This is a genomic window from Streptomyces sp. NPDC086766 (assembly GCF_044746005.1).
Lineage (GTDB): Bacteria > Actinomycetota > Actinomycetes > Streptomycetales > Streptomycetaceae > Streptomyces.
Window position 1 is genome coordinate 1 of the sequence record NZ_JBIVBI010000019.1, and the last position, 57671, is coordinate 57671.

At 72.1% G+C, this 57671-nt stretch carries 50 protein-coding genes and 2 riboswitches (1 of these 52 running past the window's edge); of the genes, 31 read left to right on the forward strand and 19 right to left on the reverse strand.

Annotation, left to right across the window (positions count from 1 at the left end; genetic code table 11):
* Together ACIPM1_RS28190 and ACIPM1_RS28195 are read right to left on the reverse strand one after the other, a co-directional pair.
* A partial coding sequence (locus tag ACIPM1_RS28190; RefSeq protein ID WP_402439300.1) for a maltotransferase domain-containing protein occupies window positions 1–687 on the reverse strand: 687 nt, incomplete at its 3' end.
* Between the two features lie 206 nt (window positions 688–893).
* Window positions 894–2027, reverse strand: a complete 1134-nt coding sequence (locus tag ACIPM1_RS28195) for a S8 family peptidase (protein WP_402439444.1) — start codon at window positions 2025–2027, stop codon at window positions 894–896.
* Between the two features lie 40 nt (window positions 2028–2067).
* Here ACIPM1_RS28195 and ACIPM1_RS28200 point away from each other — a divergent pair, with 40 nt between their 5' ends.
* The 5 genes from ACIPM1_RS28200 (at window position 2068) to ACIPM1_RS28220 (ending at window position 7541) form a co-directional block, all read left to right on the forward strand.
* Window positions 2068–4716 (forward strand): glycosyltransferase family 1 protein, encoded by a 2649-nt coding sequence (locus ACIPM1_RS28200; RefSeq protein ID WP_402439302.1) that lies wholly within the window; start codon window positions 2068–2070, stop codon window positions 4714–4716.
* A 193-nt stretch (window positions 4717–4909) separates the two neighbouring features.
* A complete protein-coding gene (locus tag ACIPM1_RS28205) occupies window positions 4910–5224 on the forward strand; it encodes a hypothetical protein (RefSeq protein ID WP_402439304.1) in 315 nt (104 codons plus the stop codon).
* On the forward strand, window positions 5221–6648 hold the full coding sequence (locus tag ACIPM1_RS28210) for a hypothetical protein (RefSeq protein WP_402439306.1): 1428 nt from the start codon (window positions 5221–5223) through the stop codon (window positions 6646–6648). The genes ACIPM1_RS28205 and ACIPM1_RS28210 overlap by 4 nt, the downstream gene beginning before the upstream one ends.
* A gap of 17 nt (window positions 6649–6665) precedes the next feature.
* Entirely contained in the window at window positions 6666–7160 is a 495-nt protein-coding gene (locus ACIPM1_RS28215; RefSeq protein WP_402439307.1) for a SitI3 family protein, read from the forward strand.
* A gap of 6 nt (window positions 7161–7166) precedes the next feature.
* Window positions 7167–7541 carry a DUF6086 family protein gene (locus ACIPM1_RS28220; protein ID WP_356187769.1) on the forward strand — a complete coding sequence of 125 codons (375 nt, stop codon included), beginning with the start codon at window positions 7167–7169 and terminating at the stop codon, window positions 7539–7541.
* Window positions 7542–7569: 28 nt separating this feature from the next.
* Here ACIPM1_RS28220 and ACIPM1_RS28225 read toward each other — a convergent pair whose 3' ends face one another.
* The 7 genes from ACIPM1_RS28225 to ACIPM1_RS28255 all read right to left on the reverse strand — a co-directional run bounded on the left by ACIPM1_RS28225 (window position 7570) and on the right by ACIPM1_RS28255 (window position 20020).
* Complete coding sequence (locus ACIPM1_RS28225; protein WP_402439310.1) at window positions 7570–8091, reverse strand: DUF1990 family protein; 522 nt, start codon at window positions 8089–8091, stop codon at window positions 7570–7572.
* Between the two features lie 70 nt (window positions 8092–8161).
* Window positions 8162–9823, reverse strand: a complete 1662-nt coding sequence (locus ACIPM1_RS28230; protein ID WP_402439312.1) for a M4 family metallopeptidase — start codon at window positions 9821–9823, stop codon at window positions 8162–8164.
* A gap of 246 nt (window positions 9824–10069) precedes the next feature.
* Window positions 10070–12109, reverse strand: coding sequence for a M4 family metallopeptidase (locus tag ACIPM1_RS28235; protein ID WP_402439314.1), 2040 nt, complete (start codon window positions 12107–12109; stop codon window positions 10070–10072).
* A 435-nt stretch (window positions 12110–12544) separates the two neighbouring features.
* Window positions 12545–14470 carry an ABC transporter ATP-binding protein gene (locus tag ACIPM1_RS28240; RefSeq protein WP_402439316.1) on the reverse strand — a complete coding sequence of 642 codons (1926 nt, stop codon included), beginning with the start codon at window positions 14468–14470 and terminating at the stop codon, window positions 12545–12547.
* Entirely contained in the window at window positions 14467–16287 is a 1821-nt protein-coding gene (locus ACIPM1_RS28245) for an ABC transporter transmembrane domain-containing protein (RefSeq protein ID WP_402439446.1), read from the reverse strand. The genes ACIPM1_RS28240 and ACIPM1_RS28245 overlap by 4 nt, the downstream gene beginning before the upstream one ends.
* A gap of 2 nt (window positions 16288–16289) precedes the next feature.
* The gene (locus tag ACIPM1_RS28250) at window positions 16290–18149 is read right to left on the reverse strand and encodes an ABC transporter ATP-binding protein (RefSeq protein ID WP_402439318.1); all 1860 of its coding nucleotides are present in this window, start codon (window positions 18147–18149) and stop codon (window positions 16290–16292) included.
* Window positions 18146–20020, reverse strand: a complete 1875-nt coding sequence (locus tag ACIPM1_RS28255; RefSeq protein WP_402439320.1) for an ABC transporter ATP-binding protein — start codon at window positions 20018–20020, stop codon at window positions 18146–18148. Before ACIPM1_RS28255 ends, ACIPM1_RS28250 begins: the two co-directional genes overlap by 4 nt.
* Before the next feature lie 158 nt (window positions 20021–20178).
* Here ACIPM1_RS28255 and ACIPM1_RS28260 point away from each other — a divergent pair, with 158 nt between their 5' ends.
* Window positions 20179–20736: a hypothetical protein gene (locus tag ACIPM1_RS28260; protein ID WP_402439322.1), complete on the forward strand. Its 558-nt coding sequence runs from the start codon at window positions 20179–20181 to the stop codon at window positions 20734–20736.
* Window positions 20737–20771: 35 nt separating this feature from the next.
* Here ACIPM1_RS28260 and glgX read toward each other — a convergent pair whose 3' ends face one another.
* Window positions 20772–23021, reverse strand: coding sequence for a glycogen debranching protein GlgX (gene glgX / locus ACIPM1_RS28265; RefSeq protein WP_402439324.1), 2250 nt, complete (start codon window positions 23019–23021; stop codon window positions 20772–20774).
* A 233-nt stretch (window positions 23022–23254) separates the two neighbouring features.
* Between glgX and ACIPM1_RS28270 the strand changes: the two genes are divergently transcribed.
* The 9 genes from ACIPM1_RS28270 (at window position 23255) to ACIPM1_RS28310 (ending at window position 31799) form a co-directional block, all read left to right on the forward strand.
* On the forward strand, window positions 23255–24481 hold the full coding sequence (locus ACIPM1_RS28270) for an Ig-like domain-containing protein (protein WP_402439326.1): 1227 nt from the start codon (window positions 23255–23257) through the stop codon (window positions 24479–24481).
* 163 nt (window positions 24482–24644) lie between these two features.
* A complete protein-coding gene (locus tag ACIPM1_RS28275) occupies window positions 24645–25889 on the forward strand; it encodes an Ig-like domain-containing protein (RefSeq protein WP_402439328.1) in 1245 nt (414 codons plus the stop codon).
* A gap of 240 nt (window positions 25890–26129) precedes the next feature.
* Window positions 26130–26897: an enoyl-CoA hydratase-related protein gene (locus ACIPM1_RS28280; protein ID WP_356187789.1), complete on the forward strand. Its 768-nt coding sequence runs from the start codon at window positions 26130–26132 to the stop codon at window positions 26895–26897.
* Window positions 26898–27182: 285 nt separating this feature from the next.
* Window positions 27183–27686 (forward strand): ATP-binding protein, encoded by a 504-nt coding sequence (locus tag ACIPM1_RS28285; protein ID WP_402439330.1) that lies wholly within the window; start codon window positions 27183–27185, stop codon window positions 27684–27686.
* A 62-nt stretch (window positions 27687–27748) separates the two neighbouring features.
* Window positions 27749–28543: a polysaccharide deacetylase family protein gene (locus tag ACIPM1_RS28290; RefSeq protein WP_402439332.1), complete on the forward strand. Its 795-nt coding sequence runs from the start codon at window positions 27749–27751 to the stop codon at window positions 28541–28543.
* Window positions 28543–29727, forward strand: a complete 1185-nt coding sequence (locus tag ACIPM1_RS28295) for a hypothetical protein (protein ID WP_402439334.1) — start codon at window positions 28543–28545, stop codon at window positions 29725–29727. Before ACIPM1_RS28290 ends, ACIPM1_RS28295 begins: the two co-directional genes overlap by 1 nt.
* Before the next feature lie 60 nt (window positions 29728–29787).
* On the forward strand, window positions 29788–30702 hold the full coding sequence (locus ACIPM1_RS28300) for a MerR family transcriptional regulator (protein ID WP_402439336.1): 915 nt from the start codon (window positions 29788–29790) through the stop codon (window positions 30700–30702).
* Window positions 30703–30761: 59 nt separating this feature from the next.
* A complete protein-coding gene (locus tag ACIPM1_RS28305; protein ID WP_356187799.1) occupies window positions 30762–30974 on the forward strand; it encodes an EF-hand domain-containing protein in 213 nt (70 codons plus the stop codon).
* A 138-nt stretch (window positions 30975–31112) separates the two neighbouring features.
* Window positions 31113–31799, forward strand: a complete 687-nt coding sequence (locus tag ACIPM1_RS28310; protein ID WP_402439448.1) for an NADPH-dependent F420 reductase — start codon at window positions 31113–31115, stop codon at window positions 31797–31799.
* An 83-nt stretch (window positions 31800–31882) separates the two neighbouring features.
* Here the strand turns inward: ACIPM1_RS28310 and ACIPM1_RS28315 are convergent, their stop codons facing one another.
* Entirely contained in the window at window positions 31883–32446 is a 564-nt protein-coding gene (locus ACIPM1_RS28315; protein ID WP_402439338.1) for a glycoside hydrolase family 25 protein, read from the reverse strand.
* Window positions 32447–32555: 109 nt separating this feature from the next.
* Window positions 32556–33587 (reverse strand): Ca2+-dependent phosphoinositide-specific phospholipase C, encoded by a 1032-nt coding sequence (locus ACIPM1_RS28320; protein ID WP_402439340.1) that lies wholly within the window; start codon window positions 33585–33587, stop codon window positions 32556–32558.
* A 498-nt stretch (window positions 33588–34085) separates the two neighbouring features.
* Here ACIPM1_RS28320 and ACIPM1_RS28325 point away from each other — a divergent pair, with 498 nt between their 5' ends.
* Window positions 34086–35564, forward strand: coding sequence for a hypothetical protein (locus ACIPM1_RS28325; protein WP_402439342.1), 1479 nt, complete (start codon window positions 34086–34088; stop codon window positions 35562–35564).
* Window positions 35561–35797 carry a hypothetical protein gene (locus tag ACIPM1_RS28330; protein WP_402439343.1) on the forward strand — a complete coding sequence of 79 codons (237 nt, stop codon included), beginning with the start codon at window positions 35561–35563 and terminating at the stop codon, window positions 35795–35797. The genes ACIPM1_RS28325 and ACIPM1_RS28330 overlap by 4 nt, the downstream gene beginning before the upstream one ends.
* A 26-nt stretch (window positions 35798–35823) precedes the next feature.
* Here the strand turns inward: ACIPM1_RS28330 and ACIPM1_RS28335 are convergent, their stop codons facing one another.
* The 4 genes from ACIPM1_RS28335 to gcvT all read right to left on the reverse strand — a co-directional run bounded on the left by ACIPM1_RS28335 (window position 35824) and on the right by gcvT (window position 40315).
* The gene (locus ACIPM1_RS28335; RefSeq protein ID WP_402439345.1) at window positions 35824–37191 is read right to left on the reverse strand and encodes an L-serine ammonia-lyase; all 1368 of its coding nucleotides are present in this window, start codon (window positions 37189–37191) and stop codon (window positions 35824–35826) included.
* A 153-nt stretch (window positions 37192–37344) separates the two neighbouring features.
* A complete protein-coding gene (gene glyA / locus ACIPM1_RS28340) occupies window positions 37345–38607 on the reverse strand; it encodes a serine hydroxymethyltransferase (RefSeq protein WP_402439347.1) in 1263 nt (420 codons plus the stop codon).
* Between the two features lie 14 nt (window positions 38608–38621).
* The gene (gcvH, locus tag ACIPM1_RS28345; protein ID WP_356187817.1) at window positions 38622–38999 is read right to left on the reverse strand and encodes a glycine cleavage system protein GcvH; all 378 of its coding nucleotides are present in this window, start codon (window positions 38997–38999) and stop codon (window positions 38622–38624) included.
* A 188-nt stretch (window positions 39000–39187) separates the two neighbouring features.
* Window positions 39188–40315, reverse strand: a complete 1128-nt coding sequence (gene gcvT / locus ACIPM1_RS28350) for a glycine cleavage system aminomethyltransferase GcvT (RefSeq protein WP_402439349.1) — start codon at window positions 40313–40315, stop codon at window positions 39188–39190.
* A gap of 188 nt (window positions 40316–40503) precedes the next feature.
* A riboswitch (glycine riboswitch) is annotated at window positions 40504–40599 on the reverse strand.
* A gap of 173 nt (window positions 40600–40772) precedes the next feature.
* Here gcvT and ACIPM1_RS28355 point away from each other — a divergent pair.
* From ACIPM1_RS28355 to ACIPM1_RS28400, 10 genes are all read left to right on the forward strand, one after another.
* On the forward strand, window positions 40773–41462 hold the full coding sequence (locus ACIPM1_RS28355; RefSeq protein WP_402439450.1) for an AAA family ATPase: 690 nt from the start codon (window positions 40773–40775) through the stop codon (window positions 41460–41462).
* 96 nt (window positions 41463–41558) lie between these two features.
* Window positions 41559–42362: an enhanced serine sensitivity protein SseB gene (locus ACIPM1_RS28360; protein ID WP_402439351.1), complete on the forward strand. Its 804-nt coding sequence runs from the start codon at window positions 41559–41561 to the stop codon at window positions 42360–42362.
* A 234-nt stretch (window positions 42363–42596) separates the two neighbouring features.
* Window positions 42597–43394, forward strand: coding sequence for an enhanced serine sensitivity protein SseB C-terminal domain-containing protein (locus ACIPM1_RS28365; protein ID WP_356187825.1), 798 nt, complete (start codon window positions 42597–42599; stop codon window positions 43392–43394).
* A gap of 398 nt (window positions 43395–43792) precedes the next feature.
* Window positions 43793–44791, forward strand: a complete 999-nt coding sequence (locus tag ACIPM1_RS28370) for an ABC transporter permease (RefSeq protein WP_402439353.1) — start codon at window positions 43793–43795, stop codon at window positions 44789–44791.
* A gap of 66 nt (window positions 44792–44857) precedes the next feature.
* Window positions 44858–46570: an ABC transporter substrate-binding protein gene (locus ACIPM1_RS28375; protein ID WP_402439452.1), complete on the forward strand. Its 1713-nt coding sequence runs from the start codon at window positions 44858–44860 to the stop codon at window positions 46568–46570.
* A gap of 89 nt (window positions 46571–46659) precedes the next feature.
* On the forward strand, window positions 46660–47670 hold the full coding sequence (locus ACIPM1_RS28380; protein ID WP_356187829.1) for an ABC transporter permease: 1011 nt from the start codon (window positions 46660–46662) through the stop codon (window positions 47668–47670).
* Window positions 47667–48749 (forward strand): ABC transporter ATP-binding protein, encoded by a 1083-nt coding sequence (locus tag ACIPM1_RS28385; RefSeq protein ID WP_402439355.1) that lies wholly within the window; start codon window positions 47667–47669, stop codon window positions 48747–48749. Before ACIPM1_RS28380 ends, ACIPM1_RS28385 begins: the two co-directional genes overlap by 4 nt.
* 14 nt (window positions 48750–48763) lie before the next feature.
* Window positions 48764–50308 (forward strand): ABC transporter ATP-binding protein, encoded by a 1545-nt coding sequence (locus tag ACIPM1_RS28390; RefSeq protein ID WP_402439357.1) that lies wholly within the window; start codon window positions 48764–48766, stop codon window positions 50306–50308.
* A 94-nt stretch (window positions 50309–50402) separates the two neighbouring features.
* On the forward strand, window positions 50403–51794 hold the full coding sequence (locus ACIPM1_RS28395; RefSeq protein ID WP_356187835.1) for a M1 family metallopeptidase: 1392 nt from the start codon (window positions 50403–50405) through the stop codon (window positions 51792–51794).
* 47 nt (window positions 51795–51841) lie between these two features.
* Entirely contained in the window at window positions 51842–52498 is a 657-nt protein-coding gene (locus ACIPM1_RS28400; protein ID WP_402439359.1) for a trimeric intracellular cation channel family protein, read from the forward strand.
* Here the strand turns inward: ACIPM1_RS28400 and ACIPM1_RS28405 are convergent.
* Window positions 52407–53642 carry an alpha/beta hydrolase gene (locus tag ACIPM1_RS28405; RefSeq protein ID WP_402439361.1) on the reverse strand — a complete coding sequence of 412 codons (1236 nt, stop codon included), beginning with the start codon at window positions 53640–53642 and terminating at the stop codon, window positions 52407–52409. The two genes, ACIPM1_RS28400 and ACIPM1_RS28405, sit on opposite strands and share 92 nt — an antisense overlap.
* 153 nt (window positions 53643–53795) lie before the next feature.
* Here ACIPM1_RS28405 and ACIPM1_RS28410 point away from each other — a divergent pair, with 153 nt between their 5' ends.
* Complete coding sequence (locus tag ACIPM1_RS28410; protein ID WP_402439363.1) at window positions 53796–54656, forward strand: thioesterase family protein; 861 nt, start codon at window positions 53796–53798, stop codon at window positions 54654–54656.
* 81 nt (window positions 54657–54737) lie between these two features.
* On the opposite strand, the gene ACIPM1_RS28415 is transcribed toward ACIPM1_RS28410, so the two are convergent.
* Window positions 54738–55370, reverse strand: a complete 633-nt coding sequence (locus ACIPM1_RS28415) for a TetR family transcriptional regulator (protein WP_356187843.1) — start codon at window positions 55368–55370, stop codon at window positions 54738–54740.
* A 154-nt stretch (window positions 55371–55524) separates the two neighbouring features.
* Here ACIPM1_RS28415 and ACIPM1_RS28420 point away from each other — a divergent pair, with 154 nt between their 5' ends.
* The 3 genes from ACIPM1_RS28420 to ACIPM1_RS28430 all read left to right on the forward strand — a co-directional run bounded on the left by ACIPM1_RS28420 (window position 55525) and on the right by ACIPM1_RS28430 (window position 57335).
* Entirely contained in the window at window positions 55525–55692 is a 168-nt protein-coding gene (locus ACIPM1_RS28420; RefSeq protein ID WP_402439365.1) for a hypothetical protein, read from the forward strand.
* Window positions 55693–55777: 85 nt separating this feature from the next.
* Window positions 55778–56044, forward strand: a complete 267-nt coding sequence (locus tag ACIPM1_RS28425; protein ID WP_392194459.1) for a DUF4190 domain-containing protein — start codon at window positions 55778–55780, stop codon at window positions 56042–56044.
* A gap of 127 nt (window positions 56045–56171) precedes the next feature.
* Window positions 56172–57335: a cysteine desulfurase family protein gene (locus ACIPM1_RS28430; RefSeq protein ID WP_402439368.1), complete on the forward strand. Its 1164-nt coding sequence runs from the start codon at window positions 56172–56174 to the stop codon at window positions 57333–57335.
* A 103-nt stretch (window positions 57336–57438) separates the two neighbouring features.
* Window positions 57439–57611: riboswitch (TPP riboswitch) on the reverse strand.
* Window positions 57612–57670: 59 nt separating this feature from the next.
* Here ACIPM1_RS28430 and ACIPM1_RS28435 read toward each other — a convergent pair.
* Window position 57671, reverse strand: a 1-nt sliver of a protein-coding gene (locus tag ACIPM1_RS28435; RefSeq protein WP_402439370.1) for an N-acetylmuramoyl-L-alanine amidase. The gene runs 668 nt beyond the window's last position; just 1 of its 669 coding nucleotides falls inside the window; its start codon lies beyond the right edge, outside the window; its stop codon straddles the right edge of the window (only 1 of its three bases is visible, at window position 57671).

Here is a 57671-nt window from a genome sequence, read left to right on the forward strand (position 1 = left end):
CAGCTCGCGGGTGTCGGAGACGGTGACCAGCTCCCGCAGCGGATACCGGGCCAGCACCGCGTCCACCTCCGGCGTCAGCCCCGCCGACAGCCGGGAGGACGCCGGAAGGCTCTCGTCCCGCAGGGCGCCGACGGCGGCCACCAGGACGTCGCGCCGGCCGTCCTCCTCGGGGATCCCGGCGGCCGCGCGCTCGTACAGCCGGGCCCCCTCCTCCAGGACCAGCTCCGTGTCCTGACCGGCGGGGATCTTGATCTGGGCGTGGTGCCGCCAGGTGGTGACGGGATCGCCCCACGCCTCGACGGTGTACGTCCAGCGGCCGGGCTCCCCGGCGGTCACGGTGGCGCCCCAGCGGTCGGTGCCGGGGGCCAGCTCGCGCATCGGGGTCCAGGGGCCGGGATGCCCCTCCGGATCGCGCAGGACGACATTGGCGGCCACGGCGTCGTGGCCCTCACGGAAGACGGTGGCCGAGATCTCGAACGACTCTCCGGTCACCGCCTTGGCGGGGCGGCGGCCGTGCTGGACGACCGGGCGCACGTCGAGGACGGGTATCCGGCCGACGGCGGTGGCGCCGCCCGCGGAGGGTCGCTCCGGGGCCGGCGGGCCGGCGCCGAGGGGGTGCCCCGGTGGTGCTTCGGTGCCGGGAATGCTGCTGGTCGGGGGTGCTGCCGAGTGGTGCGTGGCGGGCATGACCGCTCCTGTCCGCGTCAACGAGGGTGTGGGCGGATGTCTGTGGGGAGGTGGGTCCTGCGTGGTCTACCTGGGGTGTACCGGTGGAGCCTTCCCACCCTATTCGGGTGAGCAATCCGGCACTTTGTTAACTACTCACGCGTATGTCTACACACAAGACCGGCCCCGTCCAGGAGCGGGCGGGGCCGGGGTCCTGGACATCCCGCCTACCCCGTGGGCACCCGCACAAGCCGGTTCGGCGAGCCGGGGCCCGGGTCGCCGACCCTGCCGGTCGCGGCCCCGGTGACCAGCGCCTTCGCCACCTGCGCCGGAGCCGCCCGCGGGTGGCCGGAGAGATGGAGGGCGGCCGCGCCCGCCGCGTACGGGGCGGCCGTCGAGGTGCCGGAAAAAGTTGCCCGGGAAGTGTCGCTCGCCGCGGACGCGGAGGTGATCGACACGCCCGGGGCGAACAGGTCGAGCGCCGAGCCGGTGTTCGAGAAGCCGGCCCGGGCGTCGCGGCCGTCGACGGCGCCCACGGTGATCGCCTCCCGGACGTCCGCGGGCGAGAACAGGGCGGCGGCACGGCCGCCGTTGCCCGCGGCCACGGTGTAGGTGACCCCCGACCTGATCGAGGCGCGCACCGCCGCGTCGAGCTGGGCGTCGTAGGGGCCGCCGAGGCTGAGATTGGCGACCGCGGGCTTGCGGGCGTGCCGGGTCACCCAGTCGATCCCCGCGATGACCCGGGACATCGTCCCGGTGCCGTCGTCGCCGAGGACCCGCACGGCGACGACGCGGGCGCGCTTCGCCACGCCGTGGGCCGTGCCCGCGACGATGCCCGCGACGTGCGTGCCGTGGCCGTTGCCGTCCCCGGCGGCCGGGTCGTGGCCGACGAAGTCCCAGCCGTAGCCGGCGCGGCCGCCGAAGTCCCGGTGGGTGATGCGGACCCCGGTGTCGATCACGTAGACGGTGACGCCCCGGCCGCCGGCGTCGGGGGCGGTGTAGGTCCGGTTCAGCGGCAGGGTGCGCTGGTCGATCCGGTCCAGGCCCCGGGACGGCGGGTTCGTCGGGGTGCGGTCGAGTCGCACGCGGACGACCACCGAGGCGACCCGGGGGTCCGCCGCGAGCCGCCGCGCCTGTCCCGCGCCGGCGCGCACGGCGTAGCCGTTCAGGGCCGTGCCATGGTCCGGGTCCCCTCCTCCACTCGGCGTACGGGAGCAGCCTCTCGTGGGCGGGAGGGGGCGACAAGAACGTCTGCGGGGCCGGAACCGGCCAAAGCGGAGGGAGCGCGTTCGCGAACCGTGGGCCGCAGGCCCAGCGGTACCCGCCCCGTCCCCGGTACCGTTCTGAGTGACCGTACGCACAGTGCCGTGCGTCCATCCAGCGAATGCGCCGAGGTGGAGTGTGAAGGCGATCCGTCGGTTCACCGTCCGTCCCGTTCTCCCCGAGCCCCTCCGGCCACTGAGCGAGCTGGCCCGCAACCTGCGCTGGTCCTGGCACGCCGAGACGCGCGACCTCTTCCAGTCCGTCGACCCGGAGCGCTGGGCCTCCTCCGGCGGCGACCCGGTGCGCCTGCTCGGCAGCGTGGCCCCCGCGCGCCTCGCCGAGCTGGGCGGGGACCGCCGTTTCCTGCGCCGCCTGACCGCGGCCGCCGACGACCTGCACGACTACCTGACCGGCGACCGCTGGTACCAGACCCAGTCCGCCGGACTGCCCGCCGCCGTCGCCTACTTCTCGCCCGAGTTCGGCATCACCGCCGCCCTGCCGCAGTACTCCGGCGGCCTCGGCATCCTCGCCGGCGACCACCTGAAGGCGGCCAGCGACCTCGGCGTGCCGCTGATCGGGGTGGGCCTGCTCTACCGGCACGGCTACTTCCGCCAGAGCCTGTCCCGGGACGGCTGGCAGCAGGAGCACTACCCGGTCCTCGACCCCAACGAGCTGCCCGTCACCCTGCTGAAGGAGGCCGACGGCTCGGCCGCGCGGGTCTCGCTCGCGCTGCCCGGCGGCACGGCGCTGCACGCCCGTGTCTGGCTGGCCCAGGTCGGCCGGATCCCGCTGCTGCTGCTGGACTCCGACGTCGAGGAGAACGACCTCGGCGAGCGCGGGGTGACCGACCGGCTCTACGGCGGCGGCAGCGAGCACCGGCTGCTGCAGGAGATGCTGCTGGGCATAGGAGGGGTCCGGGCGGTACGGACGTACTGCCGGCTCACCGGCCACCCCGAGCCCGAGGTCTTCCACACCAACGAGGGGCACGCCGGGTTCCTCGGCCTGGAGCGCATCGCCGAGCTGTGCGACCGGGGGCTGGACTTCGACGCCGGCCTGGAGGCGGTGCGCGCGGGGACCGTCTTCACCACCCACACCCCCGTCCCGGCCGGCATCGACCGCTTCGACCGCGAGCTGGTCGCCCGGCACTTCGGGCCCGAGGCGGAGCTGCCGCGCATCGACGTGGAGCGCGTCCTGGCGCTCGGCATGGAGAGCTACCCGGGCGGCGAGCCGAACCTGTTCAACATGGCCGTGATGGGTCTGCGCCTGGCGCAGCGCGCCAACGGCGTCTCGCTGCTGCACGGGCGGGTCAGCCGGGAGATGTTCGCCGGGCTGTGGCCCGGGTTCGACCCCGACGAGGTGCCGATCACCTCCGTCACCAACGGGGTGCACGCCCCGACCTGGGTCGCCCCCGAGGTGTTCCGGCTGAGCGCCCGGCAGATCGGCGCCCAGCGCACCGAGGACGCGCTCTCGGTCGGCGGGTCCGAGCGCTGGGACTCGGTCGCCGACATCCCCGACCAGGACGTCTGGGAGCTGCGCCGCGACCTGCGGGAGCAGCTCGTGACGGAGGTGCGCCGGCGGCTGCACGCCTCCTGGCGGCAGCGCGGCGCGGGGGAGGCCGAGCTGGGCTGGATCGAGGGGGTGCTCGATCCGGACGTCCTGACCATCGGGTTCGCGCGCCGGGTCCCGTCGTACAAGCGGCTGACGCTGATGCTGCGCGACCGCGACCGCCTGATGGACCTGCTGCTGCACCCCGAGCGGCCGATCCAGCTCGTGGTCGCGGGCAAGGCGCACCCGGCGGACGACGGCGGCAAGCGGCTCATCCAGGAGCTGGTGCGGTTCTCCGACGACCCGCGGGTCCGCCACCGGATCGTCTTCCTGCCGGACTACGGCATGGCGATGGCGCAGAAGCTCTACCACGGCTGCGACGTGTGGCTGAACAACCCGCTGCGGCCGCTGGAGGCGTGCGGCACCTCCGGGATGAAGGCCGCGCTCAACGGCTGCCTGAACCTGTCGGTGCTGGACGGCTGGTGGGACGAGTGGTTCCAGCCCGACTTCGGCTGGGCGATCCCGACCGCGGACGGGGCGGATGGGGGTGCCCCCATGCGTTCAGCGATGGGGGAGGACCCGGACCACCGCGACGACGTCGAGGCCGCCGCCCTGTACGAGCTGCTCGAACAGCGGGTCGCCCCGCGCTTCTACGAGCGCGGGCGGGGCGGGCTGCCCGACCGCTGGATCGAGATGGTGCGCCGGACCCTGACCCTGCTCGGGCCGAAGGTGCTGGCCGGACGCATGGTCCGCGAGTACGTCGACCGCCTCTACAGCCCGGCCGCGCACGCCCACCGCGCCCTGGACCACGACGCGGCGCGCGAACTGGCGGCCTGGAAGGCGCGGGTGCGGGCGGCCTGGCACGAGGTGACCGTCGACCACGTGGAGACCTCCGCCGCCACGGCCACCGCGCAACTCGGCAGCACCCTCGACCTGCGGGTCCGGGTCGGCCTCGGGGGCCTCGGCCCGGACGACGTGGAGGTGCAGGCCGTGTCCGGCCGGGTGGACGAGGAGGACCGCATCGCGGACGCGACCACGGTCCCGCTGAAACCGGCGGGCGGCCCCGATCCCGAGGGCCGCTGGCTCTACGACGGCCCCCTCGCCCTGGACCGCACGGGCCCCTACGGCTACACGGTCCGCATCCTCCCCTCCCACCGCCTCCTGGCCTCCAGCGCCGAACTGGGCCTCCTGGCGGTCCCGTCGGAGGAGACGGGGGAGGGAGCGGGAGTCCTCCTGCGCTGATCACGACCGGCCGTACGCTCTCCGTCATGTTCTCCGTCAGGGGCGAGCGATCTTTGCTCGCCCTTGACGCCCGCCATGCCCTCTCTCTATCCGTGTCATACCTGACGCATACTCAGCCTCATTACGGTCGTGCGTGACACGCGCACAACGTGATCCACGGGGGTGGGGGCCGCATCTCGGATGCGGGGCATCGATGAGTGATCTGAGAGCGGACACCAAGCGCATACGCGAGTGCTCGCGCGCACTCCAGCGGATCTACCACTCCTTCACCGACCGGGCCGATCCGGCCGCCGACTACTCGGCCGCGGAGCTCGGTGACAAGCGCGTCGTCGACGCCTTCGGCGAGTTCGCCGACAACTGGAAGATCCACCGCAAGGACCTCGCCGGAAAGATCAGGAAGCTCGGCGTCATCACCTGGGAAGCCGCCAAGAGCTACGACGCCATCGACGCGGAACTCGCCGCGGCCCTGCGCCGCCAGGACGCCCGTGCCGGGGGAGGATCCAGGTGAGGCGTCCCGCCGTCCACGAGTGGTCGGCGCTGGACGAGGACGGCGACCCCGTCCCCGGCGACCCGGACGCCGTCGCGCTGCTCGGTCAATCGCTGCGCGACACCGCCGACGACATCCGGCGCGAAGCCGGCGACGTGGCGGCGCTGAGCGCTGTCGAGTCCTGGAAGTCCAAGGCGGCGGACACTTTCCGCGAGACGGCGAAGGACGCGCTCGGACCCCTGCGGAAGGCCTACCACCGCTACGACAAGGCCGCGAGCGCCATGGGCACGCGGGTCCGGGACGGCAGCGACGCCGACTGGGCGAGCGCCCTGGAGCACGCGCAGCAGCTCGCCGACAAGGCCCTGAGGGCTGCCCGGACCGCCCACGCCGACCACGAGGCCGCGCAGCGGGGCATCAAGGGCCTGCCCCCGCACACCAAGGACGACGACCCCGACCTCGTACGGCTGAAGAAGAGGCGGGACCGGGCCGCGGCCGACCTCGCCGGAGCGAAGTCGGCGCTCCAGCACGCCAAGGACGTACGCGACGCCGCGGCGATGAAGGCCGCGAGGATCATCCACCGTGCCATCACCCATGACGGGATGCACGACTCGGGGTGGGACAAGTTCGACGACGCGGTCGACTCCGTGGTCTCCGACGTGGGGGACTTCCTGAAGGAAGTCGGCATGACCGTCGTCTCGGATCTCGCGTCCCTCGGCAACGCGATGGCGCACGACCCCGGATCCGCCGCGTCGGTCGTCCTGGGCCTGGCCCTGACGGTCGCGGGCGCCGGCGAGGAGGTCGCGGGCGGGCTGCTGGACTGCACCGTCATCGGAGCCGCCCTCGGCATCCCCATCAACGTCGCCGCCGCGGCCCAGATGGCCGTCGGGGTTTCCATCGCGGGCGCCGGGATGGCCAACATCCTCAACGACGCCGCGGGCCCCGACCGGGTCCAGATGTCGTCCGACGGGTCGGGCGGCGGAGGGGGCGGTGACTGGGACCCCGCGGCAGCGGAGCGGACCAAGCCCTCGGGGCAGGCCGACCCGAATGCCCGGCCCCGGGGGAAACCGGAGTCGCTCAGCAAGAACGACGACGCGGAGACGGTGCGCGCGAAGGGGCGGGAGGTGCACTCGGCCGACACCCTCGCGAAACAGGGATACGACGTCGAACAGACACCGGGTACCATCAACGGGAAAAATCCTGACTTTCGCATCGAGGGCAAGGTTTTCGACAACTACGCCCCCACGGCGAAGAATCCGCGTTCCATCTGGACTGCGGTGCAGAAGAAAGTGGACGCAGGCCAGACGGAACGCGTCGTGCTGAATCTCGGTGACAGCGACGCCGATCTCGGGGCGCTGCGGAGTCAGTTTCAGAACTGGCCCATGGGCGGTCTGAAAGAGGTCATGGTGATCGACCGCGCGGGGAATGTGGTCCACCTTTATCCGTAGTATCCGGAGGAGTCCCTATGGCAATCGCATACGACCTTGACTGCGCGACGCGGTTGCCCGCGGACGAGGTTGCGGCCCACGTGCGGGAAATCGGCAGGGAGATCGGTGTGCTCGACGCCTCGGTCACGGCGGAGCGACTGGTCGGGGAGGGTGCAGCGGCACGGCTCGGCACCTGGATCCGCGTGGTCACGTCGAGAGCGCCGCAGCCCTGGGACCCCATCGTCACCGACCTCGCGTTCACTCCGACGGTCGGCACTGTGTTCCGGATGGCCAAGGGGGTCGAGGTATCGGACCAGCAGGACGACATGATCCGGCTGGTCGTCCCTCTACTGGAGCGGATGGACGGCGACGCGGTGCTGCACTCCGACTTCGAGACCGTCTGGCTGCTTCGCAAGAAGGGCGAGCTGAGCCTCAACGAGGACGACGACCTCTGGCGTCCCCAGCGGCTGGCTCTCGTGAAGCAGCCCTACCGTCGGGAAACGCACATCATGGAATCTGTTTTCTCGGACTGACTGGCTATGACGTTCAGATTTCACTCCAGCGACCTGCCCGGACGGGACATCTGGTGTCCCGGCGCGGAGGTCGCCCACGCGTTCATCGGCAGCGCCACGGTCTTCTCCGGGGTGTTCGGCGTGGGCTCGGGCGTCGGCATCCCCGTCGACGGCGTATGTGTCGTGGACGTCCGGGACCTCGGCGCGCTCGTCGGCGCGGCCGTTCGCCGTTTCACCAGGACCGAGCAGGGCATCCTTCGATCCCTGTCCCTCGGCTTCATCGCCACGTCCCTGGTGCTCGTCGACCGGGCCGGGCACCCCGTGCCGGCGATGCCCGGGCCGGAGCAGGAGCGTGCGTGGACGGCGCTGCGCGACCAGCACGCGCGGGCGATGCCCGTCTGACCGAACCCCGGTCGCGCCACCGGAACTCTCAGGACTCCGAGACGTCCGCGCACAGTCTGCGCAGGACGGTGCCGCAGCGGCGGGCGTAGGCGTGCTGGAGGCCTCGGGCGGCGGGGCCGCCGGCGCGGGTGTACCACTTGGCCGGGCGGCTGAAGGCGGACACGGTCAGCCAGACCGTGCCGTCGCCGGTGCGGTCCACGACGAAGGCCTCCTCGCCGCACTCCGGGTGGCCGGGCAGGGTGCCGTAGGCCCAGCCCGCCCGACGGGATTCGGCCATCGTCCAGACCACCCGGCACGGCGCCTTGATCACGCCGGCCACGGTGACGGTGACCTCGGCGCCGGGTTCGGCGCGCTCGGCACCGGTCTGGATGCCGACGCCGATCGCCCGGTGCAGCTCCCAGCTCAGCAGGGCCTCGCGTGCCCGCCGGAACACCTCCTCGCCCTCGCCGATGCGGGTGCGCACGTGCAGGTGGTGGAAGCCCGGCGGGCAGGTGGAGGGGTCGTCGCGCGTGGCGCCGACCTCCGTGTAGGTGAAGTCCTGCGAAGACATGGGACCCAAGCGTAGAGCGGCACCCGGAACGTCTCCGTCCCGGGTGCCGCTTGCCTCAACTACCCTTTGATCAGGCGACGTTGACGGCAGTCCAGGCCGCCGCCACCGCGTTGTACTCGGCGCTGCCGGAGCCGTACAGCGCCGACGCCGCGCTCAGGGTCGCCGTACGGGCGGCCTTGTAGTCGGTGGTCGACGTCATGTACGTGGTCAGGGCCTTGTACCAGATCTGGAGCGCCTTGTCGCGGCCGATGCCGGTGACCGTGGAGCCGTTGTACGTGGGCGAGTTGTAGCTCACGCCGTTGACCGTCTTCGCGCCGCTGCCCTCGGACAGCAGGTAGAAGAAGTGGTTGGCGACACCGGACGAGTAGTGCACGTCCAGGCCGCCCACGGACGAGGACCAGTAGTCGGCGGAGGAGCCGTCCTTGCTGGGCTTGTCCATGTAGCGCAGCGGGGTGCCGTTGCCGTTGATGTTGATCTTCTCGCCGATGAGGTAGTCACCCGGGTCCGACGCGTTGTTGGCGTAGAACTCCACGCCGGTGCCGAAGATGTCGGAGGTGGCCTCGTTCAGGCCGCCGGACTCGCCGGAGTAGTTCAGGCCGGCGGTGTTGGAGGTGACGCCGTGGCTCATCTCGTGGCCGGCCACGTCCATCGCGGTCAGCGGGTGGGTGTTGCCCGAGCCGTCGCCGTAGGTCATGCAGAAGCAGCTGTCGTCCCAGAACGCGTTGACGTACGCGTTGCCGTAGTGGACGCGGGAGTAGGCGCCGACACCGTTGTTCTTGATGCCGTTGCGGCCGAAGGTGTTCTTGTAGAAGTCCCACGTCTCCTGGGCGCCGTAGGCGGCGTCCGCGGCCGCCGTCTGGTCCGAGGTGGAGCTCGAGGCGGTGCCGGTGCCCCACACGTCGTCGGAGTCGGTGAACAGCGTGCCCTGGGTGGGGCTCTGCTGGTGGGCCTTGTTGTACACCTTGTGCCCGCCGCGCGTGGTGTCGTACAGCTGGTACGTCGACCCCGACAGGGTGGTGTTGAGGGTCACCGTGCCCGAGTAGAGGGTCTTGCCGGTGCCGGTCTCGATGCCCTGGTACTCGTAGAGCTTCTTGCCGGTGGCCGCGTCGGTGATGACGTGCAGTTCGTTCGGGGTGCCGTCGTCCTGGACGCCGCCGACGACCGTCTCGTAGGCGAGGACCGGGGTGCCCTTGCCCGCCCAGATGACCTTGCGCGGGGCGCTGTCGGCGGCGGTCTTCTCCGAACCGGCGGCCCGGGCGACGGACAGAGCCTGCTTCTCCGCCTTGGCGGCGGCGATCTGCGGCTTGAGCGAGGCGACCTTGATGGCCGACTTGGCGGCTCGGGTGACGCCCTCCGTCCTGCCGGCCTCGGAGGTGTGCACGATGAGGTCGCCGCCGAGCACCGGCAGGCCGGCGTAGGTGCGCTCGTAGCGGGTGTGCAGGGTGCCGTCGACGTCCTTCACGACGTCCTTGGCGACCAGCTTCTCCTTGGTGCCGAGGCCTATCTCACGGGCCGTGTCGCTCGCACCGGCCTGCGCCTGCTGGATCAGGGTGCTGCGCGCCGAGGCGGACAGCGCGGTCGGGGCGGCGGCCAGGGGCGCCTTGCCGGCCGAGTCGGCCACGGGCTGGGCCGACGCGCTGGTGGTCAGAGCGGTGCTGAGCAGGGCTCCGGCGGCGACGGCGGTGGCGAGGGCCAGAGTGGTGCGCTGGTGACGCGCGTAGCGGGGAGTCACACAAGCTCCTTGGTGGGGGAGTCCGGTCGGTGTGGGGTCACCGGGCCGGATCGCTGGTGAGGGGTTGTGCAGTGCTCGTGCGGCGGGTGCAGGAAGAGTGACACCTGAGGCGCGTACATGTCAGGAGCCTGAAGTGATGTTGGCTGAAAATCGACTGTCCGGTAAATGTTTCGGGTACATGAACGGGCGCCGCCCCGGGTGTGCAATCGCCGGGACGGCGCCCTGAACGGGGAGTGTCCGACGGGCCTACGGGAAGGTCAGCTTCCAGCCGTCGATGTAGCCGGTGTCGTAGCTCGCGACGTCCTGGACGCGCAACTTCCAGGTGCCGTTGGCCGTTTCGGAGGAGGCGTTGACCGTGTACGTCGCGTGCACGTCGTCCGCCGAGTCGGAGCCGCTGGAGTTCTTCAGCCGGTAGGCGGTGCCCGACGGGCCGATCAGGTCGATCACCAGGTCACCGCGCCAGGTGTGCACGATGTCGACCGAGACCGAGAGGTTCGACGGGGCGTTGCCGGTCCGCCCGGTGACGCTGATCGACGAGGTCACCGCGGGACCGTTGTCCGGGATCGAGACGTTGGCGGTGTTCTCGAACGAGGTGCCGCCGCCCCCGCCGCCACCGGACCGCGAGCCGACCGCGACGGCCGCCCACGCGTCCTGCACCGCCTTGTACTCGGCGCTGGAGGTGCCGTACAGCTCGCCCGCCGCCGCGAGCGTGCCGGTGCGGGCGCCCGCGTAGTTGGTGGTCGAGGTGAACTTCGTGGTGAGCGCCTTGTACCAGATCTGCAGCGCCTTGGCGCGGCCGATGCCGGTGACCGGAAGTCCGTCCGCCGTGGGCGAGTTGTAGCTGACGCCGTTGATGACCTTGGCGCCGCTGCCCTCGCTCAGCAGGTAGAAGAAGTGGTTCGCCGGGCCCGACGAGTAGTGCACGTCGACCGACCCGATGCCCGAGTACCAGCTGTCCTTGGACGCGCCGTCCTTGCTCGGCTTGTCCATGTAGCGCAGCGGGGTGCCGTCGCCGTTGATGTCGATCTTCTCGCCGATGAGGTAGTCGCCGACGTCGGAGCTGTTGTTGGCGTAGAACTCCACGCCGGTGCCGAAGATGTCGGAGGTGGCCTCGTTCAGCCCGCCGGACTCGCCGGAGTAGTTCAGGCCCGCGGTGTTGGAGGTGACGCCGTGGCTCATCTCGTGGCCGGCCACGTCCAGCGAGGTCAGCGGGTCCGCGTTCCCGGAGCCGTCCCCGTAGGTCATGCAGAAGCAGCCGTCGTCCCAGAACGCGTTGACGTACGCGTTGCCGTAGTGCACCCGCGAGTACGCGCCCACGCCGTCGTTGCGGATGCCGCTGCGGCCGAAGGTGCTCTTGTAGAAGTCCCAGGTGACCGCCGCGCCGTAGTGCGCGTCCGCGCCCGCGGTGGCCGCGTTCGACGTGGTGCCGTTGCCCCAGGTGTCGGAGGACTGCGAGAACAGCGTTCCGGTGCCCGAGGTGCCGCGGTTGAGGTTGTACGTCTTGTGACCGCCGCGCGCGCCGTCGTTCAGCGTGTACGTCGAACCCGACTGCGTCGTCGTCAGGTTCACCTGCCCGCTGTACTGGGTGTTGCCGACACCGGTCTCGATGCCCTGGTACTCGTAGAGCTTCTTGCCGGTGACCGCGTCGGTGACGACGTGCAGCTCGTTCGGGGTGCCGTCGTCCTGGAGGCCGCCGACGACGGTCTCGTAGGCGAGCACGGGCTTGCCGCTCGCCGCCCAGATGACCTTCCGCGCCCGGTCCGCGGCCGACTTGGTGCTGCCGAGTGCCTTGGCGCGCTGGACGGCCTGCTTCTCGGCGGTCGCCCTGGACACGCTCGGAGTGAGGTCCCCGACCGCGAGCGCGGCGTTCGTCGCCTTGACGACGTGCTCGGTGCGGCCGGAGCGGGAGGTGTCGACGACGAGGTCGCCGCCGAGGACGGGCAGGCCGGCGTAGGTGCGCTCGTAGCGGGTGTGCAGCGTGCCGTCGGCGTCCTTGACGACGTCACGGACGACCAGCTTCTCCTTGGCGCCGAGACCGATGTCCCGCGCCGTGCGCGCCGTGGCGCCGTCGGCGGCGCGGATCAGCTCCGCGCGCTGCGAGGGCGTCAGCTTCACGGCGAGGTGGGCCGGGTCGGCCTTCCCGGAGGGGGCCTGGGCCGGGGTGGCGCTCGCGGCGCCCGACTGGACGGCCACGGCGATGAGGGCGGCGACGCCGGCCAGGGCTATGCCGGCCGTGCGGCGCTGGGGGGTGTGGGAGGTGCGTCTGCGCGAGGAATTGCTTCTCAACACTGACTCCTTCTGCGGGCCGTGGGTCGCACGGCCAGGGGAGACCGGACGGAATGTGGGCCGTCCGGGCAGAACTGGGAACGCGGAACCAGGTGCGGAGGTGCCGTGCCGGGTCACAGAGGGGGGCCGCGGACGGATCCGTGGGTGGATCCGTCGGCGGGACTGTGGGGGGATCCGTCGGCGGAACTGTGGGGGGGATTCGTGGGGTGATGCTGTGGGGCTGCTGTGCTCCCGGCCGTGGGAAGAGTGGCAGGAGATCACCACTTCTGTCAGGAGCGCGTCACATATTTGGCCGGAATTCGTTCGTTGTCCGGATGTTCATGTTCGGTATGCGGACCGTCTGCCGGGCGGTCGACAGGGGGTGCGGGAGGGCGGTCGCCGACGCGGCGCTTCGAGGGGTGCGGCCACCGGCGTCGGGGAAGGGCGAAGCGCTGGTCAGCCGCCGTGCCAGGTCCGCCACAGGGCCGCGTACGCGCCGCCCGCCGCGACCAGTTCGTCGTGCGTGCCGAGCTCGCTCAGCCGGCCGTCCTCCATCACGGCCACCCGGTCGGCGTCGTGGGCGGTGTGCAGCCGGTGGGCGATGGCGATCACGGTGCGGCCGTGCAGCACGGCCGCCAGGGCCCGCTCGGTGTGGCGGGCGGTCGCCGGGTCCAGCAGGGCGGTGGCCTCGTCGAGGATCAGCGTGTGCGGGTCGGCCAGCACCACGCGGGCCAGGGCGAGTTGCTGGGCCTGCGAGCCGTCGGTGCGGCGTCCGCCCGCGGCCGGCTCGGCGTCCAGGCCGCCCGGCAGCTCCCGCACCCAGGCGTCGGCGCCGACCGCGGCCAGCGCCGCCCACAACTCCTCGTCCGTGGCGTCCGGTTCGGCGATCCGGAGATTGTCGCGGACGGTGCCGAGGAACACGTGGTGCTCCTGGGTGACGAGGACCACCTGGCGGCGCAGCCGCTCCGGCTCCAGCCCGGCGATCGGCACGCCGCCGACCGTCACCGAACCCGCGGTGGGCGCGTCGATGCCCGCGAGGAGCCGGCTCAGCGTGGTCTTGCCGGCCCCGGACGGCCCCACGACGGCCAGCCGCTCCCCGGGGCGCACGGTCAGATCGACCCCGCGCAGCACCTCGCCGCCGCGCTCGTAGGCGTACCGCACCCCGGAGACCTCGATCCGGTCGTCGGCCGGCTCGGCCGGCTCGGTCGGTTTGGTCAGATGGATCGGTTTGGTCGGCTGGATCGGGTCGGTGGATCCGGACCGCTCGCACGCCCCGCACGCCCCGCACGCCCCGCACGGCTCGCACGGTCCGGCCGCTCCGGAGGGCCCGCCGTGCGACCCGGTGGGCGAGGGCGCGGCGACGGCGGGCCGAGGGGCGCGGGCCAGGCCCTCCACGCGGGCGAAGGAGGCGCCGCTGCTCTGCAGTTGCTCGACCCGCACCAGGATCTGGTCCAGCGGATCGCCCACTTGCCGCAGGTACAGAGCCGCCGCCACCACCGCGCCCAGACTCGTGGCGCCCCGCGCCTGCAGCACCCCGCCGGCGAGCAGCACACCCGCCACCGGGAGGGTGTACGCGACCTCCACCACGGGGAAGAACACCGAGCGCAGGTACAGCGTGTGGAAGCGGGTGCGCCGGGCGGTCTCCAGGGCGTCGCGGCTCACCGCGGTGCGCCGCCGCCGGAGCCGGAACGCCTCGACCGTACGCGCCCCGGCCGCCGTCGCCGCCAGCACCTCGGCGACGTCCGACGTGGCCGCGCCCTCGGCCAGATAGCCGTCCCGCGCCCGGCGCAGATACCAGCGCACCGCCCACCAGATCGGCGTCAGACCGAGCACCCCGACCACACCGAGGAGGGGATCGAGCAGGAAGACCGCGCCGAACAGAGCCACCGTCTGCACGCCGCTGATGAGCAGCTCCGGCCCGGCGTCGCGCAGGGTCTTGCCGACGGCGTCCACGTCGGCGGTGCCGCGCGCCGTCAGATCACCGGTGCCGGCCCGCTCCACGGCCGACGCGGGCAGGGCCAGCGTCCGCTCCACGAACTCCTCGCGCACCCGGGCCAGCGTCCGCTCCCCGAACCGGTGCCCGACGTACCGCGCCCAGCGCGCCAGCAGCGACTGCACCACCGTGCACACCAGGATGCCGAGCGCCATCCGGTCCACGGCGGCCGGACCGTGCCCGGCGCGGACCTCGTCGACGATCCGCCCGAGCAGCCACGGCCCGGCCAGACCCGCCCCGGCGGCCAGCGCGTTCAGGGCCAGTACGGCCGTGAAGGCCCGCCCGTCGGCCCGCACCAGCCGCACCGCGGCCCGCCGCACCTCGTCGGCCGCGGCGACGGGCAGCCGCCCCGGTGCCTCCTCTACCCGCGTCCCCGCCTCCGCCGTCATCGGACGGCCTCCCCGTCCCGCCCCGCCGGATCCGCCGCGGGCGCCGCCCGCATCCCCCGCCGGGCCTCGTCCACGAGGCCCGCACCCGCACCCGCGTCCGCGTCCACGCCCGCGTCCGGTTCCGCCTCCGCGTCCCGTGCCACCAGCGCCCGGTATCCCGGTGCGGTGGTGAGGAGTTCGCGGTGGGTGCCCGAGGCCGCGGCCTTGCCGTCGACCAGGTGGACCACGGTGTCGGCGCGGTCCAGCACCAGCGGTGACGTGGTCGTGACGACGGTCGTACGGCCGCCGCGCGCCCGCCGCAGCCGATCCGCGACCGCGGCCTCGGTGTGGGCGTCGAGCGCCGAGGTCGGCTCCACGGCGAGCAGCACCTCGGGGTCGGCCAGCAGCGCCCGGGCCAGCCGCACCCGCTGCCGCTGGCCGCCGGAGAGGGTGCGGCCCTGTGCGGCGACGGGCGTGTCGAGCCCGTCGGGCAGGCCCCGCACGATGTCGTCGGCCGCCGCCGCGTGCACGGCGCGCCCGATCTCCTCCGCTCCGTGCTTCAGGCGCCCGTCGAGCAGCTCCCGCAGCGGTCCGGCGAACAGGTCGGCCTCGTGGTCGGCGACCAGGATGCGGGCGCGGACCTGGTCCAGCGGGATGTCGCCGAGCGGCACACCGCCCCAGGTCGCGGCCGACGGCGTGTACCGGCCCAGACGGTCGAGGACCTCGGCGGCGTCGGCGGGGCGGGCACAGGCCAGCGCGGTCAGCCGGCCCGGCCGCACCCGTACGCCGGAGGCCGGATCGTGCAGCACCGACGGCTCCGCGGGCGCGTCGCGCGTGCCGGGGTCGGGGGCGGGTTCCAGCCGCAGCAGCCGTACGACCCGCCGCGCGGCCACGACCCCGCGGCTGATCTGGTACCCCAGCTCGATCAGGAACGCCACCGGTCCCACCAGCACCGCGACATAGCCGTACACCGACACCAGCTCGCCCACGGTCAGCTGCCCCTGGGCGGCGAGCCGGGCCGCCTGCCAGGTCACCACGGCGAGGAACAGCGCGGGCAGCCCGACCCCGAGCGACTGGATCCAGCTCGTCACCGCGCCCACCCGGTAGCCCTGCGCCCGCAGCCGCTGCGAGTCGCGGCGGAAGGCTTCGGCGACCAGTGCCTTGCCGCCGAGCCCGTTGAGCACCCGCAGCCCGCTCGCGAGGTCGCCGATCCGTGCGGTCAGCACGCCCTGCCGTTCCCGGTACTCGCCCTCCGCGCCCTGCAGCCGCCCGAGCAGCGGCCCGACGACCAGGGCGATCACCGGCATGCCCAGCAGCACCACCGCGGCCAGCGGCGCGGACAGCGACAGCAGCAGCCCGGCCACGACCACGTACACCACGACGGAGCCGACGCCGGGGCCCACCAGCGTCAGCGACTCGCTGATCGTCCTGACGTCGCCCACGCCGATGGCGAGGACCTCCCCGGTCCCGACCCGGCCGGGCAGGGCGGCCCCCAGCCTGACCGCCTGCCGCACGACCACCTTCACCGTGCGGAAGTTGGCGTCCATCCGGACCCGTGTCATCGTGCGGTGCCGCATCAGGCCGAGCCAGGCGTTGAACGTCCCGACCGCCAGCAGGACGCCGGTCCAGCCGGCCAGCGCGACCGGGTCGCCGGGTTCCAGACCGTCGTCGACCGCCCGGGAGATCAGGTACGGCGCCGCGGCCAGCAGCACCATCCAGACACTGCCCAGCGCCGCCCCGGCGGCGCACCGCCACGGCTGGCGGGCGACCAGCCACCACAGGTAGCGGGCGCCGCCCCGGCAGTCGGGCGTCCCGGGGTCCTCGTAGGCGTCGATCAAGGTCACACCAGGCTGTCGCGCCAGGCGCGGTGCAGGTCCGCGAAGTGGCCCGTGCCCGCGACGAGATCGGCCGGACGGCCGTCCTCGACGATCCGGCCGTGCTCCATCACCAGCACCCGGTCGGCGATCTCCACGGTGGACAGCCGGTGGGCGATCACCACGGCCGTCCGGCCCGCGAGGACGGTCGCCATCGCGCGCTGCACGGCCCGTTCGCCCGGGACGTCGAGCGAGCTGGTCGCCTCGTCGAGGATCAGCACCGCCGGGTCGGCGAGCAACGCCCGTGCGAACGCGACCAGTTGGCGCTGACCGGCCGAGATGCGGCCGCCCCGCTTGCGGACGTCGGTGTCGTAGCCGTCGGGCAGCGCGGCGATGAAGTCGTGCGCGCCGATCGCCTTCGCCGCCCGCTCGATCTCCTCGCGGCTCGCGTCGGGGCGGCCGATGGCGATGTTCTCGGCGACGGTGCCGGAGAAGAGGAACGCCTCCTGCGTCACCATGACCACCCCGCGCCGCAGTTCGGGCACGGCGAGGTCGCGCAGGTCGGTGCCGTCCAGCAGCACCCGGCCCTCGGAGGGGTCGTAGAACCGGGCGAGCAGCTTGGCCAGCGTGGACTTGCCCGCGCCGGTGGAGCCGACGACCGCGACGGTCTGCCCGGCCGGAACGGTCAGGTCGAAGCGGGGCAGCACCTCCCCGCCGGTGCGGTAGCCGAAGCGGACCCCGTCGAAGACGACCTCGCGGCCGGGCTCGCGCGAACGGAGGGCCGGCAGCCGCCTCGGCTCCGCCGGCTCGGGCACGGTCGGCGTCTGCGCGAGCAGCCCGGCGATCTTCTCCAGTGAGGCGGCCGCCGACTGGTAGGAGTTGAGGAACATGCCCAGCCGGTCGATCGGGTCGTACAGACGCCGCAGGTACAGCACCGAGGCCGCCAGCACACCCAGCTCCAGCGAGCCCTCCGCCACCCGGTAGGCGCCCCACAGCACGATCACCGCGACCGCCGTGTTGGCCACCAGCCGGGACCCGACGACATAGCGGGCCATCTCCAGCAGCGCGTCGCCGTTGGTCCGCTCGTGCCGCCCGTTCAGCACCCGGAAGTCGGCGTCGTTGACCGCCTCGCGGCGGAACGCGCGCACCGGCCGGATGCCGTTCATCGTCTCCACGAACTTCACGATCACCGCCGCGATCGCGGTGGACCGCGCGCGGTACACCCGGCCCGCGCGGCGCTGGTACAGCCGGACGAGCAGGTACAGCGGCACGAACGAGGCCACCGCCACCGCGCCCAGCCCCAGATCCAGCCACAGCAGCATCGCCGAGATGTAGACGAACGACAGCACGACGGCGACCAGTTCCTGAAGCCCCTCCTCGAGGAGTTCGCGCAGCGACTCCACGTCCGTCGTGGAGCGGGAGATGAGCCGGCCCGAGGTGTAGCGCTCGTGGAAGTCGACGCTGAGCGCCTGCGCGTGGCGGAAGATGCGTCCGCGCAGGTCCAGCAGCACGTCCTGGTTGACGTGGGCCGAGGCGACGATGAAGGCCCACTGCAGGGCGCCGGCGGCCAGCGCGCACAGCAGATAGGCGACCGCCACCGCGACCAGCGGTCCGCGGTCGTGCGCCCGGAAGGCCGGTACGGCGTGGTCGATGGCGTACGCCACCAGCAGCGGGCCCGCCTGGACCGCCGCCTGCTGGAGCAGCAGCAGGACGGTGGTGCCGGCGACGCGGGCCTTCAGGGGGGCGAGCAGCGAGCGCAGCAGCGCCCCCGTGGCGCCGGGCGGGCTCGGCAGGACGTCCCGGTCGAAGGGGTCGCCGGCGTCGCCGGGGCGGGGCGGCTCCTGCTCGTCGTCGGTGACGGGGACGGACGTCGTGGGGGCGGTCATCGCTCGTCCTCCTCCTCTTCCCGTGCGGTCCCGGACATCAGGTGGGCGTACTCGGCGTTGGTGCGCAGCAGTTCGTGGTGGGTGCCCACGGCGCTGATCCGGCCGCCGGAGAGCAGGGCGACGCGGTCGGCGAGCAGGACCGTGGAGGGGCGGTGCGCCACGATCAGGGCGGTGGTGCCGGCGAGGACCTGCCGCAGCGCGGCCTCCACGGCGGCCTCGGTGTGCACGTCCAGGGCGGACAGCGGGTCGTCCAGCACGAGGAAGCGGGGGCGGCCGACGACGGCCCGGGCCAGCGCGAGCCGCTGCCGCTGCCCGCCGGAGAGGCTGAGCCCCTGTTCGCCCACCTGGGTGTCGGTTCCCTGGGGGAGGGCGTGCGCGAAGTCGGCCTGGGCGACGGACAGCGCGCGGTTCAGCTCGGCCGGGCCGGCGGGGCCGCCGGCGCCCATGAGCACGTTGTCCCCGACGCTCGCCGAGAAGAGGGTGGGCTCCTCGAAGGCGACGGCGACGCGGGCGCGCAGGTCCGCGCGGGACAGGGCGGTGATGTCCTCGCCGTCCAGCGTGATCCGGCCCTCGGTCACCTCGTGCAGGCGCGGGACCAGGGCCGTGAGCGTGGTCTTGCCGCTGCCGGTCGCCCCGACGAGGGCCAGGGACTCGCCGGGCCGGATGTGCAGGTCGATCCCGTCCAGTACGGGAGGGGAACCGGGCGGGGCGTCGGGGTAGCGGAACCGGACGCCGTGGAACCGGAGCCCCGTCTCCTCGGGGGCCGCCTCCGCCGCAGCCGCCGAGCCACGCCGCGCGGCCGTGGCGGCGGTCGCGACCGTGGCCGTGGCGGCGGCCGTGGTCGCGGCCCCGGCCCCGGCCGTCTCGGTCTCCGGCTCGGCGTCCATCACCTCGAAGTACCGCTCGGTCGCCGTCGCCGCCTCCTGGCTCATCGCCAGCAGGAAGCCGATCGACTCCACCGGCCAGCGCAGCGCGAGCGCCGTGGACAGGAAGGCCACCAGCGTGCCCGGCGACAGCTCCCCGTCGGCGACCTGCACGGCCCCGGTCACCAGCGCCGCGCCGATGGCCAGCTCCGGCAGGGTCATGATGACCGCCCAGATCGTCCCCAGCAGACGGGCCTTGCGCAGCTCGGTGCCGCGCAGCGTCCCCGACAGCTCCCGGAACGCCCGCGCCTGACTGCGGTGCCGCCCGAACCCCTTGACGACCCGGATGCCGAGCACGCTCTCCTCGACCACCGTCGTCAGGTCCCCGACCTGGTCCTGCGCCCGCCGTGCCGCGGTGGCGTACCGCTTCTCGAAGACCACGCAGGTGGCCAGCAGGGGCGCGGCCGGACCGAGGATCACCAGCCCCAGGGTCCAGTCCTGCAGCAGCATGATGACGACGCCCACGACGATGGTCACGCCGTTGACCAGCAGGAACGTCAGCGGGAAGGCGAGGAACATGCGCAGCAGCATCAGGTCCGTCGTGCCCCGGGACAGCAACTGGCCGGAGGCCCAGCGGTCGTGGAAGGCCACCGGCAGCCGCTGCAGATGCCGGTACAGGCCGGCCCGCATCTCCGCCTCGACGTGCGACAGCGGCCGCGCCACCAGCCAGCGCCGCAGCCCGAACAGCAGCGCCTCGGCCAGCCCGAGCAGCAGCAGGTACAGCGCCCCGAGCCATACGCCCCGCGGATCGCGGTGGGCGACCGGTCCGTCCACCATCCACTTCAGGACCAGCGGGATCACCAGCCCCACACAGGAGGCGACGACCGCGACGAACGCGGCCGTGAACAGCCGCAGCCGCACCGGCCGCACATACGGCCACAGACGCAGCAGCGAACGGACGGCGGAGCGCCCCCCGGGTTCCTCTGACGAGGCAGGTGTAGTGGACATCAGCAGCGAGCCTACGGAACGTTACTGACATCGCCCACCGAGTTTTGGCCGGACCTCGTTCGGCCGTCGGTCCTACGACCCGGCGGTTCGAGCGGTCGTACGGGCGACTCGCGGACGCGGTGATTGCCCGTCCCGCCGTTGATCGCGAGCATGGGCCCGTGGTTCTGGTACCGGGCTGGGTGTGGCAGGGGGGCCCGCTGCGCAGGGCGCTGGGCGTCGGTCTGTGCGCCGGCGTCCTCTTCGGGGCCTTCGTCGCCGTCGAGTCCGGCTCCTGGGCGGCCGCGGCCGTGGTCGTGGTGGTGCTCGGCCCGTTGTACGGCGTTCGGGCGGCTCGCCGGATGAGCAGGGCGTGGCCCGGCGGCGCCGGCCTCGGGCCCGCGGACCGGGCGGAGGTGGTGCGGGCCACGCGCCGCGGCGAGGCCGTCGCGGACGCCCGGCTCGCGCCGGCGGTCCTCCAGTACGCCGGGGCGCTGCGCGCGGTGCGGGAGGAGGACCGGCTCCGATGGTGGGTGACGGCGCTCGTGGCCGTCGTGGCCGTGGCTCTGGGGGTGTACGACACCGCGGCCGGAACAGCCCGGGAGGCCCTGGTGTCGTGGCTGGTCGTCGTCCTGGTCGCGCTCGAGCTGACCTGGGCGCCCAGGAGGCGGGACCGCCTGGCGTCCCGGGTGGAGCGCGCGGAGGGCGAGGCCCGCGCGCTGCTGCGGCCCGCCCCGTGAGCGGCGGCCCGAGCCCGCGCGGGGGCCCCGCAGGATCAGCCGACCCGCAGGAGCAGGACGGACCGTGCCGGAACCGTGGTCTGCGTGCCTGCCGCGAGGACCGTGCCCGGCGTCCCGTCCTGGTCCTCGCGCGAGGTGTCCACGACCACCTCGTACCGCTCCGCCCACGGCGGCCCGGGCAGCACGAAGCTCACCGGGCGGTCCCCGGCGTGCAGCACGGCGAGGAAGCTGTCGTCGAGGACGGGCGCGCCCCGCTCGTCCCGCCCGGGGATGTCCCGGCCGGACAGGTACAGGCCCAGGGTGGCGGCCGGGGCGTACCAGTCCCGCTCCGTCATCTCCGTGCCGCGCGCGGTGAACCAGGCCAGGTCCCGTAGCCCGTCCGCCGAGTGCGCGCGGCCGGAGAAGAACGCGCGGCGGCGCAGCACGGGGTGCCGGTTGCGCAGCGCGATCAGCCGGGCGGTGAGCTCGAACAGCCCGCGCCAGCCGGGGTCGTCGAGCAGGCTCCAGTCCACCCAGCTGATCTCGTTGTCCTGGCAGTAGGCGTTGTTGTTGCCGTGCTGGGTGCGGCCCAGTTCGTCGCCCGCGACCAGCATCGGCACGCCCGTCGACAGCAGCAGCGTGGTCAGCAGGTTCCGCAGCTGCCGGCGCCGCAGCGCCCGGACCCGCTCGTCCTCGGTCTCGCCCTCCGCCCCGCAGTTCCAGGAGCGGTTGTCGTCCGTGCCGTCCCGGTTGCCCTCGCCGTTGGCCTCGTTGTGCTTGTGCGCGTACGACACCAGGTCGCGCAGGGTGAAACCGTCGTGCGCGGTGACGAAGTTGACCGAGGCGTACGGGCGCCGGCCGCCCCAGGCGTACAGGTCGCTGGAGCCGGCGAGCCGGTATCCGAGGTCCCGCACGTCCGGCAGCGCGCCGCGCCAGAAGTCCCGTACGGCGTTGCGGTAGCGGTCGTTCCACTCCGTCCACAGCGGCGGGAACGCGCCCACCTGGTAGCCGCCCGAGCCCACGTCCCAGGGCTCCGCGATCAGCTTCACCCGGCGCAGCACCGGGTCCTGGGCGATGACCGCGAGGAACGGCGAGAGCATGTCGACGTCGTGCATGGAGCGGGCCAGCGCGGCCGCCAGGTCGAAGCGGAAGCCGTCCACGCCCATCTCGGTCACCCAGTACCGCAGCGAGTCGGTGATCAGGCGCAGCACGTGCGGCTGCACCACGTGCAGGGTGTTGCCGCAGCCGGTGTAGTCGGCGTACCGGCGCGCGTCCTGCTGGAGGCGGTAGTAGCCGGGGTTGTCGATGCCCTTCAGGGACAGCGCCGGGCCGTACTCGTTCGCCTCCGCGGTGTGGTTGTAGACCACGTCGAGGACGACCTCGATGCCGGCCGCGTGCAGCGCGCGCACCATCCGCTTGAACTCGCCCACCTGCTCGCCGGTGGTGCCGGAGGCCGCGTAGGCGGCGTGCGGGGCGAAGTACCCGATCGAGTTGTAGCCCCAGTAGTTGCGCAGGCCCCGGCGCAGCAGGTGGTCCTCGTGCGCGAACTGGTGCACCGGCAGCAGCTCCACCGCCGTCACGCCCAGCCGCACCAGGTGCTCGATCGCCGCCGGATGGGCCAGGCCCGCGTAGGTGCCGCGCAGCTCCTCGGGGATGCCGGGGTGCAGCCGGGTGAAGCCGCGCACGTGCAGCTCGTAGATCACCGAGTCCGCCCAGGGCGTCTTGGGGCGGCGGTCGTCCGACCAGTCGTCGTCGTCGTGCACCACCACGCCCTTGGGCACGAAGGGTGCCGAGTCCCGCTCGTCGCGCACCGTGTCCGCGACGGACTGGTCGGGCCAGTCCCGCACATGCCCGTAGACCTCCGGCGGCAGGGCGAACTCGCCGTCCACCGCGCGCGCGTACGGGTCGAGCAGCAGCTTCGCCGGGTTCCAGCGGGCGCCGGTCCACGGGTCCCAGCGGCCGTGCACCCGGTAGCCGTACCGCTGCCCGGGCATGACGCCCGGGACGAAGCCGTGCCAGATCTCGTGGGTCAGTTCGGTCAGGCGGGCGCGGGTCTCCCTGCCCCTCTCGTCGAACAGGCACAGTTCGACCGACTCCGCCCCGCCCGCCCACAACGCGAAGTTGGTGCCGGCCACGCCGTCCGGGCCCACCCGGAATCGGGCGCCCAGCGGTGTCGACGCCCCCGGCCACACGGGCGCGCCGGGCGGCGGCGCGGCACGGCGCTCGCCGTCCACGACGGCGGCCGGGCGCCCCTCCCCGGCGGCGTGCCCGCCCGCCACCGCCTCCTGCTCGGCTGCGCTCGACACCTGTCAGCCCCTTTTTCTCGGCTCGTCGGCCCCGGCCAGCCCGGCCGGCGCCGGGTGGGCGGTCCGGGCCCGCACCCCGAGGGCGGGGCACGGGCAGGTCCGTTCCCGGCACCGGCGCGCCCCCGCGGCTCTGTTCTGGGGCTCGGCTCCCCGGCGTCGTCTCCCCACTGTTCTGCCCAGAGCTTGGGTCGCACTCACGTTTCCCGGGAGCGGGCCCGCTCGTTGGGCAGCCCGTGAGGCACGTACAAGGGCGCGCACGGCGCGCGGGGGCCGCGCTGGCCGCCGTACTGACATGGGCAGGACTGCTGGCCGGGGCCGCCGGCTGCACCTCGGGCGGCACCGACGGGTTCGGCCGTCCCCTCGGCGGCCCCCCGGCCGCCGGGGACGTCATCCGGGTCTCGCCGGACGACGGCGGCAAGGGGGTCCGCGCCGACCACAAGCTCCGGGTGCGGGCCGCGGACGGGCGCCTGGAGTCCGTGCGGGTCGTCCGGGCCCAGGACGCGCAGGACACCCCGGTGCCCGGGCGCCTGACCTCCGGCGGCCGGGAGTGGCGGCCCGACGACGACCGGCTCGCCCTCGCCGCCAAGTACACGGTCGACGCGGTCGCCGTCGACAGCCGGGGCCGCCGCTCCGCCCGGCACACCAGCTTCACCACGTACGTCCCCGAGGAGCGCTTCATCGGGTACGTCACCCCGGAGAACCGCTCCACCGTCGGCACCGGGATGATCGTCTCGCTGGCGTTCAGCCGGAAGATCGCCGACCGGGCCGCCGTGGAGCGCGCGGTCCACGTCACCGCGGACCCGCCGGTCGAGATCCGGGCTCACTGGTTCGGCGGGGAGCGCCTCGACCTCCGGCCCCGGACCTACTGGAGTCCCGGCACCCAGGTCACCGTCGACCTGCGACTGCGGGACGTGGAGGGGGCGCCCGGGGTCTACGGACTGCAGGACAAGTCCTTCTCCTTCACCATCGGCCGCAGCCAGGTCTCCCTGGTCGACGCGGCCGCGCACACCATGGAGGTGCGGCGCGAAGGCACCCTGCTGGCCACCGTCCCCGTCACCGCCGGAGCCCCCAAGTCCACGACCTACAACGGCAAGATGGTGGTGATGGAGATGCAGGAGGTCACCCGCATGAACAGCCGCACGGTCGGCTTCGGCGGCGAGTACGACATCCCCGACGTCCCGCACGCCATGCGGCTCACCGACTCGGGCACCTTCGTGCACGGCAACTACTGGTCCCGGGACGTCTTCGGCCGGGTCAACGTCAGCCACGGCTGCGTCGGGCTCCAGGACGTCAAGGGCGGCGGCGCCGAGACCCCGGCGGGCTGGTTCTTCGACCGCAGCCTCGTCGGGGACGTCGTCGAGGTGGTCCACAGCGACGACGGATACGTCGCTCCCGACAACGGCCTCGGCGGGTGGAACATGGACTGGACGGACTGGACGGCGGGCAGCGCGCTCAACTAGCCCCGGAGCGGCGGAGGTCGGGGCTTCGGCGGACTGTTGAAGTTGGGACTGAACGGTGACAATTCCCGGTCGCCGAGGGTCCTGACCTTGCGGTTAATATGCGCCAACGCGCGCTGTGGCGCTGGTGTGCGGGCCCGACCAGGCCCGGGGAGGGGAGAGCGACTTGAACGTGCGACCGATATCGGGGGCGTCGGTTGACGCGCGGGGGAACCGCCGCGGCCACAGGGGGCTGGCGCTCCTGGCGGGTGCGCTGCTGCTCGCGGTCACCGGCTGCGGTGGAGGAGCGGAGCCGGGCACGGCGTCCGGCGCGGGGAACGGCAAGGACGCCGGCGGGGCGCAGAGCAAGCAGTCGCAGGCGGTGGTCACCATCGCGCCCAAGGACGGCGCCCAGTCCGTCCGGACCAGTGACGCCCTCAAGGTCAGCGCGCGCGAGGGCCGGCTGACCGAGGTCGTGGTGAAGGACGCCAAGGGCACCGCGATACCCGGGAAGATAACCGGCGGCGGCGCCACCTGGACGCCGTCCACCCACCTGGCCGCCTCCACCAAGTACCGGGTGCACGCGGTCGCCGAGGACTCCGCGGGCCGCGCGGCGGCCGAGGACTCCAGCTTCACCACCCTGACCCCGCAGAACACCTTCGTCGGGTACTTCACCCCCGAGGACGGCTCCACCGTCGGTGTCGGAATGCCGTTCTCCATCCGCTTCACCCGGGGCATCACGCACCCGAAGGACGTCGAGCGGGCCGTCCAGATCAAGACCGAGCCGGCCGTCGAGGTCCGCGGCCACTGGTTCGGCAACGACCGCCTCGACTTCCGCCCCGAGGAGTACTGGAAGTCCGGCACCAAGGTCACCGTCCGGCTGAACCTCGACGGCGTCGAGGGCCGCCCCGGCGTCTACGGCAAGCAGACCAAGACGGTCTCCTTCACCATCGGCCGCAACCAGGTGTCCGTCGTGGACGCCAAGAAGCAGACGATGAAGGTCATGCGGGACGGCAAGGTCGTCAAGACCCTGCCCGTCACCACCGGCAAGCCCGGCTACGAGACCTGGAACGGTCAGATGGTGATGAGCGAGAAGCTCACCGTCACCCGCATGAACGGCGAGACGGTCGGCTACGGCGGCGAGTACGACATCAAGGACGTCCCGCACGCCATCCGGCTCACCACCTCGGGCACCTTCATCCACGGCAACTACTGGGGCGGCGGCGCCTTCGGCAACTACAACGCCAGCCACGGCTGCGTCGGCCTGCGCGACGTGCGCGGCGGTTACGACAGCAAGGTGCCGGCGGCCTGGTTCTTCAACCACTCGATGATCGGCGACGTGGTCGTGGTCAAGAACTCCCACGACCGCACCGTCTCCCCGGACAACGGCCTGAACGGCTGGAACATGTCCTGGAAGGAGTGGACGGCGTAGCCCACGGCGCGCTGACGGGCCCGGTGCCGTCCACGGCGCCGGGCCCGTCCCCGTTGATCCCCGTGCTGTGCTTGCCCGGGGGGCGACTCCCGGACCCCCGGCCGGGTGTGATCGACCGCACGAGCCCCCGCGCCGTTAATCCCCGTGCTGTGCTTGCCCGGGGGGCGACCCCCGGACCCCCGGCCGGGTGTGATCGACCGCACGAGCCCCCGCGCCGTTAATCCCCGTTAACCTGCCTGCATGACCGCAACTCTCGAAGTGGCCGAGGGCGTCGGCACGCTGCGCCTGGACCGCCCGCCCATGAACGCGCTCGACATCGCCACGCAGGACCGGATCAGGGAACTCGCCGAGGAGGCCGCCCGCCGCGACGACGTGCGCGCCGTGGTGATCTACGGCGGCGAGAAGGTGTTCGCGGCGGGCGCGGACATCAAGGAGATGCAGGTGATGGACCACGCGGCGATGGTCCTGCGCGCCCGCGCCCTGCAGGACTCCTTCACCGCCGTGGCCCGCATCCCCAAGCCGGTGGTCGCCGCGGTCACCGGGTACGCGCTGGGCGGCGGCTGCGAGCTCGCGCTGTGCGCCGACATCCGCATCGCCGGGGACAACGCCAAACTGGGCCAGCCCGAGATCCTGCTCGGCCTGATCCCGGGCGCCGGCGGCACCCAGCGGCTGGCCCGGCTGATCGGCCCCTCCAAGGCCAAGGACCTGATCTTCACCGGCCGTCAGGTGAAGGCCGACGAGGCCCTCGCCCTGGGCCTGGTGGACCGGGTGGTGCCCGCCGCCGACGTGTACGCCGAGGCGCACGCCTGGGCCGCGAAGCTCGCCCAGGGCCCGGCGATCGCCCTGCGCGCCGCCAAGGAGTCGGTGGACACCGGGCTGGAGACGGACATCGAGACCGGACTCGCGGTGGAGCGCAACTGGTTCGCGGGACTGTTCGCCACCGAGGACCGCGAGCGCGGGATGCGCAGCTTCGTGGAGGAGGGTCCGGGCAAGGCCAAGTTCCTCTGATTCCTTACGAATCTCTCTCCCGCCTCTTGCTGTTGACGGGGCGTCTGATCCGGTGTCCCTCGATGGGGCGGATTAGGGGAGCCTTAAGGCACCCTTAAGCCTGCTTCGTCGAGGGAGCCCGTCGGCAACCGCCCGCCGAACCGTCCGCGCAGGTCAGCCGGGCTGTTCCGGACTCCGAAGTGTCTTTGGCATATGCCATGTGCATTCGGTGCGGTAGGGGCGCTCAGGGGGCGTATTCCCCTGGAACGGCCCCGGAGGCAGCCCCGTACGGCCATGATGGGGGGCATGGCGGGGCTGGAGGGCATCGAGCAGCCGCGGGGACAAGGGCGGGCGACCGCCGCGCGCTGGTCGCCTGCGGTCGAGGACGAACGGGCACTCAAGGCGCTGGAGTTGTTCGGCAACCCGACGGAAGCAGAGGTTCCGCTGCCGTCCCGCCCCGAGTCCGCCGCCACCGCACGCCGGCTCGCCCAGATCGTCGTCCTGCGCCAGTGGGGCCTGAGCCCCAAGATGACCGAGGACGCCGTCCTCCTGGTCTCCGAACTCGTCGGCAACGCCGTACGGCACACCGGGGCCCGGGTGTTCGGCTTACGGATGCGCCGCCGCCGCGGCTGGATCCGCGTGGAGGTCCGCGACCCCTCCCGCGGGCTTCCGTGCCTGATGCCGGTGCAGGAGATGGACATCAGCGGCCGGGGGCTCTTCCTCGTCGACAAACTGGCCGACCGCTGGGGCGTGGACCTGCTGCCCCGCGGCAAGACCACCTGGTTCGAGATGCGGGTCGCGGACCGCTGACCGACGCTCACCCCGGCGGCCATACGTGTGAATCAGCCGTTTTCTTACCCTTCCCCCCTTAAATGGTGCGGGTGACCACCACCGACCGCCGAGGGGTGCTGCGCACGGGTGCCGGGCTCGTCGCCGGGGGCGCGCTCGCCGCCGGTTGCTCCGCCGCCGGTGCCGACGCACCGCCGTCCAGCGCCCCGCCCTCGCCCCGCGCGCCGCACGCGCCCGCCACGCCGCTCGCCGCGCCCGCCCCTCGCGCCTTCCCCCGGCAGCCCGCACAGATCACCCACGGCCCCCGCGACCGGCCCCGGGTCGCCCTCACCTTCCACGGCCAGGGCGACCCGGCAGTCGCCCGCGCCCTGCTCACCGAGGCCGAGCGGCACGGCGCCCGCGTCACCGTGCTCGCCGTCGGCACCTGGCTCGACGAGCACCCGGACCTGGCCCGCCGCATCCTCGACGGCGGCCACGACCTGGGCAACCACACCCAGCGCCACCTCGCCGTCAACACCATGTCCGAGGCGGACGCCCGGTCGGAGATCACCGCCTGCGCGGACCGGCTGCGGCGGCTCACCGGCTCCATCGGCACCTGGTTCCGCCCCTCGCGCGCCCCGACCGCCTCCCCCCTCGTGGCGCGGCTGGCCCGCGGCGCCGGATACCCGCACGTGCTGTCGTACGAGGTCGACTCGCTCGACTACACGGACCCCGGCGCCCCCGCGATCACCCGCAAGGTCCTGGCCGAGGTCCGGGCCGGGTCCGTGGTGAGCCTGCACTTCGGCCACCCGGGCACGGTCACCGCCCTCCCCGGCCTCCTCACCGCACTCGACCGCCGCGGCCTCCACGCGGTCACCACCACGGAGCTGCTGAGCTGATGCGACCCACCCTCCCCGTCCGGGCCCTGACCGCCGGCGCCGCCTGCCTCGCGCTGGCCGCGCTCTCCGCATGCGACGGCTCCACGCACCACGCCGACGAGGCGCTCGGCAGCAAGGCGGCCGCCGTGCCGCAGCCGAAGCGGCAGGCCGTCGACGGCCTGCCCGGCATGCCGCCCGTCCTCGACCCGTCCGACGTCTACGCCGCCGACCGTCCGAACAAGCTCTCCCCGGTGGTCAAGGACTTCCCGTCCCGGATCTACGTCCCCAACACCAACTCCAACACGGTCTCGGTCATCGACCCCGCCACGTACCGGGTGGTGGAGACGATCCGGGTCGGCCGCCAGCCCCAGCACGTGGTCCCCTCCTGGGACCTGAAGACCCTGTGGGTCAACAACGACCTGGGCAACAGCCTCACCCCCATCGACCCGAGGACCGGCGAGGCGGGCGAGCCGGTCGACGTGCACGACCCGTACAACCTGTACTTCACCCCCGACGGCAAGTACGCGGTGGTCATGGCCTCCGCCGACCACCAGCTGGTCTTCCGCGACGCGCACACCATGAAGACGGTGAAGGCCCTCCCGGTCGGCTGCGCGGGCGTCAACCACGCCGACTTCTCCCTGGACGGCCGCTACTTCATCGTCTCCTGCGAGTTCAGCGGGGAGCTGCTCAAGGTGGACACGGCGCGCATGGAGGTGGTCGGCCATCAGAAACTGCCGCTGCGCGGCGCCATGCCGCAGGACGTGAAGATGTCCCCCGACGGCAAGCGCTTCTACGTCGCCGACATGGTGGCCAACGGGCTGTGGATCCTGGACGGCGCCACCTTCGGCAAGCCGGAGTTCCTCCACACCGGCAAGGGCGCCCACGGCCTCTACGTCAGCCGCGACTCCCGCGAGATGTATATCTCCAACCGCGGCGAGGGCACCGTCTCGATCTTCGACTTCACCCGGAACAAGCTCACCAAGAAGTGGCGTCTTCCCCACGGCGGCAGCCCCGACATGGGCGGCGTCTCCGCCGACGGCAAGGTCCTGTGGCTGTCGGGGCGCTACAACTCCGAGGTGTACGCCATCGACACCCGCACCGGCCGCCAGATCGCCCGGATCAAGGTCGGCAAGGGCCCGCACGGCCTCGCCGTCTACCCCCAGCCGGGCCGCTACTCCCTGGGGCACACGGGCATCTTCCGCTGACCCGTCCCGCGTCACCGCGCTCTTGAGTCTCCACCCACTGGAGGGCCCAGACTCGCGGACATGACCGAAGACGGCACCGGACTCCTCACCATCGGCGAACTGGCCCGGGCCACCGGACTGACCGTGCGCACCATCCGCTACTGGTCCGACGAGGGCGCGCTGCCCCCGGTGGCCCGCTCCGCGGGCGGCTACCGCCTGTACGACGCCGGGTCCGCCGCCCGCCTGGAGCTGATCCGCACCCTGCGCGAACTGGGTCTCGGCCTGGACGACGTGCACCGGGTGCTGGCGGGGGAGCGGAGCGTCGCGGAGGTCGCGGCGGCGCACGTGGTGGCGCTGGACGCGCGGATCGCCGCGCTGAAGGTGACGCGTGCGGTGCTGTCGACCGTGGCGCGACGCGGGTCGAGCGCGGAGGAGACGACTCTGATGAACAGACTGGCGCGGCTGTCGGCGGCCGAACGGCGCCGGATCGTGGAGGACTTCATGGCGGAGATCTTCGCGGGGGTGGACACGGCCGACCCCGACGTCCGCACCCGGCTGCGGTTCGCGACGGCGAACCTGCCGGACGATCCCACGCCCGAGCAGGTGGACGCCTGGGTGGAGCTCGCCGAGCTGATCCAGGATCCGGAGTTCCGTGCGCTGATGCGCGGGATGATCGAGTTCAACGCGGCCGACCGGGGCCCGGACGTCCCCCCGGGCACGTCCCTGTGGTTCGTGAGCCGCCTGGTGCAACTGGCGGGCGACGCGCTGCGGCAGGGCGTCGCTCCCGGCTCACCCGAGGCCGAGGAGGTGCTGCGCGGGCTGCTCGGGAACGCCGACCGGGCCGCCGTGCTGGAGTGTCTGACGGCCGCCGCCAACGAACGGGTCGCCCGCTACCGGCAGTTGTCCGCCGTCCTGAACGGCCTGGGGCCCCAGCCCTCCCACGAGGAGGAGTTCTCGTGGGTGGTCGCCGCACTCAGGTCGTGTGGGGGCCGTTAATCTGACCTGCGTCAGTACGACAGCAAGACAGACCAGACGCGACACAAAGGGGCGGATCGGTGGCGGACATCGAGGAAGCACGCAAGGAGTTCCAGCGGATCGATGCGGACGGTGACGGGTTCATCACCGCCGCCGAGTTCAAGTCCGCCCTGGCCCAGGGAGGCGACTGGAACGTCACCGACACGGTGGCGGAGGTCATCATCAAGACCCGCGACCTGAACGGGGACAAGGTCCTGTCCTTCGACGAGTTCTGGGCCTACGTGAGCAAGTGAGTCCGGGACGGAGGGGCGCCGGGCGGTGAGCCGCCGGGCGCCCCTCCGTCGTCTCATCCGTTCGCCGGGGGCAGGAATAGTGCGCGTCCGCCGCGGGTTGGAGGTCGGCTGCAAGGCTGTGCTTCGGAGAGCGACCCCCTGAAGGGCTGGGCGAATCCAGACATGAAGATCGGCATCATCGGCGCGGGCAACATCGGCGGCAACCTCACCCGGCGGCTCACCGCCCTCGGGCACGACGTCTCCGTCGCGAACTCCCGCGGTCCGCACACCCTCACGGCACTGGCCGAGGAGACCGGCGCGACCCCCGTCCGCGTCGAGGAGGCGGCGCGCGGCGCCGAGATCGTCGTGGTCACCGTTCCGCTGAAGGCGGTGCCGGACCTCCCCGCCGGCCTGCTCGACGGGGCGGCGGAGGGCGCGGCGGTCATCGACACCGGCAACTACTACCCGCGGCAGCGGGACGGCCGTATCGCGGAGATCGAGGACGGCGGACTCACCGAGAGCCGCTGGACCGAGCGCCGGATCGGGCACGCCGTGATCAAGGCGTTCAACGGCACCTACGCCCAGGACATCGTGGAGCGGCCCCGTCCGGCCGGCGACCCGGAGCGGATGGCGCTCCCGGTGGCGGGCGACGACGCGGAGGCCAAGGCGAGGGTCCGGGCGCTGATCGACGAGCTCGGCTTCGACACCGTGGACTCCGGCGGCATCGACGACTCCTGGCGCCAGCAGCCCGGGACCCCGGTCTACGGCCTCAGGGCGGGCGTCGACGCCGTCGTCGAGGCACTCGGAGAGGCGTCCCCGGAACGTCCGGCGGACTTCCGGGCGTAGGGCGGCGGGGGCCGGGGCGCCGGGCGCTGAGCCGCCGGGCGCCCCCTCTCGGTGCCGCAAGGCCCGCCGACCGGGGGACGCGCTCATATCCCCTGGGGCGTCGCCCACTTCCGCAGGTCGGCATGGGTGGTGAAGCGGGCCACATTGGTGTCGTGGGGCTCGTCGGTGTACTGGTGGAAGCGCCATGCGGCCTGGATGCGCGGCTTGCCCGCGGTGACGTAGTCCGCGATCCACAGGCCGTCGCCCGCGTACGAGGTCCGGTCGCGGTTCAGCCAGTAGTCCCGGCTGCAGTAGAGGATCACCCGGTGATGCGGCCGCAGTTGCTTCACCTCGCGGAGGAAGGCGTCCTTCTCGGCGTTGGAGGCGTGGGTGCCGTCGCCGGTGGTCTCCCAGTCGACGGCGAGGATGTCGCCCGCCCTCTCGGGGGCCTTGGCGACGAAGTGCTCCGCCTGGGCGGTGAGGTTGCCCGGCCAGAGGAAGTGGTAGAAGCCGACGGTCAGACCGGCGTCCCTGCCGTGCTTCGTCTGGGCGGCGAGTTTCGGGTTGACGTACGAACGCCCCTCCGTCGCCTTGATGAAGACGAAGGAGAGGCCGTCCGTGCCGTAACTGGAGGACTGGTACGCACTGACGTCGATGCCGCGCAGCATGGGAACTCCCTGAGGTGCCGTGGGGGGAGAGGAGTCGTTGTCTGGGTTCTGCCCCCCACGGGTACGGACGATCCCTGCCGGCGGTTCGAACGTCAGTCCCGCGGCAGTGTCAGCCCCGGGGCACCGTCGATCCCAGCACCGCGGCCGACTTCGCCGACCAGTCCGAGGTGATCACGCTGGCGTGGTGCGCGGCCAGCAGGGACAGGCGCGCGGCCACCTCGGCGTCCGTGGGGTTCGTCGAGGAGATCGCCGGGGACACCCCGGCGGCGTCCGTGGTGATCAGGATGTAGTGGTTCCCGGAGTAGAACGAGGTGTCGTAGCCCTTGTCGACGTAAGCGGCCGCGTCGCCGTCGAAGAAGACGAACCAGGGGCGGATCGAGGCGTCGTAGCGGCCGCTGCGCGGGTCCCCGGCCTCGGCGCCCAGCACGGCCGGGAAGGCCTGTGCCGCCGCCAGGTTCCCGGCCGCGTACAGGTCGCGCAGGTGGTCCCCGTACTCCTCGTCCGTCCAGTAGTGGTCGAAGGGGTTGGCCTGCTCCACCGTGCCGGGGATCAGCTCGAAGAGCACCTTGCCGCGCAGGGCGTCCCGGGCCGGCCACGCGTCGGCCTTCGCGGCCGCGTCCGCCGAGGTGTACGTGCCGCCCAGCAGGTCGGCCGGCCGGTAGACCATGTCGCCGAGCTTCTGCCGCACCAGTGTGTCGAACTCGTCGGGTCCGAGCCCCACGTTGTTGTTGAAGCCGTTCTTCATCTCCACCTTGAAGACGATCGGCCGGTGGTCGGGGTGCAGTCGGTGCCAGGCGGCGATGTCGTCCAGGCAGCCGCCGAGATCCTGGTTGCGGCTCTTGCCGTAGAGCTCGGCCGGGGTCTTCGCGGCCTCGCAGTTGTTGTCGTCGCCGAACGGGTTGCCGTGGCTGACCCGCCAGCGCCTGCTCAGGCTGTCGGTGTAGACGTCGAGTTCGAGCAGCGAGGCGCCGGAGTCCAGCGCCTGTGCGAAGTACGTGTACTTGGCCTTGTCGTACGCGTTGTGCGTACCGATCGCCGTCGTCTCCGAGAACTTCGGCGACGCCGCCCGGGCCTGCGCCGGCACCGCCGCCAGTAACCCGGCGACCCCCACCACGGCCGCCATCCGTCTCACCACGCGCATCAGTCAACTCCCCTATGCCAATGCTAAGTTGGCGGAAGCGTAGAGCCAACCGGTTACCGCGGGGTAGCCCCTGGGGGAACGCCGGCCGCCTCACGCGCGGCTCAGGGCCCACTCAGGGCTCCGCGGCTGCGAGGCGCCGTTCGCCGATGTCGCGCCTTTTCGGTTGCGGCGTCAGCATCTCGGTGCCCAGAATTTCGGTTCCGAGATGTTGAATTCATCGCGGCCCCGAGCCGTACCCCGGTGGACGCCCCCTGAACGCCCGGATAGCCTGAAAACATCGAGTGAAATGCTGCCGCCCAGGCGGCAGGAAATGATTCGGCCGCCGCCGGAGCGCGTTCCTGTGAAGGGCGGAGAATCGTCTTCCCGGAAATCCTCCGCACGGCCGGACCGGTGGTGCGCGGCCGAACCTCCCCGACGTAGCGCGGGGGAATCCGCCGATGACCTCGTGTGCGCCGATCAAGCCCCCTCAGCCTGACACGCAGGAATGAGGTGCCACCCATGAGTGCCGACAAGGCCCTTGTCACGAGCGGCAACGCCCTGGCGGCGAAGTACGGCTCCACGGGAGCCAGGCAGGTGCAGGCCGCCCTGGCCGCCCTGGCCGACGCGGACAGCCGTCGCGGGTTGAACGACAAGATCATCGATCTGAGCGATCCCGAGGAGATGCGTGCGTTCGGCGTGCCTCCCGTCACCGACCCGAAGTCCTGCAAGGTGGCCGTCGACGCGATATTCCGCGTCGCCGAGCCGGCCTTTCTGATGCTGGTCGGTGGACCGGACGTCATTCCGCACCAGCCGCTGGACAATCCGACACCCGACGACGGGGATCCGACCGTACCGAGCGACCTGCCGTACGCCTGCGACGCCCCGTACAGCACGGAGCCCGCGCAGTTCACGGGTCCCACCCGGGTGGTGGGGCGGCTTCCCGACCTCACCGGCGGCAAAGCCCCCGTCTCCTACCTGCTGGACCTGGTGAAGAACGTGATCGGGCTGCGGCCTGCCACCGCCGAGGCGTTTCGCGAGTGCTTCGCCGTGAGTGCGGAGGTGTGGCAGAAGTCGACGGAGGAGAGCCTCGCCCACATCGCCGGTTCCCAGGGCCACCTCCATCTGGTGCCACCGGAGGGACCCGACTGGACGACCGGGCAACTCGCGTCCAGGCGGCACTTCGTCAACTGCCATGGTGCCTCCGACGCGCCGGAGTGGTACGGCCAGCGCAACTCCCAGTACCCGGTGGCGCTGACCGCGTCGGGCATCACCGACCGCATCGGCAGCGGCACCGCCGTGGCGGCGGAGTGCTGCTACGGCGCGCAGCTCTACGACGCCGTCCGGCATCCGACGCCGATCTGCAACACGTACCTGCACAGCAAGGCGTCGACGTTCTTCGGCAGCACCACCATCGCCTACGGGCCGGCCGCCGGGAACGGCCAGGCCGACCTGATCGCGCAGTACCTGCTGATCGACGTGATGAGCGGGGTGAGCGCCGGTCTGGCGGCGCTGAAGGCCCGTCAGGAGTTCGTCCGGCACACCCAGCCGAGCATGTCACCGGCGGACCTGAAGACGCTGGCGCAGTTCATCCTGCTCGGGGACCCGTCCGTCGCGCCGGTGACGGTGCCCGCCCCGGTCGGGGTGGAGCCGGACGCGGCCGACACCGAGCACCGCCGGCACACCCGCCTGGTCGGCGCGACCCTGGAACGCGACATCGCGGTTCCCGTGCCGATCCCCGACTCCGAACGCGGGAGCGAGCTGGAGGAGCGGCTGCGGCGCATCGGTGAGCAGTACGATCTGCACCGGCCCGCCATCAGTTCGTTCGCGGCCGAGTGGAAGGGCGAGCCGGCCCTGCTGCGGACCACCGGCATCCTGCCGCGCTACCACCTGCTCCACGAGAAGCGGGACCCGCAGGCACCGGTGCCGACGGACGTCATCGTGACCGTGCGCGAGGAGGAAGGGCACATCGTGGCCGTGGACGAGGTCGTGGCCCGGTGACCCGGGTGCGGCTGCGGGGGCGGGTCGGTGTCGAGCGCGTCGCCGTCGGGTCGAAGAGCGAGCGCGACGCGCTGGTGCTGCACTGCGACGACCGGACGTTGATCCTGCGCCTCGAAGGCGAGCCGGCGTTCGGCATCGCGGGCGCCGGCCGTCTCACGGGTCGCACCATCGAGGCGCGGGGCGAGGTGGAGGACCAGTACTTCCACGTGAGCGAGTGGACCGTGGTCGACTGAGGCCCCCGGCCCGCCGGGCGGCCGCGTCAGCACTCGATGATGTTCACCGCCAGCCCGCCCCGCGCCGTCTCCTTGTACTTGACGGACATGTCGGCGCCGGTGTCCTTCATGGTCTTGATGACCTTGTCGAGGGAGACCTTGTGGGAGCCGTCGCCGCGCATCGCCATGCGGGCGGCGGTGACGGCCTTGACCGCGGCCATGCCGTTGCGCTCGATGCACGGGATCTGGACCAGGCCGCCGACCGGGTCGCAGGTGAGGCCGAGGTTGTGCTCCATGCCGATCTCGGCGGCGTTCTCGACCTGTTCCGGGGTGCCGCCCATCACCTCGGCCAGCGCGCCCGCCGCCATCGAGCAGGCCGAGCCGACCTCGCCCTGGCAGCCGACCTCGGCGCCGGAGATGGAGGCGTTCTCCTTGAACAGCATCCCGATCGCGCCGGCGGCGAGGAGGAAGCGGACCACGCCCTCCTCGTCCGCGCCGGGGACGAAGTTGATGTAGTAGTGCAGGACCGCGGGGATGATGCCCGCCGCGCCGTTGGTGGGGGCGGTCACGACCCGGCCGCCGGCCGCGTTCTCCTCGTTCACCGCCATCGCGTAGAGCGTGATCCACTCCATCGAGCGGGCCTGCGCGTCGCCCTCGGCGCGCAGCTGGCGTGCGGTGACGGCCGCGCGGCGGCGCACCCGAAGTCCGCCGGGCAGGATGCCCTCGCGGGACATGCCGCGCCCCACGCACTCCCGCATCACCCGCCAGATCTCCAGCAGGCCCGCGCGTATCTCCTCCTCGGTGCGCCAGGCCCGCTCGTTCTCCAGCATCAGCGAGGAGATCGACAGGCCCGTCTCCTTGGTCAGGCGCAGCAGTTCGTCACCCGTGCGGAAGGGGTGCTTCAGGACCGTGTCGTCGAGTTTGATGCGGTCGGCGCCCACCGCGTCCTCGTCCACGACGAAGCCGCCGCCGACCGAGTAGTACGTCTTGGCGAGCAGCTCGTCCCCCGAGGCGCCGTGGGCCCACAGGGTCATGCCGTTGGCGTGGTAGGGGAGGGCCTTGCGCCGGTGCAGCACCATGTCCGCGTCGAAGTCGAACGCGATCTCGTGCTCGCCGAGCAGGCTGATCCGGCCCGAGCTCTTGATGGCCTCCACGCGCTCGTCCGCGCTCTCCACGTCCACCGTGCGCGGGGAGTCCCCCTCGAGCCCGAGCAGCACCGCCTTGGGCGTGCCGTGGCCGTGGCCGGTGGCGCCGAGGGAGCCGTACAGCTCCGCCCGGACCGACGCCGTCTCCTCCAGCAGGCCCTCGTTGCGCAGCCGGCGCGCGAACATGCGCGCCGCGCGCATCGGGCCGACCGTGTGGGAGCTGGACGGGCCGATGCCGATCGAGAACAGGTCGAAGACCGAGATGGCCACGGGGACTCCTCCATACGGGGGTGGTGCGGTGGTGCGGGGCGGGCGCTGGGTGCGAGTGCGGGGTCGTGTTCGGGGCGTGGGTGGGGCCCGCGGGTGGGCGGGCGCCGCGCTCACCTCAGTGTGCGCGGTGCCCGCCCGAAACGCGGGGGACGGCTACTTCCCGAGCCCCGGGTACAGCGGGTGCTTGTCGGCCAGGGCCTTGACCCGTGCCTTGAGCGCCTCGGCGTCGTAGGACGGCTTCAGCGCCTCGGCGATCACGTCCGCGACCTCGGCGAAGTCCTCGGCCGTGAAGCCGCGGGTCGCCAGGGCGGGCGTGCCGATCCGCAGGCCCGAGGTGACCATCGGCGGACGCGGGTCGTTCGGGATCGCGTTGCGGTTGACCGTGATGCCGACCTCGTGCAGCCGGTCCTCGGCCTGCTGTCCGTCCAGCTCCGAGTTCCGCAGGTCGACCAGGACCAGGTGGACGTCCGTGCCGCCGGACAGCACGTCGACGCCGACCGCGCGGACGTCGTCCCGCACCAGGCGCTCGGCCAGGATGCGGGCGCCGTCCAGGGTACGGCGCTGCCGCTCCTTGAAGTCCGCGCTCGCCGCGACCTTGAAGGCCACCGCCTTGGCGGCGATCACGTGCTCCAGCGGCCCGCCCTGCTGACCGGGGAAGACCGCGGAGTTGATCTTCTTGGCCAGCTCGGCCGTGGACAGGATCACACCGCCGCGCGGGCCGCCCAGCGTCTTGTGGGTGGTCGTGGTGACGACATGGGCGTGCGGGACCGGGTTGGGGTGCAGGCCCGCGGCGACCAGGCCGGCGAAGTGCGCCATGTCGACCATGAGGTACGCGCCGACCTCGTCCGCGATCCTGCGGAAGGCGGCGAAGTCGAGCTGCCGCGGGTAGGCCGACCAGCCGGCCACGATCAGCTTCGGCCGGGCCTCCTTCGCCAGCCGCTCCACCTCGGCCATGTCCACCCGGCCGTCCTCGCCCACGTGGTAGGCGACCACGTCGTAGAGCTTGCCGGAGAAGTTGATCTTCATGCCGTGGGTCAGGTGCCCGCCGTGCGCGAGGTTCAGACCCATGATCGTGTCGCCCGGCTTGAGCAGCGCGAACATCGCGGCCGCGTTCGCCTGGGCGCCGGAGTGCGGCTGCACGTTGGCGTGCTCGGCGCCGAAGAGCTCCTTGATCCGGTCGACGGCGATCTGCTCGACCACGTCGACGTGCTCGCAGCCGCCGTAGTAGCGGCGGCCCGGGTAGCCCTCGGCGTACTTGTTGGTGAGGACCGAGCCCTGGGCCTCCATGACCGCGACCGGAGCGAAGTTCTCCGAGGCGATCATCTCCAGCGTGGACTGCTGGCGGAGCAGCTCGGCCTCGACCGCGGCGGCGACGTCGGGGTCGAGCTCGTGCAGGGGCGTGTTCAGGACAGTCATACGGCTACGACTCCTCAGCCGGCGGTGAAGGCGGTGTACTCGTCGGCGGAGAGCAGCTCCTCCGGCTCGCCGGCGACGCGCACCTTGAACAGCCAGCCGCCCTCGAAGGGGGCCGAGTTCACGAGCGAGGGGTCGTCGACGACGTCCTGGTTGACCTCGGTGATCTCGCCGGTGACGGGCGAGTACAGGTCGGAGACCGACTTGGTCGACTCGAGCTCGCCGCAAGTCTCGCCCGCGGACACCGTGTCACCGACCTCGGGGAGCTGGACGAACACGACATCGCCGAGCGCGTTGGCCGCGTGCTCCGTGATGCCGACCGCCGACACGCCGTCCTCGGCGGGCGACAGCCACTCGTGCTCCTTGCTGTAACGCAGCTGCTGGGGGTTGCTCATGACCTGAATTCTCCTGTACGCGGGGGAGTGCTGGTGAAGAGGGAGGCTGCTGGAACCGCCGGTGAGCGGGAAGGGCGTGCCCGGCGTCACGGACGCGCGGACGGGAGCCCGCGGGCGGGCCGCCGCGCGCGGACGGACGCCGGAGGGCGCCGACCGGGCCGTGCGCCCGCCCGGACCGCTCCCAGTCTCTACTTCCGGCGCTTGTAGAAGGGCAGCGCCACGACCTCGTACGGCTCGTGGCTGCCCCGGATGTTCACGCCGACGCCCGCCGTGCCCGGCGCGGCGTGCGCTGCGTCGACGTACGCCATGGCGATGGGCTTGCCCAGCGTGGGAGAGGGGGCGCCGGACGTGACCTCGCCGATCACCTCGCCGCCGGCGACCACGGGGTAGCCCGCGCGCGGGACCCGGCGCCCCTCGGCGACCAGGCCGACGAGGACCCGGGGCGGCTCGGCGGCGGCGCGCTCGGCGGCGGCCGCCAGCGCCTCGCGCCCGACGAAGTCGCCCTCCTTGTCGAACTTCACCACCCGGCCGAGCCCGGCGTCGAAGGGGGTGAGCGAGGTCGACAGCTCGTGGCCGTACAGCGGCATCCCCGCCTCCAGGCGCAGTGTGTCCCGGCAGGACAGCCCGCACGGGACCAGCCCGGCCGGCGCGCCCGCGTCGGTCAGCGCCTGCCACAGCTTCTCGGCGTCGGACGGGGCGACGAACAGCTCGAAGCCGTCCTCGCCGGTGTAGCCGGTGCGGGCGATCAGCGCCGGGACGCCCGCGACCGTGCCGGGCAGGCCCGCGTAGTACTTCAGGCCGTCCAGGTCGGCGTCGGTCAGCGTCTTGAGGATGCCGGGGGACTCGGGGCCCTGGACGGCGATCAGCGCGTAGGCGTCCCGGTCGTCGCGGACCTCGGCGTCGAAGCCGGCCGCCCGCTCGGTCAGCGCGTCGAGCACGACCTGGGCGTTGGAGGCGTTGGCGACGACCATGTACTCGGTCTCGGCCAGGCGGTAGACGATCAGGTCGTCCAGGATGCCGCCGTCGGCCCGGCAGATCATGGTGTAGCGGGCGCGGCCCGTGCCGACGGAGGCGATGTTGCCGACCAGGGCGAAGTTCAGCAGCTCGGCGGCCTGCGGGCCGGTGACCGTGATCTCGCCCATGTGGGACAGGTCGAACAGGCCCGCCCTGGTGCGCACGGCGAGGTGCTCGTCCCGCTCGGAGCCGTAGCGCAGCGGCATGTCCCAGCCGGCGAAGTCGGTCATCGTCGCGCCGAGCGAGCGATGCAGCGCATCGAGCGCGGTACGGCGCTTCTCGGAAGGTTCGGTACTGCTCATCGGTCGGTCTCCCAGGGAGATGGGGTCCCCCCGCGCGAGCAGAGCCGGGCATGGGGGAGGGCGAGGAACGTTCCTCCCCATCTGTCATCGGAACCTGAGAGGTTCGCCATGACCCGCCGGTGGACGGACGGTCACGGCTTGCACCTTGGGTGGAGCCACTGCGGCAGCGGCCCGCTTTTCAGATGTGCCTCGCCCACGCGGTAATGGTGCCTGAGAGATTCAAGGGAGGGACTTGCTCCTTCGGCGCCCCAGCGGCCTGCTGGGAACTCTCCCGCGCGGATTCAAACGGCCGGTATGCAGTTGGCGCGCACATCATTGCACGCCCGGCCCGATCCTGGCAGGCCGCGTCTGTAACCGGTCTGTGGCGGTACGCGTACGAAAACGCGAGACCCCCCGTATTACCGTCTCTTTACACTCGGCGGGGAGGGGGAACTGTGACTGAGCCCAGGGGAGGACGATCACGGTGAAGAGGACGACGGCGCAGGCGACCACCCCGGCCCTCGCGCTGCCCGAGCGGGGCCTGGCCCTGTCCCGGCGGCCCGCGGCCGGCCGGCGGTGCGGCGGGCGCCCCGCGCCCGTGGTCCGCGATCTGCGCGACCGGGCCGGCCGGGGCCCCCGCGCCCTCCTCTTCGGCCCCGGCGACGTGGTCGTGATCACCGGCCTGCCCGGCAGCGGCAAGTCCACGCTGATGCGCCGCGCGGTGCGCGGGGCGCGCGTGGACTCGCAGGACACCCGCGACCGCTGGGACGCCCGGGCGCCCCGCCTCCTGCCGTACGCGCTCTACCGCCCGCTGGTCCGCCTCGCCCACTACGCCGGGCTGCGCCGCGCCCTGCGGGCCGGCGGCGGAGTGGTGGTGCACGACTGCGGGGCCCAGGCCTGGGTGCGCGGCTGGCTGGCCCGCGCCGCCCGGCGCGGCGGCGGCACGATGCACCTGGTCCTGCTCGACGTGACCCCGGACACCGCGCTGGCCGGCCAGCGCGAGCGCGGCCGCGGCGTCTCGCGGTACGCCTTCCTGCGCCACCGCACGGCCGCCGCCCGGCTGCTGCGCGCGGTGGAGCGGGGGGAGCTGCCGGAGGGGTGCGGCTCGGCGACCCTGCTCGACCGGGACGCGGCGGACGCGCTGCGCCGGATCGGCTTCACGGGCTGACCGGCTCCGGTCGGTGGGAGCCCGGCAAGGCGCCCCGGCCCCGGCACCCGCTAGCCTTGCCGGTCAGAGCAGTGGTTCCCAGCAGGCGGTAGGCAGATGGACTTCCCGGCGGACTTCCCCGCGGATCTTCCCGCGGACTATCCGGCACAGGCGCACCCCCACCCGCACGGCGGATGGCCCGGCAACGAGCTGGAGGAGGTGCTGTCGGCCTCCCTCGGCGTCCCCTCCGCCGGCGCACGGATCGTCGAGGTCCTCGGGCGCAGCTTCGTGTGGGTCCCGCTGCCCAACGGCGGCGGCCCGCACAGCGGCCCGCTCGACCTGCCCACGCTGGAGGTCGAGGGCCAGGCCTACGTGCCGGTGTTCAGCTCCGAGGAGCAGCTCCGCCAGGTCGCCGGCTCCCAGATGCCCTACACCGTGGCGCCCGCCGTGGAGTTCGCGCGCGGCCTGCCCCCGCAGGTCGGGCTGGCCCTCAACCCGGACGGCGTGGTCGGCATCCCGCTGCCCCCGCCCGTCGTGGCCGAACTGTGCCGGACGGGCCTGACCCCGCTCGACGGCCCCGCGAGCGGCGGCCGGGTGCGCCTGTACGAACCCGACTGGCAGGACGACCCGGTGGACTTCCTCTCCGCCGCCTCCGCCGAGTTCGCCGGGACGGGCGTGGTGCTCAGCGCCCGCCGCTGCCTCGCCGTCATCGAGACCGCCGACCCGGTCCTGTTCGTCGGCGTCGAGCTCTCCCAGTGGGAGGGCGACCTGCGCATCCGCCCCATGGACGCCCTCGGCCGCGCGCTCGGCCGGGCCCCCGCCCCGTGGCCGGTCAACCTGATCCTCCTGGACGCGGCCCAGGACCCGGTGGGCGAGTGGATGCGCGAGAAGGTGCGGCCCTTCTACCAGCACGGCAACTGAGGGCCTCCCGGACGGGCGTGCGGGATCGCGCGGCGGCCCGCGGACGGCCCGCGGCCGCGCGAGGACGGCAGGCGTCCCGGGCTCCCGGGCGGGCTTAAGCTAGGCCCTGTCGTCAAACTCCCGCCCGCCGTGCGGCGCCAGGACCTGGGGCCTGCCGCGAGGGCAGGCGGGACTTTCACCACAGGCCCGAGGGGCACGGCCGGGTCGAGGGGTTGCACAGAGGGGCGGTTCAAGGTGAGCGCAAGCGGCACGGCCGCGGCCGGGCAGGTCGAGCAGATGCTCCGCCAGGTCACGCCCGGGCGTTACGACGCCTACGAGGCACTCCTGCGTGCCCTCGCCACTCCCTCCTCCGGCCAGGTCTGGATGCTGCTCTGGCACGGCCAGGCCGGCTCGCCCGACGCCCAGTACGGCCACATGGAGGCCGACGGCCACGGCTACGCGCCCTGCGTGACCTCCGCCCAGGAGCTGTCGGCCAGCGGCTGGAACCGGTCGTACGAGGTGGTGGACGGCCTGGACGTCGCCCGCACCCTCTACCCCGACCACTACGGCCTCTGGCTCAACCCGCACGCCCCCGGCGGCGGCGTCGGCATCCCCTGGCTCGACCTGCGGCGCATCGCCGCCGGCCTGGACCGCCAGCCGGCCGGCCCGCTGCGGCTGACGGAACCGGCCATCGAGATCCCCCAGTTCTACGCCCTGCTCACGCAGAACGCGCACCGCACGCCCGCGGTCCGCTCGCTGCGCCGCGCCTGGGTGCAGCCGGCGCTCGGCGCCCCCTACCTCGCCATCGGCCTGGACGTGTACGACACCTCACCGCAGGCCGTGGACTCGGTGCGCGCGATGATGCAGCAGTCCGTCGGCGCGGTCCCCGACGGCCTGCCGGTGTCGACCGTCGCGATGTCCGACGAGTACGACCCGGTCGCGATGTGGCTGCGCGCCCAGGCGCGCCCGTTCTACGACCGCGAGGCCCACGCGGCCCCCGTCCAGGCCCCGGCGGCCGGGTACGGCTACCCGCCGGTTCACGGCGGCTACTGAACCGGCCGCGCACACTTCCACCGCACCGTCGTCACGGTTCGCGCACATCTCCCCGCGTAGACCGCGGACGAACGGCGGCAAAAGGTGCAGTTTTGCCGTTCTGTCCCAACTGCACCGCGTCCGAGGGCCGTTATCTGCCGTTCGGATAACGGAATCCCCAGGACAGCATCACGGTTGCGCATACATTCCCGGTCAGCTCTGGCGAGTGATCGTGAGCCCGTTGAAGACTCGCCTCTCAGACGCGAGGCCATCGATCCTGTGATCGAACCAATCCACGGATCCGCTGGACAGTTGGGCCGCAACCATCGGCGGTCGCCGCGCAGCAGGTAAGCGAACCAAGCCGCCCACAGCGGCGGGCAAAGGCCGGTCACCACCGGCGCGAGAGGGGTCAGGTCACTGTGACCGCACCGATCGAGACCACGGGGGCGGAGGCCGAAGCGCAGCCTGAGGCCGTGCTCGCCGGGGCCAAGAAGAGCCAGATCGAAGGGCGTTCACTCACCCAGATCGCCTGGACGCGGTTCAAGCGGGACAAGGTGGCCGTGGCGGGTGGCGTCGTGGTCATCCTGCTCGTCCTCATGGCGGTGTTCGCCAAGCCGATCGAGTGGGCCTTCGGGCTCGACCCCGACAAGTTCCACCAGGACCTCATCGACCCCGCCCTGCTGGCCCCCAAGGGCGCCTGGGGCGGTATGAGCATGGCCCACCCGCTGGGCATCGAGCCGCAGTACGGCCGTGACATGCTCGCCCGCATCATCGACGGCTCCTGGGTCTCCCTCCTGGTCGCCGGCGGCGCCACCCTCCTCTCGGTGATGATCGGTGTGGTGCTCGGTGTCGTCGCCGGGTACTACGGCGGCTGGGTGGACAGCCTCATCAGCAAGCTGATGGACACCTTCCTGGCCTTCCCGCTGCTGCTGTTCGCCATCGCCATCTCGGCTTCCGTGCAGGACGGCTTCTTCGGCCTCGACGGACTCTCGCTGCGCATCTGCGTGCTGATCTTCGTGATCGGCTTCTTCAGCTGGCCCTACATCGGCCGCATCGTGCGCGCCCAGACGATGAGCCTGCGCAAGCGGGAGTTCGTCGAGGCCGCGCAGAGCCTCGGGGCCCGCGGCCCGTACATCCTGTTCCGAGAACTGCTCCCCAACCTCGTCGCGCCGATCCTCGTCTACTCGACGCTGATCATCCCGACGAACATCCTCTTCGAGGCCGCGCTGAGCTTCCTCGGAGTGGGTATCGCTCCGCCGCAGGCCTCCTGGGGCGGAATGCTCAGCAACGCCGTGGATCTGTACACAGCCGATCCGCAGTTCATGTTCGTGCCCGGTCTGGCGATCTTCATCACCGTCCTGGCATTCAACCTGCTGGGTGACGGGCTGCGTGACGCCCTCGACCCTCGCAGCAAGTGATCCATCGATAGAGGGGGTCTTCCTCACGTGAAGACGAGAAGGGTAACCGCGGCCGTGGCGTCCGTCATGGTGCTCTCCCTGGGTGCCGCTGCGTGCGGCCCCGGGGGCGGCAGTGACAAGGGCGCCGGTGGCGGCGGTAAGAAGGATGCGGCGCTGGACTCCATCGTCAACGCGTCGAGCAAGAAGGGGGGGACGGTCAACCTCGAGGACTCGGACGTGCCGGACTCCCTGGACCCGGGCAACACGTACTACGGCTTCGTGCAGAACTTCTCGCGTCTGTACGCCCGTACGCTCGTCACGTTCAAGCCGGCCGCGGGCAAGGACGGCCTCACGGTCGTCCCGGACCTCGCGACCTCCCTCGGCAAGGCCAGCTCCGACGCGAAGACCTGGACCTACCACCTGCGTTCGGGCCTGAAGTTCGAGGACGGGACCCCGATCACGTCCAAGGACGTGAAGTACGCGATCGAGCGCTCCAACTTCGCGCCCGAGGCCCTGTCCAACGGTCCCACCTACTTCAAGGCGTACCTCGAGGGCGGCGACAAGTACAAGGGCCCCTACAAGGACAAGTCGCCCGAGGGCCTGAAGTCCATCGAGACGCCGGACGACACCACGATCGTCTTCCACCTGGCGAAGCCCTTCGCGGACTTCGACTACCTGGCGACCTTCTCCCAGACGGCCCCCGTGCCGCAGGCGAAGGACGACGGCGCGAAGTACGTCCAGCACATGGTCTCCTCCGGCCCCTACAAGTTCGCCTCGTACGAGGAGGGCGCCAGCGCCAGCCTCGTCCGCAACCCGAACTGGGACCCGAAGACGGACCCGATCCGCAAGGCTCTGCCGGACAAGATCAACGTCAAGTTCAAGGTCAACCCGGTCTCGATCGACAACAACCTGCTTGCCGACAAGACCACGGCCGACATCACCGGTGCCGGTGTCCAGGCGCAGACCCAGCCGCGCGTCCTGAGCGGCAAGTACGCCAAGCAGACGGACAACTCGTACGCGGGTGCCACCGGCTACATGGCGCTGAACCTGCACGTGAAGCCGTTCGACAACGTCCACTGCCGCAAGGCCGTCCAGTGGGCCGTCGACAAGCAGTCGGTCATCGACGCCGCGGGCGGCTCGCCCAAGGGCGACGTGGCCACCACGCTGCTGCCGCCGTCGGTCAACGGCTACACCAAGTTCGACAGCTACGCGACCCCGGGCAGCAAGGGCGACGTGGCCAAGGCCAAGGACGAGCTGAAGCAGTGCGGTAAGCCCAACGGCTTCGCCACCACGCTGACGGCCCGCTCCGACCGCCCCGTCGAGGTGGCGATGGCCACGGCCATCCAGAACTCGCTGAAGGCCGCCGGCATCACGGTCGACATCAAGCAGTTCCCCTCCGGCAAGTACTTCGCCAACTTCGCCGGTGTCCCGAGCTACGTCCACCAGCACAAGCTCGGCATGATGATGATGGCGTGGGGCGCCGACTGGCCGACCGGCTACGGCTTCCTGGACCAGATCATCGACGGTTCGGCCATCAAGCCCTCGGGCGGCAACAACCTGATGGAGCTGAACGACCCGAAGATCAACAAGGCTCTGTCCGACGCCATCGCCAACACCGACTCCGCGGCCCGCACCAAGGCCTGGGGCGACATCGACAAGATGGTCATGGACAACGGCTCGGTCGTCCCGCTGATCTACCGCAAGAACCTGCTGATCAGGCCTACGTCCGCGACCAACGTCACGGTCACGCAGGCGTACCTCGGCATGTACGACTACACGCTGCTGGGCTCCTCGAAGTAACCAGCAGGCCGGATTCCTGAAAGGCAGGTGAAGGCACCGGGTGGCCGGGACGGACACACTCCGTCCCGGCCACCCGGAGCCGCACAGCTGTGGCTGCGTACATCATCCGACGCGTCTTCGGCGCCGTGGTACTGCTGCTGGTGGTCAGCGCAGTCACCTTCGCAATCTTCTTCCTGGTCCCCCGCCTGGGCGGCCAGACAGCCACTCAGCTGGCCACCCAGTACGTCGGCAAGGACGCCAACCCCGAGTCCATCGCCGCGATCAAGAAGAACCTGGGTTTCGACCAGCCCATCTACATCCAGTACTGGGACTACATCAAGGGCCTGTTCGTCGGCGCCGACTTCAAGTTCGGTCCTGATGCCTCCCACTGCGACGCCCCGTGCTTCGGCTACTCCTTCAAGAGTCACGTCGAGGTGTGGCCGCAGCTCCTGAAGCGCATCCCCGTCTCCTTCTCGCTGGCCGTCGGCGCGGCGGTGATCTGGCTGATCTTCGGTGTGACCACCGGTGTCGTCTCGGCGCTGCGCAAGGGCAAGCCCGTCGACCGCATCTCGATGTTCATCGCGCTCGCCGGCGTCTCCCTCCCGATCTTCTTCACCGGTCAGGTCATCAACGCGCTGTTCGTCTACCAGTGGCCCATCTGGGACAGCACGGACTACGTGCCGTTCACCGAGAACCCGGCCGACTGGGCCTGGCACATGCTGCTGCCCTGGATCAGCCTCGCGTTCCTCTTCTCCGCCACGTACGCCCGGCTCACCCGCGCGGGCATGCTGGAGACGATGAGCGAGGACTACATCAGGACCGCCAGGGCCAAGGGCCTGCGGGAGAGCACGGTCGTGACGAAGCACGGTCTGCGGTCCACGCTGACCCCGATCGTCACCATCTTCGGCATGGACTTCGGCACCCTCGTCGGTACCGCGGTGCTCACCGAGACCGTCTTCTCCCTGCAGGGCATCGGTGCGTACTCGATCCAGGCCATCAAGGACAACGACCTGCCCATCGTGATGGCCGTGACCCTGGTCGCCGCGTTCTTCATCGTCTTCTGCAATCTCCTCGTCGACCTGGTGTACGCAGCCATCGACCCCCGCGTGAGGTACTCGTGAGCAAGCTCGACAAGGCGGCGCTGGGCGAACCGGCCCCCGTCGCCCCCTCCGATGCCGACGACGCGTTCCTCTCCGTTCGCGATCTGCGCATCCACTTCGACACCGACGACGGTCTGGTCAAGTCCGTGGACGGCGTCAGCTTCGACGTGCGCCGGGGCAGGACCCTGGGCATCGTGGGCGAGTCCGGTTCGGGCAAGTCCGTCACCTCGCTGGGCCTGATGGGCCTGCACCGCTCGGCCAACGCCAAGGTGTCCGGCGAGGTCTGGCTGGACGGGCAGGAGCTGATCGGCGCCGACCCCGACGCGGTGCGCCGGCTGCGGGGCCGGAAGATGGCGATGATCTTCCAGGACCCGCTGTCCGCCATGCACCCGTACTACACCGTCGGGGCGCAGATCGTGGAGGCCTACCGGGTCCACCACAAGGTCACCAAGAAGGTCGCCCGGCAGCGCGCGATCGAGATGCTGGACCGGGTGGGCATCCCGGAGCCGGGCAAGCGGGTGGACAGCTACCCGCACGAGTTCTCCGGCGGTATGCGCCAGCGCGCGATGATCGCGATGGCGCTGGTGAACAACCCCGAACTGCTGATCGCCGACGAGCCGACCACCGCCCTGGACGTCACCGTGCAGGCGCAGATCCTCGACCTGATCCGGGATCTGCAGAAGGAGTTCGGCTCCGCGGTCATCATGATCACGCACGACCTCGGTGTGGTCGCCGAGATCGCCGACGACCTGCTGGTCATGTACGGCGGCCGCTGCGTGGAGCGCGGATCGGCCGACGAGGTGTTCTCCGCGCCGCGTCACCCCTACACCTGGGGTCTGCTGGGCTCGATGCCGCGGCTCGACCGTGAGCAGACCGACCGGCTCATCCCGATCAAGGGCTCCCCGCCCTCCCTGATCAACGTCCCGTCCGGCTGCGCCTTCAACCCGCGCTGCCCGTACGCCGACCTCCCGAAGGACAACGTCACCCGCACGGTCCGCCCCGAGCTGACCGAGGTCGGCCGCGGGCACTGGGCGGCCTGCCACATGACGCAGGAGCAGCGGGAGCGTATCTGGACCGAAGAGATTGCGCCGAAGCTGTGAGCGAGGAAAAGGCAGTGAGCATCCCTGCGCAGAGTGACGGTGCCACCCTCGACGGCAAGGCCCCGTCGGACGAGGTCCTGCTGAAGGTGACCGGGCTGCAGAAGCACTTCCCTATCCGGAAGGGTCTGCTGCAGCGCCAGGTCGGCGCGGTCCGGGCCGTCGACGGCATCGACTTCGAGGTCCGCAAGGGCGAGACCCTGGGCGTCGTGGGCGAGTCGGGCTGCGGCAAGTCGACGATGGGCCGCCTGATCACCCGGCTGCTCGAACCGACGGCGGGCAAGGTCGAGTTCGAGGGCAACGACATCACGCACCTCGGCGTCGGCGGGCTGCGCCCGATGCGCCGCGACGTGCAGATGATCTTCCAGGACCCGTACTCGTCGCTGAACCCCCGCCACACCATCGGAACCATCGTCGGGGCCCCCTTCAAGCTCCAGGGCGTCCAGCCCGAGGGCGGCGTCAAGAAGGAGGTCCAGCGCCTGCTGTCGGTGGTCGGGCTCAACCCCGAGCACTACAACCGCTACCCGCACGAGTTCTCCGGCGGTCAGCGCCAGCGCATCGGCATCGCCCGCGCGCTCGCGCTCAACCCCAAGCTCGTGGTCGCCGACGAGCCGGTGTCCGCGCTGGACGTGTCGATCCAGGCGCAGGTGGTGAACCTCCTCGACGACCTCCAGGAGGAGCTCGGCCTGACGTACGTGATCATCGCGCACGACCTCTCGGTCGTCCGGCACGTCTCGGACCGGATCGCGGTGATGTACCTCGGCAAGATCGTCGAGCTGGCGGACCGCGACTCGCTGTACAGGGCGCCGATGCACCCGTACACCAAGGCGCTGATGTCGGCGGTGCCGATCCCGGACCCGAAGCGCAAGAACGCCAAGAGCGAGCGCATCCTGCTCAAGGGCGACGTCCCCTCGCCGATCGCGCCGCCGAGCGGCTGCCGCTTCCACACCCGGTGCTGGAAGGCCACGGAGATCTGCCGGACGACCGAGCCGCCGCTCAAGGAGCTGAAGCCCGGTCAGCAGGTGGCCTGCCACCACCCGGAGAACTTCGAGGACCAGGCCCCGCAGGAGACGGTGCTGCTGTCGGCCGCGAAGGAGGCGGCGGAGCTGGTCTCCGACGAGGTCCTGGCGGAGTCGGCCGCGACCTCGGCGGCGGTGGCCGCGGAGGTGGAGTCCGCGGAGGCCGGGTCCCCGGCTGCCGTGGAGCCCGCGACCGAGCCGGCGGAGGCCGCTGGGGTGACCGAGTCGGCGGAGGCCGCTGGGGTGACCGAGCCGGCGGAGGCCGCTGGGGTGACCGAGTCGGCGGAGGCCGCTGGGGTGACCGAGTCGGCGGAGGCCGCTGGGGCGACCGAGCCGGCCGTGGAGCCCGCCGCCGAGTCCGAGTCGGCTTCGGAGTCGGCCGAGGAGCCCGCCGCGGCCGAGTCCGCCGAGTCGGCCGAGGACGCTGCGGAGGCCCCCGCCCCGGAGACGCCCGAGGCGACCGGGACGCCGGGGACCGCGGAGACGCCGGTTGCCCCGGAAGCTCCGAAGAGCACCGACCGTCAGGAGTCAACTGACAAGTAAGGCATGACGAGTTGGCAAAGTCATGCACATGACCGAACGGGAGAGCGCAGAGTCGAGCGTGTCCGTCTGATGGGCACATCCGAAGGGACGACTCATGGCACTCTCCCGTTCGGCACGCTTAACGGCCCTCGCCACCGCGGTGGCCTCCTCCCTCCTCGTCGCCGCCGCCGAGCCCCCCACCCCCGGCGCCGACGGCATCGGCGACTCCTACTTCCCGCGCCTGGGCAACGGCGGCTACGACGCCCGCCACTACGCCCTGGACCTCGCCTACGACCCGGGCACCGGCCGCCTCGACGGCCGTACGACCCTCACCGCCCGGGCCACCCGGAACCTGTCCTCCTTCGACCTGGACCTGCAGCGGCTGGAGGTCACCCGGGTCGAGGTGAACGGCAGACGGGCCTCCTTCACCCGCGACGGCGACGAACTGCGCGTCACCCCGCGCCGCGCCCTGGCGAGGAACCGGACCTTCACGGTCACCGTCACCTACGGCGGCATCCCCGAGCCCCTGAACGGCCCCATCGTCTTCGGCTCCGACTACGGCTGGATGAAGACCGACGACGGCGTCTTCGTCGCCTGCGAGCCCAACGCCGCCTCCACTTGGTTCCCCTCCAGCGACCACCCCGCCGACAAGGCCGCCTACGACATCCGGATCAAGGCGCCCCGGGGTCTGACCGGCGTCTCCAACGGCCGGCTCGTCTCGACGTACGACAAGGGCGGCTCGACGTACACCCACTGGCGCGAGAGCAGGCCCATGGCGACCTATCTCGCGACCGCCACCATCGGGAAGTTCGACGTACGGACCGGGAGGACCCCCTCCGGCATCCCGATCTACGTCGCCATCGACCCGAAGCTGGAGAACGGCAACGCCGTCGACGTGTACGCCGTCACCGCCGCCGCCACCGACTACTGGTCGCGGGTGTTCGGGCCGTACCCGTTCGAGGAGACCGGCGCGATCGTCGACGACATGCCGGAGGCCGGATTCTCGCTGGAGGTGCAGAGCAAGCCCGCCTACTCGGCCGTGCGCAACGAGTCGACCATCGTGCACGAGCTGGCCCACCAGTGGTTCGGCGACTCGGTGTCGGTGGAGCGCTGGAAGGACATCTGGCTCAACGAGGGCTTCGCCACCTATGCCCAGTGGCTGTGGGCCGAGCACCGGGGCACCCGCTCGGCGCACGACTCCTTCCGCGCCGCCTACGACTCCCGCCCGGCCGACAGCCCCTTCTGGCAGATCGAGGTGGCCGACCCGCAGCGGGACACGATGTTCGCCTCGGCCGTCTACCAGCGCGGCGCGATGACCCTGCAGATGCTGCGCGAGCGGATCGGCGACCCGGCCTTCTTCCGGCTGCTGCCCGCCTGGACGAAACTGCACCGCTACGGCAACGCGAACACGGCCGACTTCATCCGGCTCGCCGAGCGCGTCTCCGGGCGGCAGCTCGACGATCTGTTCCAGAAGTGGCTCTTCACCACAGGGAAACCCGCCCTCTGAACCTTGCATAGCAAGGTCTGCCCCCGATTCTGAGTAAGAATGTGGGGGTGCTACAGCAACTGTTCAGTCCCTCCGTCCAGCACACGCTCGACGTGATCGGCATCTTCGTGTTCGCCATCTCCGGCGCGCTGCTGGCCGTCCGCAAGAACTTCGACGTCTTCGGCATCGCCGTGCTCGCCGAGGTCACCGCGCTGGGCGGAGGGCTGTTCCGCGACCTGGTCATCGGCGCCGTGCCGCCGGCCGCCTTCACCGACCTCGGGTACTTCATCACCCCGCTGTTCGCCGCGCTGCTGGTGTTCTTCCTGCATCCGCACGTGGAGCGCATCCAGGTGGCGGTCAACGTCTTCGACGCGGCCGGCCTCGGGCTGTTCTGTGTCGCCGGCACCACCAAGGCGTACGCCTACGGCCTGAACCTCACCGCCTCGGCGACCCTGGGCCTGGCCACCGCGGTGGGCGGCGGTGTGCTGCGGGACGTGCTCGCCAACGAGGTGCCGTCGCTGCTGCGCTGGGACCGCGACCTGTACGCGGTCCCGGCGATCGTCGGCGCCACCATGGTGGTGCTCTGCATCCACTACGACACGCTCAGCCCGTTCACCAGCGGGCTCGCGGTGGTCACCGCCTTCGTCCTGCGCCTGCTCGCGATGAAGTTCCACTGGCGAGCTCCGCGGGCGTGGAACCGCCGGTCGACGGTCCGGGAGGAATGACCGTCCCGGGGTGCCCGCCGGGCCGGGGCGCGAGCTCCGCGGTCAGCCACCGGAACACCGTCGGCACCTGCGGGCGCCACAGCGCCATGCTGTGGCCGCCCGCGCTGCGCGGCAGGAAGACCACGCGCACGGTCGTCGGCGGCTTGGCGATCTGCTCCAGGGCCACGCCCGCCTGGTACCCGTCGCCGGACTCGCCCGAGAGGTAGAGGGCGACGCGCGGCGGCCTGCGGTAGCCGCGCAGCAGGAAGTACGGGTTGTTCGCCCGCCGCAGCTGCACGTTCTGGGCGGCCAGCGAGGCGCGTTCGCCGATCGGGTCGTTGTAGCCGGACAGGCTCACCGCGGCCCGGTAGCGGTCGGGGTGTGCGACGGCGAGCTTGACCGCGCAGTGCGCCCCGGCCGAGTAGCCCGCGGTCGCCCAGCCGCCCGGCCCGGGCTCGGCACGGAAGTTGTCCGTGATCATCTTCGGTACGTCGATGCTCAGCCAGCTGTCCGCGTTCACGGTGCCCGGGATGTTGGCGCAGCCCGTGTCCACCTTGGCGATCAGGTTGGTGCGCGGGGCCACCAGGATGAACGGCGCGACCCGCCCGCTGCGCATCAGCGGCAGCAGCTGCTCGTGCACCTTGAGGGAGCCGAACCAGGCCTTCGCCGAGCCCGGGTAGCCGGACAGCAGTTCGACCACGGGGAACTTCCTGGTGCGGTACGCGGGGTCGTCGTACTGCGGCGGAAGCCAGACGTAGACCTCGGCGCCCACCCCGGACACCCGGCCCTTGAGCTGGGTGACCCGGACCCCGCCGGCCGCGCGCATCCCCGGACCCTCGGCGGGGACGAACTCCTGCCGCACCTTCGGCAGCTTCCGGTAGGCGATGCCGCCCGTGCCGTCGGCGCCCAGGTCGGCGGCCTGCTGCACGTGGTTGCCCGTGCCGAGCAGGTCGGCCCAGTTGTCGTACAGGTTGTTGGCGTTGTTGACCAGGACGAAGACCAGGGTGACGGCCGTGGCCTGGGCGAACAGCAGCATCAGCACCCGGGCGGCGGCGCGCAGCGCCCGCGGTCCCGGCAGCCGCGACCACAGGGCGAGCGGCAGGAGGAGGGCGACGGCCGCCAGCACGACGGTGGTGTACAGGAACGCGGTCCCGGTGAGGCTCATGTCCCCATAGAGGGTGTGCGGGGGGCTCGGGTTACGGGCGTGTACGGACACTTACCGAGAAATTGCCGGACCCTCACCCGGGAGCCGGCGCCGTCCGGGGGATCGGGAGCGGAAAAGCTACCGCTTAGTAGTTACCTGTTGTACGGTTCACGCATGCCAGAAGCAGCTTCCGTCCCGGCCGCGCGGGCCACGATCGGCGACAGCGAGTTCGACCGCGACACCGCGCTCGTCCGGCGCGCCCCCGGCGTCTACGACATCGACCTCTCCGCCGGCTGGACGATCATCAACGCCGTCAACGGCGGCTATCTGCTGGCCGTGCTCGGCCGGGCGCTCGCGGACGCCCTCCCGCACCCGGACCCCTTCACCGTCTCGGCGCACTACCTGACCGCGTCCCAGCCGGGGCCGGCCGTCGTCCGCACCGACGTCGTCCGCACCGGCCGCACCCTCTCCACCGGCCAGGCCTCCCTCTTCCAGTACGACGAGGACGGGCGCGAGGTGGAGCGCATCCGCGTCCTGGCTTCCTACGGCGACCTGGACACGCTGCCCGAGGACGTCCGCACCACGGCGGCCCCGCCCGCGATGCCGCCGATGGAGCAGTGCTTCGGGCCCGAGGACGGTCCCGCCCCGGTGTCCGGCAGTTCGGCCATCGCCGACCGCCTCATGCTCAAGCTGGATCCGGCCACCCTCGGCTGGGCGCTCGGCGCGCCCTCCGGCAAGGGCGAGATGCGGGCGTGGTTCGGGCTCGCCGACGGACGGGACGCCGATCCGCTCTCCCTGCTGCTGGCGGTGGATGCGCTGCCCCCGACCGCGTTCGAGATCGGCCTGACCGGCTGGGTCCCGACGGTCGAGCTGACCGTGCACGTCCGCTGCCGCCCGGCGCCGGGTCCCCTGCGCGTCTCCATCACCACCAGCAACCTCGCCGGCGGCTTCCTGGAGGAGGACGCCGAGGTCTGGGACAGCGCCGGCCGCCTGGTCGCCCAGTCCCGCCAGCTCGCCCGCGTCCGGCTGGGCTGAGCGGTCCCGGCTGCGGTCCGGGCGGTCAGGGGCCTCGCCCCGGCCCCCGGCCCGCCCCCCCGCCGCCCGCCCGGGGCGGCGTCACTCCCGGTCGAGCCAGTGACGGCGCCCGACGCTGATCAGCCGCAACTGGCGGGTGGCGAGCCGGGTCACGTGCTCCCGGTCCTCCGCCGGGGAGTCCAGCGCCTCCAGGAAGAGCGAGGCGGTGATCAGCATCTGGTCGACGTACAGATGGGCGAGCATCAACAGGTCGTCGTCGCTCCACCCCTCCGACTGCGGGTCCTTGGCGAGTTCCGCCTTCACCTCCCGCGCGAACCGCAGCAGTTGCTCGCGGATGGCCTCCCGGACCGGCTGCACCCCGCCGTGCCGCTCGCGGGCGACGAACCGGACATGGGCGGGGAACGCGTCCACGTGACGGGCGATCAGCTCGATGGCGCGCGTGATGCGTTCCTCGCTGTCGTCGGCCGTGGCCACCGTCGTCCGGATCATCGGGTGCAGGCTGCCCAGCGCCTCTTCGACCAGCGCCACGCCGAGGTCCTCCGTGGAGCGGAAGTGCCGGTAGAAGGCCGTCGGCGCGACGCCGACGGCGCGCGTGACCTCGCGCAGGCCCAGGCTGCTCAGGCTCTGCTCCTCCAGCAGCCCCAACGCCGCGTCCAGGAGGGCCTGTCGGGTCTTCTGCTTCTGGGCCTGCCGGACGCCGAGAGTGTGACTCATACCATACAGTTAACAACTGTTCTCTGAAATTTCAAAGCCCCGGGCGCGCTAGACTCAGAAGTCAGTGAACAACTGTAACTACATCCGTTCACCGAGACTTCGCGGGCGGCCGTACGAAGGCCCCCCGAAGCATGTTGGAGGGGGATCCGATCCCATGCTGTTCCTCGTCGCCGCACTGCTGCTGTTCGGCGTCGTGCTGGGCACCGTCGCCCACGCGCCGCTCGACTTCACCGTCGTCGCCGCCGTCGTGATCGCCGTCTGGCTCGGCGTCTTCGCGCTCCGCGAGCGCCTCGGCCGCCGCCGCGGCACGTCGGCCCGCTGACCCGCGACCGGACGCCGCCCCGTCCGGGCGGCGGCCCGGCCCGAGCGACCTCAACGTCCCAACGCCCACAGGGAGCTGACCCGTCATGCACCTCACCGCACCGGCCACCCGCCCGACCGGCAGGCGCGACGCCGACGGCATGGCCGTCGCGTCCTTCGTCCTCGGCCTGCTCGGCCTGCTCGTCCTCAACCTCTTCCTCGGCCCCATCGCCATCGCCCTGGCCGCCGTGGCCCTGTGGCGCGGCACGGCCCGCCGCGGCCGCGCCTGCCTCGGCCTCGGCCTGGGCGTCGCCGACCTCCTCGTGCTGCTCGCCTTCGTGCAGGCGGACAGCACGGTGTCGTGGAGCTTCTGAGCCGAATCCCGCCGCCCCCGGCGACCCGCGGCCCCGCCCCCGAGGGCGACGGGGACGGGCCCGACCGAGGCGCCGGCCGGCCTTGAGCCGGGGCCGCCCGAACGCGCCCCGTAGAATCGGCGTCACCATGGCATACCTCGACCACGCCGCGACCACCCCCATGCTCCCGGAGGCGGCAGAGGCACTGACCGCCGCGCTGGGCGTCACCGGCAACGCCTCCTCCCTCCACGCGTCCGGCCGCAGGGCCCGCCGCACGGTCGAGGAGTCCCGCGAGGCCCTCGCCGAGGCCCTCGGCGCCCGCCCCAGCGAGGTCGTCTTCACCTCCGGCGGCACCGAGGCCGACAACCTCGCCGTCAAGGGGCTGTACTGGTCCCGCCGCGCCGCCGACCCGCGCCGCACCCGCGTCCTGGCCAGCCCCGTCGAGCACCACGCGGTGCTCGACGCCGTGCACTGGCTCGGCGAGCACGAGGGCGCCACCGTCGAGTACCTCCCGGTCGACTCCTACGGCCGCGTCCACCCCGACGCCCTGCGCGAGGCGATCGCGCGTGACCCCGGCGACGTCGCCCTCGCCACCGTCATGTGGGCGAACAACGAGATCGGCACGGTGCTGCCGATGCGCGAACTGGCCGATGCGGCGGCGGAGTTCGACGTCCCCCTGCACTCCGACGCGGTCCAGGCCTTCGGCCAGGTGCCGGTCGGCTTCGCCGCCTCGGGCCTCGCCGCGATGACCGTCTCCGGCCACAAGGTCGGCGGTCCGTACGGCATCGGAGCCCTGCTCCTCGGCCGCGAGCACACGCCGGTACCCGTGCTGCACGGTGGCGGGCAGGAGCGGCACGTCCGCTCCGGCACCCTCGACGTCCCCGCGATCGCCTCCTTCGCGGTGGCCGGCCGGCTCGCCGCCGAGCGGCGCGAGTGGTTCGCCCGGGAGATCGGCGCGCTGCGGGACGCCCTGATCACCGCGGTCCGCACGGCGGTGCCGGACGCGATCCTGGGCGGGGACCCGGTGGACCGCCTGCCGGCCAACGCCCACTTCACCTTCCCCGGCTGCGAGGGCGACTCCCTGCTGCTCCTGCTGGACGCCCAGGGCATCGAGTGCTCCACCGGCTCCGCCTGCACCGCGGGCGTCGCCCAGCCCAGTCACGTGCTGCTCGCCACCGGCACCGACCCGGACCTCGCCCGCGGCACCCTGCGCTTCTCGCTCGGCCACACCTCCACGCAGGCGGACGTCGAAGCGGTCGCCAAGGCCATCGGCCCGGCGGTGGAGCGGGCCCGCGCGGCGGGCCTGAGCTAGGCGCCTGAGCTGGGCGGGGGTCCGGGGGCGCCTCTGTGAGGCGACCTCTGGCGCGGAGTGTGGGGGCCCGGCACGGAACAGCGGGACCCCGGGCACAAATAAGCGACCTACGAGGCGGGTTCCCTTCGCCGGTATTGTCCGGATCAGGTAATGGGGGTCGCCTTCCGATCTCTCGATCTTCCGGCCTCTCAGCCCGACCGTCGATGTCGGCACCGGCGGAGACCGAAGCCTCGCGCCGAAGTCGGCTACTCCGCTCGAACTCCCTCACTCGTCCCGTAGGTCTATCTTCAGGATAGAACTCTCCATACCGGGCGCAACGGGTGCAGGCACAATATT

Coding starts and splice junctions, on each gene's coding strand:
- ACIPM1_RS28205 (WP_402439304.1), top strand. CDS start 4,910: ATGAGTGATCTGAGAGCGGACACCAAGCGCATACGCGAGTGCTCGCGC.
- ACIPM1_RS28215 (WP_402439307.1), top strand. CDS start 6,666: ATGGCAATCGCATACGACCTTGACTGCGCGACGCGGTTGCCCGCGGAC.
- ACIPM1_RS28220 (WP_356187769.1), top strand. CDS start 7,167: ATGACGTTCAGATTTCACTCCAGCGACCTGCCCGGACGGGACATCTGG.
- ACIPM1_RS28225 (WP_402439310.1), bottom strand. CDS start 8,091: ATGTCTTCGCAGGACTTCACCTACACGGAGGTCGGCGCCACGCGCGAC.
- ACIPM1_RS28240 (WP_402439316.1), bottom strand. CDS start 14,470: ATGACGGCGGAGGCGGGGACGCGGGTAGAGGAGGCACCGGGGCGGCTG.
- ACIPM1_RS28250 (WP_402439318.1), bottom strand. CDS start 18,149: ATGACCGCCCCCACGACGTCCGTCCCCGTCACCGACGACGAGCAGGAG.
- ACIPM1_RS28255 (WP_402439320.1), bottom strand. CDS start 20,020: ATGTCCACTACACCTGCCTCGTCAGAGGAACCCGGGGGGCGCTCCGCC.
- ACIPM1_RS28280 (WP_356187789.1), top strand. CDS start 26,130: ATGACCGCAACTCTCGAAGTGGCCGAGGGCGTCGGCACGCTGCGCCTG.
- ACIPM1_RS28285 (WP_402439330.1), top strand. CDS start 27,183: ATGGCGGGGCTGGAGGGCATCGAGCAGCCGCGGGGACAAGGGCGGGCG.
- ACIPM1_RS28290 (WP_402439332.1), top strand. CDS start 27,749: ATGGTGCGGGTGACCACCACCGACCGCCGAGGGGTGCTGCGCACGGGT.
- ACIPM1_RS28295 (WP_402439334.1), top strand. CDS start 28,543: ATGCGACCCACCCTCCCCGTCCGGGCCCTGACCGCCGGCGCCGCCTGC.
- ACIPM1_RS28300 (WP_402439336.1), top strand. CDS start 29,788: ATGACCGAAGACGGCACCGGACTCCTCACCATCGGCGAACTGGCCCGG.
- ACIPM1_RS28315 (WP_402439338.1), bottom strand. CDS start 32,446: ATGCTGCGCGGCATCGACGTCAGTGCGTACCAGTCCTCCAGTTACGGC.
- ACIPM1_RS28320 (WP_402439340.1), bottom strand. CDS start 33,587: ATGCGCGTGGTGAGACGGATGGCGGCCGTGGTGGGGGTCGCCGGGTTA.
- ACIPM1_RS28325 (WP_402439342.1), top strand. CDS start 34,086: ATGAGTGCCGACAAGGCCCTTGTCACGAGCGGCAACGCCCTGGCGGCG.
- glyA (WP_402439347.1), bottom strand. CDS start 38,607: ATGACTGTCCTGAACACGCCCCTGCACGAGCTCGACCCCGACGTCGCC.
- gcvH (WP_356187817.1), bottom strand. CDS start 38,999: ATGAGCAACCCCCAGCAGCTGCGTTACAGCAAGGAGCACGAGTGGCTG.
- gcvT (WP_402439349.1), bottom strand. CDS start 40,315: ATGAGCAGTACCGAACCTTCCGAGAAGCGCCGTACCGCGCTCGATGCG.
- ACIPM1_RS28360 (WP_402439351.1), top strand. CDS start 41,559: ATGGACTTCCCGGCGGACTTCCCCGCGGATCTTCCCGCGGACTATCCG.
- ACIPM1_RS28375 (WP_402439452.1), top strand. CDS start 44,858: ATGGTGCTCTCCCTGGGTGCCGCTGCGTGCGGCCCCGGGGGCGGCAGT.
- ACIPM1_RS28395 (WP_356187835.1), top strand. CDS start 50,403: ATGGCACTCTCCCGTTCGGCACGCTTAACGGCCCTCGCCACCGCGGTG.
- ACIPM1_RS28405 (WP_402439361.1), bottom strand. CDS start 53,642: ATGAGCCTCACCGGGACCGCGTTCCTGTACACCACCGTCGTGCTGGCG.
- ACIPM1_RS28410 (WP_402439363.1), top strand. CDS start 53,796: ATGCCAGAAGCAGCTTCCGTCCCGGCCGCGCGGGCCACGATCGGCGAC.
- ACIPM1_RS28415 (WP_356187843.1), bottom strand. CDS start 55,370: ATGAGTCACACTCTCGGCGTCCGGCAGGCCCAGAAGCAGAAGACCCGA.
- ACIPM1_RS28420 (WP_402439365.1), top strand. CDS start 55,525: ATGCTGTTCCTCGTCGCCGCACTGCTGCTGTTCGGCGTCGTGCTGGGC.
- ACIPM1_RS28425 (WP_392194459.1), top strand. CDS start 55,778: ATGCACCTCACCGCACCGGCCACCCGCCCGACCGGCAGGCGCGACGCC.
- ACIPM1_RS28430 (WP_402439368.1), top strand. CDS start 56,172: ATGGCATACCTCGACCACGCCGCGACCACCCCCATGCTCCCGGAGGCG.